General features: G+C 38.2%; 35 protein-coding genes and 1 pseudogene (2 of these 36 running past the window's edge). 15 read left to right on the top strand and 21 right to left on the bottom strand.

The genetic code is table 11. The features are described from left to right. The 3 genes from tal to H5161_RS20145 all read left to right on the top strand — a co-directional run. Nucleotides 1-156, top strand: part of the annotated coding region (gene tal, locus H5161_RS11740; RefSeq protein WP_182769378.1) for a transaldolase (this coding region is incomplete at its 5' end). 771 nt of the annotated region lie to the left of the window's left edge; 156 of its 927 annotated nt are in view. Between the two features lie 188 nt (nucleotides 157-344). After that, nucleotides 345-677, top strand: a complete 333-nt coding sequence (locus tag H5161_RS20150) for a hypothetical protein (RefSeq protein ID WP_310737014.1) — start codon at nucleotides 345-347, stop codon at nucleotides 675-677. 167 nt (nucleotides 678-844) lie between these two features. Then, on the top strand, nucleotides 845-1,261 hold the full coding sequence (locus tag H5161_RS20145) for a hypothetical protein (protein ID WP_310737013.1): 417 nt from the start codon (nucleotides 845-847) through the stop codon (nucleotides 1,259-1,261). 132 nt (nucleotides 1,262-1,393) lie between these two features. Here H5161_RS20145 and H5161_RS11730 read toward each other — a convergent pair whose 3' ends face one another. Beyond that, the gene (locus tag H5161_RS11730; protein ID WP_182769377.1) at nucleotides 1,394-3,121 is read right to left on the bottom strand and encodes a glycoside hydrolase family 9 protein; all 1,728 of its coding nucleotides are present in this window, start codon (nucleotides 3,119-3,121) and stop codon (nucleotides 1,394-1,396) included. Between the two features lie 73 nt (nucleotides 3,122-3,194). After that, a complete protein-coding gene (locus tag H5161_RS11725) occupies nucleotides 3,195-5,708 on the bottom strand; it encodes a glycoside hydrolase family 3 protein (protein WP_182769376.1) in 2,514 nt (837 codons plus the stop codon). 216 nt (nucleotides 5,709-5,924) lie between these two features. Here H5161_RS11725 and H5161_RS20245 point away from each other — a divergent pair, with 216 nt between their 5' ends. Then, nucleotides 5,925-7,100 (top strand): AraC family transcriptional regulator, encoded by a 1,176-nt coding sequence (locus tag H5161_RS20245; protein ID WP_182769375.1) that lies wholly within the window; start codon nucleotides 5,925-5,927, stop codon nucleotides 7,098-7,100. Between the two features lie 32 nt (nucleotides 7,101-7,132). Here H5161_RS20245 and H5161_RS11715 read toward each other — a convergent pair whose 3' ends face one another. Together H5161_RS11715 and H5161_RS11710 are read right to left on the bottom strand one after the other, a co-directional pair. Then, nucleotides 7,133-8,644, bottom strand: a complete 1,512-nt coding sequence (locus H5161_RS11715) for a tryptophan halogenase family protein (RefSeq protein ID WP_182769374.1) — start codon at nucleotides 8,642-8,644, stop codon at nucleotides 7,133-7,135. 80 nt (nucleotides 8,645-8,724) lie between these two features. Continuing rightward, on the bottom strand, nucleotides 8,725-11,733 hold the full coding sequence (locus H5161_RS11710; RefSeq protein ID WP_182769373.1) for a TonB-dependent receptor: 3,009 nt from the start codon (nucleotides 11,731-11,733) through the stop codon (nucleotides 8,725-8,727). Between the two features lie 414 nt (nucleotides 11,734-12,147). Here H5161_RS11710 and H5161_RS11705 point away from each other — a divergent pair, with 414 nt between their 5' ends. Continuing rightward, on the top strand, nucleotides 12,148-14,766 hold the full coding sequence (locus tag H5161_RS11705; RefSeq protein WP_182769372.1) for a glycoside hydrolase family 3 C-terminal domain-containing protein: 2,619 nt from the start codon (nucleotides 12,148-12,150) through the stop codon (nucleotides 14,764-14,766). Nucleotides 14,767-14,794: 28 nt separating this feature from the next. After that, nucleotides 14,795-16,237: a sugar porter family MFS transporter gene (locus H5161_RS11700; protein ID WP_182769371.1), complete on the top strand. Its 1,443-nt coding sequence runs from the start codon at nucleotides 14,795-14,797 to the stop codon at nucleotides 16,235-16,237. Between the two features lie 247 nt (nucleotides 16,238-16,484). On the opposite strand, the gene H5161_RS11695 is transcribed toward H5161_RS11700, so the two are convergent. Then, nucleotides 16,485-17,948: a sulfatase gene (locus H5161_RS11695; protein WP_259398694.1), complete on the bottom strand. Its 1,464-nt coding sequence runs from the start codon at nucleotides 17,946-17,948 to the stop codon at nucleotides 16,485-16,487. Between the two features lie 382 nt (nucleotides 17,949-18,330). On the opposite strand from H5161_RS11695, the gene H5161_RS11690 reads away from it, so the two are divergent. The 5 genes from H5161_RS11690 to H5161_RS11670 all read left to right on the top strand — a co-directional run bounded on the left by H5161_RS11690 (nucleotide 18,331) and on the right by H5161_RS11670 (nucleotide 23,143). Continuing rightward, nucleotides 18,331-19,248: a DUF4861 family protein gene (locus H5161_RS11690; RefSeq protein ID WP_182675224.1), complete on the top strand. Its 918-nt coding sequence runs from the start codon at nucleotides 18,331-18,333 to the stop codon at nucleotides 19,246-19,248. Nucleotides 19,249-19,258: 10 nt separating this feature from the next. Continuing rightward, nucleotides 19,259-19,573, top strand: coding sequence for an L-rhamnose mutarotase (gene rhaM, locus H5161_RS11685; protein ID WP_182769370.1), 315 nt, complete (start codon nucleotides 19,259-19,261; stop codon nucleotides 19,571-19,573). Between the two features lie 15 nt (nucleotides 19,574-19,588). Next, nucleotides 19,589-21,007, top strand: a complete 1,419-nt coding sequence (locus H5161_RS11680) for a cellulase family glycosylhydrolase (protein ID WP_182769369.1) — start codon at nucleotides 19,589-19,591, stop codon at nucleotides 21,005-21,007. 23 nt (nucleotides 21,008-21,030) lie between these two features. Then, on the top strand, nucleotides 21,031-22,449 hold the full coding sequence (locus tag H5161_RS11675) for a tetratricopeptide repeat protein (RefSeq protein ID WP_182769368.1): 1,419 nt from the start codon (nucleotides 21,031-21,033) through the stop codon (nucleotides 22,447-22,449). Between the two features lie 193 nt (nucleotides 22,450-22,642). Continuing rightward, on the top strand, nucleotides 22,643-23,143 hold the full coding sequence (locus H5161_RS11670) for a YgjV family protein (protein ID WP_182675232.1): 501 nt from the start codon (nucleotides 22,643-22,645) through the stop codon (nucleotides 23,141-23,143). A 451-nt stretch (nucleotides 23,144-23,594) separates the two neighbouring features. Here the strand turns inward: H5161_RS11670 and H5161_RS11665 are convergent, their stop codons facing one another. From H5161_RS11665 to H5161_RS11620, 10 genes are all read right to left on the bottom strand, one after another. After that, a complete protein-coding gene (locus tag H5161_RS11665; RefSeq protein ID WP_182769367.1) occupies nucleotides 23,595-26,702 on the bottom strand; it encodes a TonB-dependent receptor in 3,108 nt (1,035 codons plus the stop codon). Between the two features lie 392 nt (nucleotides 26,703-27,094). Further along, complete coding sequence (locus H5161_RS11660; RefSeq protein ID WP_182769366.1) at nucleotides 27,095-27,667, bottom strand: gluconate 2-dehydrogenase subunit 3 family protein; 573 nt, start codon at nucleotides 27,665-27,667, stop codon at nucleotides 27,095-27,097. Nucleotides 27,668-27,677: 10 nt separating this feature from the next. Then, nucleotides 27,678-29,384 (bottom strand): GMC oxidoreductase, encoded by a 1,707-nt coding sequence (locus H5161_RS11655; protein ID WP_182769365.1) that lies wholly within the window; start codon nucleotides 29,382-29,384, stop codon nucleotides 27,678-27,680. Nucleotides 29,385-29,406: 22 nt separating this feature from the next. Beyond that, nucleotides 29,407-30,102: a DUF1080 domain-containing protein gene (locus H5161_RS11650; RefSeq protein WP_220493531.1), complete on the bottom strand. Its 696-nt coding sequence runs from the start codon at nucleotides 30,100-30,102 to the stop codon at nucleotides 29,407-29,409. A 135-nt stretch (nucleotides 30,103-30,237) separates the two neighbouring features. Further along, on the bottom strand, nucleotides 30,238-33,405 hold the full coding sequence (locus H5161_RS11645) for a BNR-4 repeat-containing protein (RefSeq protein WP_182769364.1): 3,168 nt from the start codon (nucleotides 33,403-33,405) through the stop codon (nucleotides 30,238-30,240). 382 nt (nucleotides 33,406-33,787) lie between these two features. Further along, entirely contained in the window at nucleotides 33,788-35,887 is a 2,100-nt protein-coding gene (locus tag H5161_RS11640) for a multiheme c-type cytochrome (RefSeq protein WP_182769363.1), read from the bottom strand. Nucleotides 35,888-35,907: 20 nt separating this feature from the next. After that, nucleotides 35,908-37,668, bottom strand: a complete 1,761-nt coding sequence (locus H5161_RS11635; protein WP_182769362.1) for a sulfatase-like hydrolase/transferase — start codon at nucleotides 37,666-37,668, stop codon at nucleotides 35,908-35,910. Between the two features lie 42 nt (nucleotides 37,669-37,710). Next, complete coding sequence (locus H5161_RS11630; protein ID WP_182769361.1) at nucleotides 37,711-38,916, bottom strand: hypothetical protein; 1,206 nt, start codon at nucleotides 38,914-38,916, stop codon at nucleotides 37,711-37,713. Next, the gene (locus H5161_RS11625) at nucleotides 38,906-39,838 is read right to left on the bottom strand and encodes a hypothetical protein (RefSeq protein ID WP_259398693.1); all 933 of its coding nucleotides are present in this window, start codon (nucleotides 39,836-39,838) and stop codon (nucleotides 38,906-38,908) included. Before H5161_RS11625 ends, H5161_RS11630 begins: the two co-directional genes overlap by 11 nt. 421 nt (nucleotides 39,839-40,259) lie before the next feature. After that, entirely contained in the window at nucleotides 40,260-40,898 is a 639-nt protein-coding gene (locus tag H5161_RS11620) for an RpiB/LacA/LacB family sugar-phosphate isomerase (protein WP_182769360.1), read from the bottom strand. 631 nt (nucleotides 40,899-41,529) lie between these two features. On the opposite strand from H5161_RS11620, the gene H5161_RS11615 reads away from it, so the two are divergent. The 4 genes from H5161_RS11615 to H5161_RS11600 all read left to right on the top strand — a co-directional run bounded on the left by H5161_RS11615 (nucleotide 41,530) and on the right by H5161_RS11600 (nucleotide 48,048). After that, nucleotides 41,530-43,962 carry a TerB N-terminal domain-containing protein gene (locus tag H5161_RS11615; protein WP_182769359.1) on the top strand — a complete coding sequence of 811 codons (2,433 nt, stop codon included), beginning with the start codon at nucleotides 41,530-41,532 and terminating at the stop codon, nucleotides 43,960-43,962. 2 nt (nucleotides 43,963-43,964) lie between these two features. Beyond that, nucleotides 43,965-45,272: an ATP-binding protein gene (locus H5161_RS11610; protein ID WP_101217829.1), complete on the top strand. Its 1,308-nt coding sequence runs from the start codon at nucleotides 43,965-43,967 to the stop codon at nucleotides 45,270-45,272. After that, a complete protein-coding gene (locus H5161_RS11605; protein WP_182769358.1) occupies nucleotides 45,269-47,494 on the top strand; it encodes a DEAD/DEAH box helicase in 2,226 nt (741 codons plus the stop codon). Before H5161_RS11610 ends, H5161_RS11605 begins: the two co-directional genes overlap by 4 nt. Before the next feature lie 281 nt (nucleotides 47,495-47,775). After that, nucleotides 47,776-48,048 carry a hypothetical protein gene (locus H5161_RS11600; RefSeq protein WP_133120252.1) on the top strand — a complete coding sequence of 91 codons (273 nt, stop codon included), beginning with the start codon at nucleotides 47,776-47,778 and terminating at the stop codon, nucleotides 48,046-48,048. A 204-nt stretch (nucleotides 48,049-48,252) separates the two neighbouring features. On the opposite strand, the gene H5161_RS11595 is transcribed toward H5161_RS11600, so the two are convergent. From H5161_RS11595 to H5161_RS11575, 6 genes and pseudogenes are all read right to left on the bottom strand, one after another. Next, complete coding sequence (locus H5161_RS11595; RefSeq protein ID WP_182769357.1) at nucleotides 48,253-49,947, bottom strand: hypothetical protein; 1,695 nt, start codon at nucleotides 49,945-49,947, stop codon at nucleotides 48,253-48,255. Nucleotides 49,948-50,057: 110 nt separating this feature from the next. Then, on the bottom strand, nucleotides 50,058-52,622 hold the full coding sequence (locus tag H5161_RS11590) for a heparinase II/III family protein (RefSeq protein WP_182769356.1): 2,565 nt from the start codon (nucleotides 52,620-52,622) through the stop codon (nucleotides 50,058-50,060). Nucleotides 52,623-52,675: 53 nt separating this feature from the next. After that, nucleotides 52,676-53,893 (bottom strand): glycoside hydrolase family 88 protein, encoded by a 1,218-nt coding sequence (locus tag H5161_RS11585; RefSeq protein ID WP_182769355.1) that lies wholly within the window; start codon nucleotides 53,891-53,893, stop codon nucleotides 52,676-52,678. A gap of 274 nt (nucleotides 53,894-54,167) precedes the next feature. Beyond that, the gene (locus H5161_RS20135; RefSeq protein WP_259398697.1) at nucleotides 54,168-54,467 is read right to left on the bottom strand and encodes an alpha-L-rhamnosidase C-terminal domain-containing protein; all 300 of its coding nucleotides are present in this window, start codon (nucleotides 54,465-54,467) and stop codon (nucleotides 54,168-54,170) included. A gap of 60 nt (nucleotides 54,468-54,527) precedes the next feature. Next, nucleotides 54,528-56,635 (bottom strand): annotated as a pseudogene (locus tag H5161_RS11580) (family 78 glycoside hydrolase catalytic domain); the annotation flags it as partial. A 468-nt stretch (nucleotides 56,636-57,103) separates the two neighbouring features. Further along, on the bottom strand, nucleotides 57,104-57,671 hold the 3' portion of the coding sequence (locus H5161_RS11575; protein WP_182769354.1) for a hypothetical protein. 302 nt of this gene lie beyond the right edge of the window; only the last 568 of its 870 coding nucleotides appear in the window; the start codon falls outside the window, past its right edge; the stop codon is at nucleotides 57,104-57,106.

Genomic DNA, 57,671 nt, shown 5'->3' with positions numbered 1-57,671 from the left:
GCACCGCAAAGCGACATAACCCCACTCACCCATGAGCAATTTTTATGGCAGCACAACGAAGATGCAATGGCCAGCGAAAAGCTCGGTGAAGGTATTCGTAACTTTGCCAAAGATCAGCGTATTTTGGCTAAATTGGTTGAAGACTTACTAAACTAATTTCCCTCAAGCCTGCTACATATCGTGCGGGCTTTTTTAATTTCATTTGAGGTAATACATGACTCAGCTTTCTTTGCGTGGGCCTTTTGCTAATGCTATTCACGCACTTAGTTTGGATGCGATAGATATACAACCATTAATTAAAAGTCTTATACAATTAATGCGCTAAGTCATTTAAAGCTCGACGCATTTCTCAAAAGAGACAAAACTCTATTACAACTACAATTGTCGAATATACCTTAACTAATGAAAGCAATAACACAATATCCATTATTAACTATGGGGTACGGCTTACCAGATGGATTACCCTAATTGATAATGAAAAACGAAATATCGTGCTTGGCTATGCGAATCTTTATGGCTATTTAAGCGATCCATTTTACTTAGGCGCTGTTGCTGGTCCTTATGCAAATAGGCTAAGTGACGCACAAATACACATTAATAAAGCCTATGCACTTAAAAAACGAAGAAGTAAACCAACTCCACGGGGGGGCCAAAAAGCATTAAGCGACTCATTTTGACTGCTCGATTACTATAAAAAGTGAGCTCAGTTTAAGTGTTACTTTACCCGATGGTTACAACGGCTACTCAGGTAAAACTACATTTAATGTGCTGTATAGCTTTACTACTGGCTGTAATAGCAAAAGTAATCTAAGCATTATATTTACAATTACCAGTAACAAAAGCGATCGCAGGGCCTACATCGCACTCGTATTTTAATTTAAATGGTATAAATAACAGTGCACAAGGGCATATATTAAAATTGGCCGCTGCGCATTATACGCCTATAAATTCTCAAGCAATTCCTGCAGGGTTAATAGCCCTTGTAGCAAATACTACTTTTGACTACAAGAATGCGAGCGTGCTTAATAAACTTATGCTCAATGTACTTTCTAACTATCCTGCTATCCTGCTATCCTGCTATCCTGCTATTCAGGTATATACAGGCCATCGTTTACAAAGTCCGTTTAATCAATTCGACGGTATTTACTTAGAGCCTCAGTTTTCTCCAAACAGTCCTAATAATCTTAATTTTCCATTTGCCTATTTAACCCCAGAGACACCTCTGCAAACACTTATTAATTATTGTTTTACAACACTGTGAACTACAGAACGACGCCACTTCGTGTCGATGAGTAGTTCACTGAATATGCGTATCGTTAAATTAATTAAAGTAATGAACGTTGTAACCTATATCCTTTCCATCACCAGAGTATTGTAAAGTATTAAAATTAAATTATTGTTGAGCGATTAACGAGCCAAGCGTATAAACTAAAGGGGCATTCCAATTAATTGCCACTTCGTTCGTTGAGTAACTACACCAGCTATCGCTGTATGATTTTGCAGGTTCGTTGGAATCATAGTTACACTCATCCTGCTGCCCAGCTTGGGGACCGCCAACTAACATACCTGGTACTGGAGCTGTAATGCCATCACTTTGTGCAATTCGATGATGCGGGTGTTGTGGTGTTTTATCACCAAAACCAGTAACAAACGAATACCCTGTTGGGTTGCGTCCTAAAATGTAATCAACAAGCCCTTGCGCAGCCTTTAAGTACTGCGAATTATTATTTAACTGAGCGGCTTGTAGCAAAACTATCGCTTTATTTAACGCTGCTGAATTACTTCCCCATACAAAGTCAGATTTTTCCATAGCTACGCTATAAGAGCTGCTTATATGTTGTTTTAAATACATATCAGCTAAATTTTTTTGCTTTATTTTAAGATCTTCATATTCTTGCTTGCTCAATAATTCTTTTGCTTTAAACAGTAAACTGCTCAAGGAAAGATACGATACATTCCTCCATGAAGGAGCTGAGTAATCAATATTTATCTCTTTGTAAACATTATAAAAACCCTTATCTTTGGTTGTTAAAAATAACTCTGCAGCAGCCCATGCAAACTCATCTTTTAGTTGGCTATCTCCATACTCGCCGCTTTTAACATCAGCGGGTTGCTCATAATATTGGGTTCGATTTTCAAGCGAGTACTTCCACGCCTTAATTGCAGCACCTAAATACTGTTTACTTTTATTAGGGTAATACGGAGCAATTACTCGACTTGCTGCTGATAGCGTAGCTGCAAAATTAAGGCTAGCCGCTGTAGTTTTACCAATCAGGTAGCGCGTTCTTTTATCTTCATGCGGCATTTCATAACCTGGCCATTCTAGCGTTGTGAGTTTGTGGTAAACACCCCCATCTTTGCTTTGCATTGTGATCAGCCATTCAAGGTTCCATAGTGCTTCGTTTATAATATCAGGGACATTATCTGACGATTCTGGGATGTTTAATATTTGCTTTTGATACATCTCAGGATAATGCTCAAATGCCGCAAGCAATGTGTAAGTTGCAATGCCAGAATTAACAACATACTTGCCATAATCACCCGCATCGTACCAGCCTTTTTGAGATTGAACCTTTTTAGCTTTGAAGTCATCACCTGGCTCTGAAGATAAATGATAAAGTACGCTGTCGTCTTTATGCCCTAAAGGTCGCGCATAAATACCTGCATACTTTTTCTCTATTTCAATACTTGACCGATTTAAATAAAAATATTTTAACGCCGCTGTATGAACTGAGTCATATACATGATTATTAATTGGGAATACGGCAGAATCGCTCACTCCTTTAATGCGTAGCAGGTATTTTCCTGATGTTACAATATCTGTAAATTCAGCGTGTTTAAATGTGTCATTTCCTGAGTTACCCCACATTTTTGGGTGTGATAACCGTCCACGAAGTATTACTTTATTGCTATTTACATCAACTAAATCATAAGTAGTCGCGATAACATTTGGAACAATTGCTATTTTTTCGCTATTAACTAAATAACCAAGCTGGTTAACTGCTATTTTTTGATTAGATGACTCTGTGCTCAGTTTACTAAAATCGTCTTTTACTACCGCCGAGCATGCACTCAAAAAAAACATAGCGATTAACGTTAATTTTAAAACAACATTTTTCATAATCCCCTTTCCTTATGCGTATAAATTCAAGCGAAAATACAACAAGGGTGCGCTGATATGCACCCTTTGCCATTTATTCACCGCATTTTATATTAGCTGTTTCCTTTGCTTTAGGTTCAAATTGAACATTGGCAACGCGTATTTTAGCTGAGCCTTCACTTGATAAAACAAATGGCGCACTAGAGCGTTCAAATTCAACCCCCTTATTAGCAAAACACAATAAATCTATCGATACTTTGTGCCATGTACTTAATTTAAATTCTTTAATAATAGGCGCTATGTCAAACGAACCACACTTGCTTTTACCACAGCCCATTTGAACATTTAACGCTTTTTCTGGGTAAGCCTCTATACGTATATCAAATGTTAAAGCACTTTTATTAATTAAATACTGCGATAAATCCTCTCTGTACCATGTTGAGCTAATTAATGCAGATGCATGATTACTGCCAGTCCAAGTGAATTCTTTTGCGTCTCCTTGAATTTCTTTGTCAGCTTCAATCATGCTTAAGCCTTGAATTTTACCAACCGGAGTTTTGATATCTTTTATTTCTTCCTCAGTTTGCAATTGGTAGTTCCAATCACCTTTTGCCCTACCCTGCATAATTACATAGGGTGTATTGGTGGGTACTTCAAATACAAAATCATTGTGAGTATTTAACTTACCAAGGTTTATATTATCCTTGTAAGTTAAGCCAAATCCATAAGAAAATAATGGATCGTACGGTTTATCGAATCTATTTAATACAACTTGCGACGCGTATTTAGGCCATGAAAAAGAAAGCTTACCTTTGAAGTCATACTCGATATTTCCTTTTTTATTGCTAAATAACACGTCAGCTACACCTACGCCTTCACTACCTGGAAGCCAAGCAGCAACAAACGAATCAGATGCGTTTATTTCTCTATTAACCCAAAGTGGCCGGCCAGATAAAAATACAGATACCACTTTTATGCCCTTTGATTTTAATGACTCGATTAATTTAGCGTCACGATGAGAGTGAGCCTGATAAGCTATTGATTTCAAGTCACCAATCCACTCTGCGTATGGGTTTTCACCAAATACAACAATAGCAACATCGGGTTTTTCATCAAAGCTTCCATCAGGGCTCAATACCGCCTTACCACCTGCTTTGTTTACCGCCTGCTCAATACCATCAAATATTGATGTACCTCCAGGAAAATCAGATTTGACATTACCCTCACCAGTCCAATTAATTGTCCAACCACCCGTTTGCTTACTCATATTATCAGCGCCGTCGCCAGCAACTAAAACTTTACTATTTGGGCTAAGCGGTAACAAATTATTATTGTTTTTCAGCAGCACTAAAGACTCTCGTACAGCTTGCCTTGCAATCGCTTTGTGTTCAGGAGCACCTAATAATTGTTTTTGGTTAGCGTATTTACGTTTTGATGGAAGTCCTTTATTGAATAGCCCCGAACGCATTTTTACACGTAAAATACGCCTAACTGCATCGTCAATACGTTCAATGGGAATAATGCCATTTTCAACTTGCTCTATTGTATTACCTATAAAAGCCTTCCAATCTTCGACTACCATAAACATATCAAGCCCAGCATTTACAGCCTGTGGGCAGCTATCGTTAGTACAGCCAGGTATTTTACTATGCGAATTCCAATCACCTACTATGAAGCCATCAAAACCGAGTCGAGTTTTTAACACATCAGTAAGCAGGTATTTACTGCCATGTAAACGCAGTCCATTCCACATATTATGCGAGGCCATAATACTTTGTACACCCGCTTTTATAGCCGGAAAATAAGCCGCTGCATGGTTTTTAATTAAATCTTTTTCTGTTTCTCTATTATCGCCTTGATCAATCCCTTGATAAGTACCACCATCGCCCACCCAATGCTTAGCGGTAGAATAGATATGGTCGTCATCTAAAAAGTTAGATGTATTTACTTGACCTTGTAGCCCTTCAATCATTTCTTTTGAATACAAAGCAACTATCTCTGAATCTTCAGAGTAGCTTTCATAGGTTCGCCCCCACCGATCATCTCTGGCAACTGCCAATGTAGGTGCAAAGGTCCAATCGATTCCTGCAAGGAGGACTTCTTTTGCTGTTGCTTCACCAATTTTATAAATTAACGCTGGGTTATGCGCTGCACCCAAACCAATATTATGAGGATATAAAGTAGCGCCAATAAATTTATTATTTCCATGTACGGCATCAATACCATACGTAACAGGAATAGCTAAACCACCAGAGGATGTATCCATTGAGGCTAAGTACAACTCATCCATAAACGACACCCAATCAGACACACTTGCATTGCGGTCATTATGCAAAAATGTACCACCTCCATTTAAAACCGATCCTAAATGGTATTTTTTAACATCTTGCGGAGTGACCCATGTTATTTCTGCTTGAACCATTTGACCGACTTTTTGTTCAAGCGACATTTTATTGATTATGTGTGTAATTTTAACCTCTATTTCGGCATTCTTTTCTATTGCCGGTTCGATTTTTGGCCAAAGTGTTATATCGTTTTTGGCCAATACGTTTGAAGATGCAATACCTAAAACCGAGCCTAAAACAAATGAAGAATAAAAATTTTTCATTAAATTAATAACCTGATAATTTTGTTAGTGTGACATATAGTTTTATTACAAATATTTCATGAAGTCGTTCAAATAGAAGCTTTAGGCGTTTAAATACAGGTAATATGCTCTATTTGAACACGACAAGTGTTTTAAATGTTAAACTGGCTTACCTACACAACAACGTAAATGACACATTTGTGCCAAATAAAAATTTTCATAAAGGTATATTAAATTGTGAAAGCAGTACTTTTTAACACACACGATCTCGCTTTAATTTTTACCGTATTCATATGCTTATCGTTTAGCGTATTTTTAATCACATTAAAAAAAGGGAATAAATTAAGTAACTGCCTACTTGCCTGCTTTTTATTAGCTCAAGCCGCTATTCCTATGGATAATCTTATAAACTTTGGTGAAGCATTTAGACCTTTTGCATTAAATTTATCGCCAAATTTGTTTTATACATTCGGCTTAGCATTTTGGTTAGAAGTCCCGCTACTTTTGCTCTATATAAAATCGTTAGTTAATAAAAATTATGAAGTTAAAAAAATTGACGCACTGTATTTTATTCCTTTTATACTTTATGCCATCTATTTCACACTAGATTGGCTTATGCTCGACAACAGCGTTAAATTAAATGCACTCCAAAACGGTACCATTGAAACTACACCTATCGTTGATCGTATAATTTATTTTTCTCGAGAATGTTTCCGGTTTTCTATCAGTGTTTTGTGCTTTTTAGAATTACAAAAATATCAAAAAAATATCAAAAATGAATTTGCAGAACTAGAAAGTGTCGATCTGACTTGGTTAAAAGTCTTAGTTATTGGCTTTTTAGTTGTTCATTTAAACGCGATATTTGTCTCGCTTGGTATTATTATGTCTTATGACATTGGGATAATTGTCGATCACGAACTATTAGGGCTTACCTCTAACTACGCGGTACTTTTATTAATAACGAGCCTAATATTTTTTAGTGCAGGTCATTCAAGAATATTCCAAGGTATTGACGACACACTCACTACCGAACAAAGTAAATTGCCAGAGGTTTTTGAACCCGAAAAAATACAAAAAATTGAAAGCTACTTGCTACAAAACAAACCTTATTTAAACCATTTACTCACACTAGATAACCTAGCAAGCCAATTAGGAATGGGGTCAAGAAGCCTTTCATCAATAATTAATAGGCACTTTGGTAAAAACTTTTTTGAGTTTATAAATCACTACAGAATTGAAGAAAGTAAACGGCTGCTACTTTTAGAAGAAAATAAAACAGTGACCATGTTGGACATTATGGATAAAGCAGGGTTTAACAGCAAAGCGACTTTTAATACATTTTTTAAAAAACTAGTGGGTATAACACCCACTCAATTTAGAAAAGAGCATTGGGAACGCCAAGCAAAAGCTTAGATTGTCCACTTACAACTCTCTACAACAATGCATTATGGCGTATAATTTTTTAAGATATACGCCTGATGATCGAGCATTACATTTGCTGAGCGACTAATTACTAATTCAATATTTTTTAGTCTACGCTCTATTTCATCATGGCTTAGTCTATCAACTAGTGGGTGGTAGCTTTTAGGTTTAATGCCTTGTCCGTGCATAACAGCAAGCCAAGATGTTTCGTTAAATAATTCGTTGTCATGTCTAAAAATACGCCCGTTTTCACTAAACATATCTATTTTTTGTTTTAACGAATCTGGCATTTCTATGTTTTTACAATAACGCCAAAATTCACTATCATCGCGATTTGTTAACTTATAATGCAAAATAATAAAATCGCGAATACGATGATACTCTGTTTCAGTTTGCTGATTAAACAAGTCAATATCGCACTGCGTAAAAGCTTTACTTGGGAACAACGTCATCAGTTTTGCAATAGCCGACTGAATTAAATGTAACCCTGTAGATTCAAGTGGTTCAACAAAGCCTGCCGATAAACCAATAGCAATACAGTTTTTATTCCAACTTTTTTTACGCATACCTGTAACCCACTGTAAGCTATTTATATCATTTAGAGGGCTTGATTCCAGTGTGTTTAATAATAAACTCTGCGCTTTATCGTCATCCATAAACTCGCTTGAATACACAAACCCATTACCTACTCTGTTTTGCAGCGGTATTCGCCAAGTCCAGCCCACACTCTGCGCCGTAGACTGTGTATAAGGGTTTAGTGATTTTGTAGATAAACAAGGCGCTGCAACCGCTTTATTACAAGGAAGTAAATGGGTCCAATCTTCGTAGCCTGTTTTAAGTGCTTGCTCAATTAGCAATCCTTTAAAACCTGAGCAATCAATAAATAAATCACCGCTGAGTACCGTGTTATCGTTTAACACTAACGACTCTAACATTCCTGTTACAGGGTTGGTTTTTACTTCATCAACCTGACCTTCAATACGCTTAACACCTTTATTTATCGCGTATTTACTTAAAAATTTAGCATAAAGGGTTGCATCAAAGTGGTAGGCATAATTAATACCTGCTAGCGGTGTGTTTTGCTGGGTAGACGGGTGCATAAATTTGTTGGCGTAAGCACCTACCGATGCCAGTGAGTAGTTAGATAAGTTAGAAGTTTTTTTAAATTTTGGGTCATCTTGCATTTTCAACCAAAAGTGATGAAAAGGCAGCGCCTCCATATTAGTACCGTAATTTCCAAAAGGATGAAAATAGCGATGCCCCTTTTCCTTCCAATCTATAAACTCAATACCTAGTTTAAACGTTGCATTTGTAGAGCGAATAAACTCAGATTCATCAATATCGAGTATTGTATTGAATAGCTGAATTTGCGGAATAGTAGCCTCACCTACCGACACAGTGCCTATCTCGCTAGATTCAACAAGTGTAATGCTATAATTATCACAGCCAATAACTTTAGCCAACGCCGAGGCACTCATCCATCCTGCTGAACCACCACCGACTATAACAATAGACTTAATTCTTGAATCACTCATTTTTTATTACCTTATATAACAAAACGCTATGACTGCTTAATAAGCAGTCATAGCGTTTATTTATGTACTAATGGTATTTATTAAAAGTTACCTTTTAAAATAATACTAAATCGACGTTCGCTGGCAAACCAAGACCGTGATATACGATTATTATCGTTGTCTATTTGCATAGAAGTACGCGCCACTTCGTTAGTTAAATTGGTACCTTGTAAGCCAATTTGAAATGAGTCCGTGAGATTATAAAATACAGAACCATCAAGCTGACCACCCGCCTCGTTATAGATAGGTAATTGAGTTATTACATCTTTACTGGTTAGCAAATATTCAGAGCGCCAGTTATAAGCTAAGCGTGCATTTATGCCATATTTTTCGTACATAGCTACAATGTTTATGTTGTCTTTAGAAAGCCCCTCAAGAGGCAATCCATCAAATGCAACATCGGCGCCTTCTGTTGAATCAGGCTTATCTGGTGATAACCCTGCATTTGGTGATCCTTCTTCTTCAATATAGGTATAGTTAAACTGCATCCCGATACCACTAAAGGCACCAGGTAAAAAGTCATAAAACTGCTGGTAAGCCAGCTCAAAACCTTGCACAGAACCTTCATCACCATTTGTAGCACCGTTTACTTGTACTACCTGAGTAGCACCATTATTAGCAAACTCTCTATCTACTGAGCCATTAATAAAATAATTACTCATATCTTTATAAAAGAATGATGATGTAAGTGAACCCACTCCTTCAGAGAAATACCATTCTAGCGCTAAATCGTAGTTGTACGACTCCATTGGTTTTAAAAATGGATTTCCCGAGTTAGCTGTATAGCGTGAATAGCGTGCGTCTTGAATTTGTCTTTCATCTGAGCTTTCATCGTAGGTGATCACTAAGTCTTCAGGCGTGATTTTTACAAAGTTTCTTAGGTTTCCTAAAGCCGGCAGTGCTATAGCTTCTGAAAAGCCAAAGCGTAAAATTAAATCATCTTTCAAGTTTAATTTTACATTTAAGCTAGGCAGTATATTTGTGTATTCGCTGTTTGCAGTTTGCTCTGTAAATCCTGCATTGCCAAAGGCCGCTTGATCCGAGGGTAAAAAATTATCGGGATCGGATGCATCGTTAATATCGCCAACGGTATCTGGGAATGTTAAAAAGCCATCTGTTTCGTTTTTTATTTTTACATAGCGTAGGCCCACGTTGCCGCTATAAAACATGTCACCTAATTCACCTTCAAAATTACCTTTAATATAAAACGCATTATTCACCTCAGACGTTTCATTAATTTCGTTATTTAAAAAATCTCCAACCGCGCCGTCTCTGCTCGACAAACGTTGCCAATTTGGTGATAAAGACGCAAAGGCAGATTCTGCATTATTGTAGTCTTTTACAAATGACTCTTTAGGAAACAAAAATGCTCCCTCTGAGGCAACATTTAATACCCCGCCTCTGGCGAAGTTATCAAAAGTTACTTCCTCATAGCTATCGCCTAAACTAGCACCTAGCTCGTCGCCTTGTGCATCAAACCATGCACTGCCATTACCTGCCCACGCCTCAGACAGCCATCCCCAATTAAAAGTAGACTGACGTGTAGTTTGCTCTCGCTTAGCATAACGAGCACCAACTTTTACGCTAGTAAAAAAGCCACTATCAAATGTGTATTGTGTATCACCTGCAAAGGCAACTTCTTTACCATCATTATCAGATATGTGATCCATTGCACTGCGCCAAAAATAGTTATGAGGATCGGTAAAGAATCCTGCATCGCCGCTATTTGCTGGGTCAAGTAAAGTAATATCAGGTAACTCTGTGCCGTTTTGTTCAATACCAATTACAGCGCGAGTTGCGCCCATAACAGAAAAATCAAAAATCTCTGATGTAGACTCTACATATTGAGCGTCAAAATTAAACGACCATGTATCGTTAGGTCGATACTTAAGATTAAAACCGTAATCGTCCACTACGTTATCTTGATCTCTAAAACGTGTGATCATCGCATGTTGTGCACCAAATTCACCTGGTGGTTGACGCTGCGCATCATTACCACGCCAACCTGCATTTGATGTAATAAAACCCGACTCAAAAAGCCCTTGGTCAGTAATATCAAACTCAGTACCTTCAAGAGCCACTAAATCATTAATAACAGCATCATCGGCCATTTCTATAGCGTGTTCAGTCCACGCTAGTGACGAATCAGAGCGAATAAATTGGGCTGTAGCTAAAAGCGTTTTACTTTCATTTTCAAACTGTAGTGCTCCTGCAAAACCTTCTCTGTTTCTGTCATCTTCTTTTCGGGTTAAACGCGTAGTACGAGGCACAAATACAGCTTGCCCATTAACAAGTTCATTTTGCTCTTCGTAACGTCCTATTTGTGTACCGTCTGACTGCGCTTTTAGTTTAGAGTTTGAATAATTTACTAATACGCCGAGTCTGCCATTATCTAAATCAAATATATCACTATATAAACCAGAAAATGACGGTGTTGTTTCATCTGCAAATTCGCTATATGTTCCATCTAAAGTAAAAGCGATTACTCGGCCGTCGGCATCAAAAGGTTTACGTGTAACCAAATTGACGGTACCAGCTATACCGCCTTCAATCATATCTGCCGATTGGTTTTTAAATAATTCAACTGACCCCATTAATTCTGGCGGTACATCTTGAAAACTTAATCCTCGCCCTGAATCTGCAGTAAAAGTGTCACGGCCGTTAAATTCACTGCGTGTATGTGTTAATCCACGAACAACAACACCGCTACCTTCAACACCATAATGATCTGGATCATTTGCAGCTGCAAAGCGTTCAATAGACACTCCCGGTAAACGGGTAATTGCCTCAAGTACACTTCGATCAGGTAAAGACCCAATATCTTTTGCTGAGATAGCATCGAGTACGGTTTCGCCTTCTCGCTTCATATTTTGGGCATTAATGAGATTTGAGCGTGTCCCTTCTACAATCACAATTTCTATATTATCTTCATTAGGTTTTGCTACGGCTTCTTCTTGTGCTGCAAATACATTACAAGAAAATGGTGATGCCATAATTGCAGTGGCAATTATCGACAACTTAAATTTACGGCTCTGTTTTATGTTCTTCATTCTTATTTCCCCAATCAGAATTTAAAGACTACTCACGTAGCACTTAAAATTCTTATCCTGTCTTTTTTGTGTATGTGGTTATCGTGCAGGTATAGGTTTAATAAAATTAAAGGCAAAAATCGCCTAACTAACCACACATACCGCTATTTGAACGCTTTATTAAGCTACTTTGGTTATATATACATACTTAGTTTTTATAAATGGATTAATACATAGGGACTGAAAATCATACTGTTAAATAGTAATTAACACGTATTTGCAGCTTAATACCTATTATTTAGGGAATAAAAGTATGAACTTACGTAAATACGCTCATTTAAACGTTCAAATTTATATTAATCTTACCCTTAGACGACTCTAATAATAACCTCTGTTAATTTATTTTTATCACACACCAATAAAGAGTTGATAACAATGGTTAACAAAAATATAAAAGGCTTTATTGCACTTACAGCAATCGCTACTTTAGTTAGTTGTGCGCCCCATAAACAATTAAATACAGGTACAGATACACCACTTTATCTAGATGAAGCGGCAACAACTGACGAGCGCGTAAATGACTTAGTAAATCGCTTAACATTAGAAGAGAAAGTAGCTCAACTATTTGATAAAACCCCCGCGATTGAGCGCTTAAATATACCAAAATATAATTGGTGGAACGAAGCGCTTCACGGTGTAGCTAGAGCCGGTAAAGCAACTGTTTTTCCTCAGGCGATTGGTCTTGCTGCCACATTTGATGAAGATTTAATATTAAGAGTTGGCACGGCTATTTCTGACGAAGGCAGAGCAAAGCATCATGCCTTTTTAAATGAAAATAACCACTCAATGTATACAGGGCTGACGTATTGGTCGCCAAACATAAATATTTTTAGAGATCCACGCTGGGGCCGTGGTCAAGAAACCTACGGTGAAGACCCTTATTTAACAACCCGTATTGCGGTTAATTTTATTAACGGCTTACAAGGTGATAACTCTAAGTATTTAAAATCTGTAGCAACACTTAAGCATTATGCAGTACATAGCGGCCCGGAGGTTTCAAGGCACAGTGACGACTACACTGCATCTAAAAAAGATTTAGCAGAAACCTATTTACCCGCATTTAAAGATGTAATAGCACAAACGGATGTAGCATCAGTAATGTGTGCATATAACAGCGTAAATGGCACGCCGGCTTGTGGTAACAACGAGTTAATTCAAAATAAATTACGTGATGAATTTAATTTTAAGGGTTACATCGTGTCTGACTGTGGCGCTATTGCCGATTTTTACGACGTAAAATCACACAATATAGTCAGTACAGAAGCACAAGCTGCAGCGATGGCGCTTAAAACAGGAACCGATTTAAATTGCGGTGATCATCATGGTAATACCTATAGTTATTTAACTCAGGCCGTACAAGAAGGATTAGTTGAAGAAAGTGATATAGATATAGCATTAAAACGCCTTATGTATGCGCGCTTTAAATTAGGAATGTTTGATGATGCTAAAAATGTGCCTTTTTCTAAAAAACCGATGACGTTAGTTGGAGCTGCAGAACATTTAAAACTCACCGAAGAAGCAGCTCAAAAATCATTAGTATTACTTAAAAATAAACAATTGCTGCCTTTAAAAGGTAACGAAAAAATAGCGTTAATTGGCCCGAATGCAAATAACACCGCTATTTTATTAGGAAATTACAACGGCACACCTATCAAACCCATTACTCCTAAATACGCATTAGAAAAACGCCTAGGTAAAAATAAACTTACATATTCTGCAGGCTCAAGCATTACCGGTGAGGTTTATACACATTACCAACCTATTGAGGCAAAGCATTTTTTTCATCTAGATCATAATAATCAAATGCAGCCAGGGTTAATTGCCCAGTATTACCCAGCGAGTAATTTTGACCGTCAACCAGCTAAACGACAAATAGATAAAAATATCGATTTTAGCTGGGAACGCTCCCCTATCGACAACTCTATTGAGCAAGAATTTGCTGTTAAATGGGACGGAATAATTAAACCTGAGCAAACAGCACAATACTATTTTAAAGCCACCAATATAAGTTTTACACTTAATGGTAAAACTGTTAATGGCGCTATAACGCTTAATAAAAATGAAGAATATATATTAACTGCACAAGCTAAATTCAATCATTTTTGGCATAGCAACGTTATTAACCCAACAGCGAGTTTAGGCTGGTTGAAAAACCCTCAAAACCTTACTCAACAAGCGCTGATCAATGCCAATGAAGCGGATGTTATTGTATTTGTAGGCGGTATTAGTGCCAATCTTGAAGGTGAAGAAATGCCACTGCAAATTGAAGGGTTTTCTCACGGAGATCGAACCAATATTAATTTACCTAAAAGCCAACTTAATTTACTTAAAAAGCTAAAGCAGACCGGTAAACCTATCGTACTTGTAAATATGAGCGGTAGTGCAATGGCATTAAATTGGGAGAACGAAAATATAGACGCTATTGTGCAGGGCTTCTATCCAGGTGAGGCAGCAGGAAGCGCGCTAGCTGGTTTACTTTACGGCGACTTTAGCCCATCAGGTAAATTGCCTATCACCTTTTATAAATCAGTTTCAGATTTACCTGACTTTAAAAACTACTCAATGCAAAACCGTACATACAAATATTATGAAGGTGAAGTACTTTACCCATTTGGTTACGGCTTAAGTTACGCAGACTTTAAATACAAAAACACACGTCATTCAATAAACGCAGACACTGGCGATTTAAACCTAACAACAACAATCGCTAACCAAAGCAGTTTTACAGCTGACGATGTTGCTCAAGTTTATATTTCTATGCCCGACGCGCCAATTAGAACACCTAATAAACAATTAGTGAGTTTTAAGCACGTTACTCTTAAAAACAAAGCACAAAACGACGTCCAATTTACAATTCCTAAAAATAAACTCACTTATATCAATGAGCAAGGTATTGCTGTTGCGTACAAAGGACGCTTAATTGTTACGGTGGGCTCTGGGCAAGGTATTAAAATACCAAAAGATAAATTTACAGTGTCTAACATTGTTTTATAAAAAATAATAAAAATCTAGGAATAATAAAATGGAAAATACAGCGACAGATCCCACGCTCAGTGGTGAATCTATTCAGTTAGAGAATAACGAAAGCGAGAACTTATTACGTATATTTTTTATCGCGTGCGTAGCTGCGATTGGTGGATTTTTATTTGGTTTTGATAGCGGTGTAATTAATGGCACAGTTGATGGACTTAAAGGTGCATTTAACTCTGATAGCGTAGTAACCGGCTTTAATGTAGCGAGTATGCTGCTAGGCTGCGCTATTGGTGCATTAATAGCAGGTAAAAGCGCCGATCATTTTGGTCGTAAAAAGGTATTACTTGCAACTGCTGTTCTTTTTATCATCAGTGCCTGGGGCTCAGGCATTGCAGGATCGTCGGGGGAATTTATAATTTATCGCTTAATTGGCGGCTTGGCGGTAGGAGCTGCTTCAATACTAACGCCCGCTTATATAAGTGAAATAGCCCCGGCACGTTTACGTGGTACGCTTACTTCTATTCAGCAAATTGCTATTATTTTAGGATTATTTTGCTCTTTTTTAAGTAACTATTTACTCGTACAAATATCTGGGAACTCAACCGAAGTGCTTTGGTCAGGCTTTGATACGTGGCGATGGATGTTTTGGATAGAATTAATCCCTGCAACTATTTTTTTAGTCACTTTATTTTTTATTCCAGAAAGCCCGCGCTATTTAGCAATGAAAAATAAACAACAAGCAGGAATGAAAATTTTATCGCATTTATTCGGTGCTAAAAATGCCAAATCAATGTGGGAAGAAATCAGGCTGTCATTAGGTAATAGTAAAAAATCTAAGATAAGTAACTTATTTCAAACAAACACATTCAAGCTTAAACCAGTCGTTTATATTGCAATTGGGCTTGCAACATTACAGCAACTAGTCGGTATTAACGTGGTATTTTACTATGGCGCTATATTATGGCAAGCCGTTGGTTTTTCAGAATCAGATGCACTTTTAATCAATATTATTAGTGGCGTAATTAGCTTAATTGCCTGCTTTATTACTTTATCGCTTATTGATAGATTAGGCCGAAAGCCATTTTTGCTGATTGGGTCAATGGGCATGACCTTCTCGCTCATTGGTTTAGTTGTCGCATTTTCTAATGGCATTATAGACGCACAAGGACAATTACAACTTGGCGACTGGGGCTTTACTGCGCTAGTACAAGCCAACTTATATGTGTTCTTTTTTAACCTTTCATGGGGTCCTGTAATGTGGGTTATGCTCGGCGAGATATTTCCAAATAACATGAGAGGGTTAGGCTTAGGGGTTGCAGGTCTTGCTCAATGGCTGGCTAACTTTTTAGTTACTATGACCTTTCCGATATTGCTAGCCGGTGGAGGGCTTGCACTCGCGTATTCGCTCTATGCTTTTTTTGCTTTTATATCGGTACTTTTTGTTATTTACTTAGTAACTGAAACCAAAGGAACGAAATTAGAAAACGTATAACTTTATCGTCCTAAATTTCCTCATTTAGGACGATAACTTGTAAGCTTCTCCCCTATATAATGCCTACCGCATATTCAGTTAAAATATGTATAGGGCTTGAGGGATCTATTCAAGCATTTGTTTTAGATACGCTATATGTACGCGTATCTAATCAGGTCTATTAATTAACTGCTTTCCCATACTTGGCTTAAAATAACATCATGGGATAGGCATCTTATCTTTATTTTGAAACAACATAAGAAAAATTTTATTTTCCTATTAATGCTTTTTTAGTCAGCTCTGAAAAGTATGGGTTGCCGGTATAATCAGAAACAACAGACCACTCAGCATTTTCTTTGGGTAAAAAACCAATTAAGCGATCTTTAATTTCTTGGTATTCATCTAAAACAGCGACATTATTCCACTCATTTTTGTCATTCTCATGATCGTATAACTCTTCTGTTCCATCTTCGTAACGGATATAGCGATAACGGTCTGTTCTAATTGCATGGTTATTTGGCCCATAGGTCGTTACTGCTGCATGCTCCCACTGTGCATCGGGCTTCCATAGCAAGGGTGATAAATCCTGCCCTTCATTCAACGGGTTGTCGGGCAAACCACATATTTTGATCAATGTAGGATACAAATCCAATAAACTAACAGGACGATTACTCACTTTTTTGGTCGAAGACTTTGGCGGTTTAATTATCAACGGTGTTCGGGTTGCCCTTTCCCATAAAGCCATTTTAGCAAATTTACTTTTTTCACCTAACTGATAACCATGATCTCCCCACAATACCACTGCGGTATTTTCTGCATACTTACTTTTTTCAAGGGCATCTAGCACGGTACCCACGCATGAATCTACAAACGAAATACTCGCTAAATAAGCCTGCACCATATTCTTCCATTCATCGTTTTCAATTGCCCACTCAGTGGTTGGCATCATAGGTAGTTCGGTTACCGCTTTGGCAATGTCTGGCACGTCATTTAGGTCATCTTTAAAATAAGGCGGTAACTCAAGCTCATCTACTGGATGCATATCAAACCATTTTTGTGGTACATGCCAAGGGACGTGAGGCCGAAGAAATCCTCCTACCATAAAAAAAGGTTTATCGTGTTCTGTGTTTAACTGCTCGGCTAACCATTGTGCAGACTCAAAATCTGGCATTTGCTGATCAGATTCAGGAAATGCTCCCCAATCGGTATTAGTTCTAGGATCATGCCATTTCATTCTTTCTGGAGGGTAAGGACCAAAACCTTTTTGTCGACCACCGTAATTGTCAAAGCTTCCATCGGCTACTTGCTTATGAAAAACCTTACCTACAGCAGCAGTATAATAGCCATGTTGACTAAAGTACTCGCTTAAAAATATTGATTGACTCGCTTTATCGTTAGCAGACTTAATGTCATTGTCTTCAACATGCCCATAAATACCTGTTGTAGAGGGAGCTAGACCAGTCATAATGCTGGCGCGTGATGGTCCACACAGCGGTGCAGGCGCGTGGGCGTTAGTAAACACAGTGCCCATATTGGCTAAACGGTCAATATTGGGAGTTTTAGTATTAGCATGCCCCCCTAAAGGGCCAATCCAATCATTTAAATCATCAATAATGAGCATTAATACATTTGGGTATTCTTTTTTTAATTGTGCTAACCAATTACATTCACATCCAGCTAAAGATGCAACAGCTATACTAGCGCTACTAATAAGAAAATTGCGTCTGTTCATAATGAGCTTTCCTTAACTTTTCTTTTTCAATCCAGCTTGATTTAAAGCATTAAAGATACATTCAATTGCAAGATCGGTCAATATAGTGCAATATCAATCATTGCAGTTCAATTGGTTATGTTGTTTTTATTAGGAGTAACTCATATGCGGTCTGATTTTAAGAAAAATACAGATGAAAAATCACATGCGCGTTTGGATAAGAAAAACATTTATATAATTGCAGTATTAGTTATTACTGCAACGATTAATGTTATTTATTCCATTCCATAGGGGAAGTCACCATCTTCAAGCACTAACGATTACTAGCGAATAAGCTGGTTGAAAGTATTTTATTAGGTAATAAAACTAACTGTCATAAAGCACACAACTTATAGGAATCACGATGAATAAAAAACTCAAAGAAAAAAAGTCACCTTTGCTTCTTTTAGCAGCAAGCTATTTAATTTTATCTGGATGCGCTAATGAAAGTTCATCTACTACCCAAAGTCAAAGTGTATATAAAAGTGAAGTTAAGGCTTACGCTAAGTTTGTGCCTAAAAGACAAGATGACTTTGCTTGGGAAAACGACAAAGTTGCATTTCGAGTGTATGGCCCTGCAGCACCATTAAAAGGACATGCCAGTGGCGTTGATGCTTGGCTCAAAAAAGTCGATTATTCAATTATCGACAAATGGTATGCTGAAGCATTTAATAAAACTGGCTCTTACCATACAGATACTGGCGAAGGTTATGACCCATATCATGTAGGTATTAGCCGTGGTGTCGGTGGCTCAGCCATATGGGTTGATGGAAAAGACTACACAGCACATAACTATAAAAGCTATAAAATCCTTACTAATGGCCCAGATAAAGTAGTATTTACTCTCGAGTATGAATTTGAAACCCCCCTAGGCCTGGTAAATGAATCAAAAACCATTTCGTTACCGATGGGTTCAAACCTATATCAAGTAAATTCTGAGTTTAAACTCGATGGTAAACCAGCCTCCCTTCCAATTGCTATTGGTATTACAACTCACGATGAAAAAGCGACTGTATCCCACAATGAGCAGACTGGCAGAATTTCAGCATCTGAAACGTTTGATTCAATGGCTTTATGGACAGGTATTGTTATAGAGCCAAATAAAGTAACAGATATTAAACACATAGCTAAAGAAACAAAGGATGAAAGTCATATTTGGCTTCTAACTAAATCTGAAAAAAATGGCTCAATTGAATATTATGCAGGATTTGCTTGGGAAGCTGCCGGTGAAATAACAACGCAAGCGCAATGGCATAGTTACCTAGATAACTTTAATAAATAAGGACATTAACATGGAAAAAATTGCATTTACGATGACTCTACTAGCGGGTCATGAAGCTGAATATAAAAAACGCCATGACGAGATTTGGCCAGAGCTAGTCATAGAGCTAAAAAATGCAGGTGTTTCTGATTACTCAATATTCCATGAGCCATCATCAAACACACTCTTTGCTGTTTTGAAAAGAACAAATAATCACACGATGGACAACTTACCACTTACACCAGTTGTTAAAAAGTGGTGGGCATTTATGTCTGAAATTATGGAAACAAACTCTGACAATTCGCCAGTTGTTACACCTCTCCAACAAGTATTCCACTTAGACTAAAATAAAGGAGTCGTTATGCCACATCGCATTTGTAAGGTTCTAGTACTAGCCACAATATGGATAATATCACCGTTCAGTTTTGCCGATATTAAACACGGTTTAAGGGATAACGATGGTAGGCATATGATCCCTAGAGGCTATGTCATTAATACCAATGACCATGCAGGTGCGGTGGACTTTAACCCTGAAGACTATTTAAGAATGGTAAGAATGGGTGCCAATGTTCAAGTTATTCGACTTGAAATGGGTAAATTAAGTGAACTTGGCGATAACACGTTTAAACCTGAATATTTAGCCAGAGTTAAACGCGCGACAAAGCTAGGCCGCGAGGCTGGTATTAAAACTGTTTTTAAAATGACTGTGTATGGTGCTAAAGGCTTTTCGTGGGAAGATTTATATCTAAACAAAAATAACGAACAAAAAACCTACATCAATGCTTGGAAGCATGTATGGGAAGCATTTAAAAATAATGATTATGTCATTGGATATGATTTAGTTAATGAACCTCGTAAAAAAGATATGGACATCTCTTACGATAATTTAACCAACCAATATTTGATCCCACTATATGAAAAAATTATCGATGCTGCTATTCCATACAGCGACAATAAGCAGTTTCTAATACAAACTATTTTCATGAATAAAGGCGATGCCATCAACAAAAACCAATATGCGGAAATAACAAAGAAAATAGATCGTAAAAATATTATATTTGCACCACATATATACCAAGAAAATTTAGATTATATAGCCCCTACAATGGAGCGGTTTGATAAAGAATCTAATTTATTAGATGCTCCAATACTTATTGGTGAGTGGGGGTTTCCTACCCTTGTTACTACCGATAACTCCGTCAAAGAGCAACTCAATTATATTGAGTTTTACATAAAAACGGCTGAAACTTTCGATGAAATGGGGGTTGGCTCTATTAAAGCATGGTTTCTAGGCAATCGTAGTTATCAAAACTTCTTACCTGGAGGCCCTTCCACATGGGCTATTTTCAGTGATGAACAAGCAATTGGTACTGTAGAAAGAAAATATATAACTGATATTATTGCACGCCCATACCCACAAATAATTGCTGGTGCCATCAAAAACTTTAAATTTCACTTTGCCACACGCACTTTAGATTTAAATATCACAAGTGATAATGCTAAAGGGGTTTCACGTATTTTTGTTGGTGCAGATAGACATTATCCAGATGGATTTACTGTCTACATTGGCGATGATCTCATTATGAGTAAAAGCCCGATAAAATCAGGCTTAGAAGTTCATAGCTCAAGCGAGGATACACAACCAAGTGAGGTTATTTGGGATAATGATAAGCAGCAACTAATTTTACTATCATGGCCTAAAAATAAAGCAAAAATTAATATCAAAATTAAGCCCGGAATATACAAGACCCCGGATTCAACAGTAAAAATAAGCAAATAACACTCACAACAGTGGCTATCATTATGGTAAATATGATGAAGATAAAAAAGTGGCTGTTATTAGCCGCAGCCGTGCATGCCTCAACTCTAATGGCTGCTGATATTCTTAAAACAGACAGTTACTTCACAACCCAGCAATATGATTTAGCAAAGGCTGGCTATATGGAAGCAGCGAAGCTTGGTAACCCGCATGCATATTATCAGCTAGCAAGAATGTACGCGAAAGGCTTAGGAGTGGAACAAGATGTTATTAATGCCCTTATTTACTACTCTTTGGCGGCAGAGTATGACTATTTTAATGCACAAAAAGTCATAGATAACACGTTAGCTAAACTCCCAGCAGAGTCAAAAGCTACTTTTATAAAAGTAATGAATGATTATAAAAGTAAGCTTGGAAAACAAACTATTGATGCCAACTATTTTCCTATTGTTCTACAAAATTCATTATCTACAAAAATTACTTTTGATGGCCGTGAAAAATTAAAACGCACTTTCTATAGTGAAGACTTTATGGGAGATTCAATTGCTAACTTGAATAACTTAGCCATCGAGGAAGGCGGTAATGAAAATACCACTTATATGTCTACCCCTAACGAACCTTATCTAATCTTAGATATTGATATTGCTGAAGATGGTTCGATTCGTAATTATTTCGAGGTGCAAAACATGGGTGGCTCTGCTGAAAGGCTCATTAACGAGTTTATTCTCTTCCCTCAGTCAAAACCATCTATAAATAATCAACATACAAGTTTTGTTCACAGAGTATTCCTTGGTGCAGCAGTTTATTCAAAATCAATCTTGATTGATAAAAGTGAACATATGTATGCACAAATATTACGCACATCGAAAACATTAAAACAAGGGACGACATTAAACGATCGATATCAATACGCGATGTCATTATTAAACTTTCCTTGGCTAACATCAGAGCCCCAAGAGGCTGAACAAAAATTATTAGCTCTAGCAAAACTAGGTCACCCTAGTGCTATGTATGAGTATGGGTTGTTACTGTATAGAGAGCAACGCAATATCCCAGAAGCAATTAATTGGATATCCCAATCAAGCAAATATGGCCTTATTCGCGCTGAGTTTCGTTTAGCCATGATTTTAAATATGAGCCCTTGGGTACAACAAGATAAAAGCAAAGCGTTATTTTGGTTTTCATCCGCAATGAATAAAGGCGATATAAATGCGTCTATTAGAGCCATTGATATAAAGCTTAACGCCAAAGACAAATCCTTAATTGATGTAGAGTCTGCCGTGCAAGATTTGAAGAATATTGAATACCAGCATGGTAATAATCCTGAGTACTACTATTTATTGGCGCTGTCTTATCGTGATAGAGAGGCTAGAGACTTTAGCCAGTTTGTTAGAAATATGCGTATCGCTATTAATCGAGGTAACTCTTTAAATTGGGACACTAGTGAATGGCAAGAACTATAAGATAAGTCAACTGTTGGTAACGTTTATATCAATGACAAGTAGCGCATTCAAAATTATGACCATCTAGGCTACATGTCCTGATGGTTTATCATTTCGTCAACTGCAGAAATTAATTTTTCTAAAAAATTAAGCCTATAAAAAGCAACTTAACAGGTACTGTTCCACACAAGCAGTAATATAAAAAGGGGGGTCTGTGTTTGATAGTTATTTTGCTCAAGCTTTAGGATTTATAAGCTATATCTTAGCGATGCTGTGTTTCATCCAAAAAGATGATCGCCGCTTTAAAATTATGATGATTTTAATGAACTTAAATCATGCATTACACTTTTACTTATTAAATGCAGTAACTTCCTCACTATGCTGCTTATTCGCAGCAGGGCGAACAGCAACTTCATTGCAAACAAAAGCAAAGTGGGTCGCTGTATTATTCATTATACTTACCGCGTTGATAGGTTATCTAACCGTAAGCCAATGGACAGACTACATAGCAATAGCTGGATCGTGTATAGGTACGTACGCTTTATTTTGTCTCAATGGGATCAAGATGCGCTGGGTTATATTTATGGGCTCATGTTTATGGCTTATAAACAATATTATTGTCGGGTCACTAGGTGGAATGCTGCTTGAAGCCACTGTAATTATCCTCAACCTAATAACTATTTATAAATTGCATAAACTCAACCTACGAGCTTAATTACTTATTTTATCTTACTGTATACAATATAAACTAAAGCCTTACACTATTGCTTTAGTTCATTATTCTACTCGATTATATCACTGTACATATTAATCTTTTGTGAGTTTTACATATTATAAGCTGAGCATTGTACTGAGATACAGTACCTCGATAACTTCATATGAATAACCCACATTAATCTTCACTAGTCTTTATTAAGCTTGGTTCTATACACAATTACAAAGTACTGTAGTCTAAAAGATAGTGCCCCCTTAGGCTAAGAAAATTAAAATAACCATCGAATATATATGCACTTTACAGTTTGAGCATACTTAAACACTCTACCTTTAGTATAGGTTATTAAGCAAACAATCTCTTAGTATTGCTAGATTAGTTCATTTATGACCTTATAGAATGAAAAAAGCCTAACAATAAATTGTTAGGCTTTAAAAAGTAACTTAATTTTTACTTAGAAGCTGTAGCTAAAGCTCACTTCATAAATACGGCCAGTGTAATCAACACGCGAAACCGCCTTTTCGTTATTACCCCAGTACTCATAACGTTGCTCATCGGTAAGGTTATAACCTCTTAAATAAGCTCTGAAGTTATTAGTGAACTTATATGAAGTTACTAAATCTAGGCGGCCTGTTGCTTTCTGTACACGAGGCTGTACGCCTAAGTAAGAGTTTTGACCTTTCAAGTATGAGTCGTCTTTCCAGTTATATGCAACCCTTACGCTAAAACCGTCGTTTTCGTAGTAACCTATTGCATTAAACGATTCAGGTGCAACAGAATACAATGTACTTTCTTCGGTTCCATCTTGGTCAATGTAAGTGTAGTTAAATACACCACCAAAGCCATTCCAAGGGTATGGTAAAAAGTCTAGCTTTTGCTGAATAGCTAACTCAATACCTGTTAATTCAATTGTTTCATCATCGTTAAACTTCTCGTTGATTCTAACAGAGCGGAAGTTTTCTGTGCCGTCATCGCCAGTAAATGGTTCAACCTGTGTACAAACAAAACCACCTGTAGCAGGGTTATCTTCACGAACCACATCGCTACCTAACGCTTCAATTATAAGCGGGTCGCCTTCAGGGCAGCTTTCTCTATCCTCAAAAAAACCCGTAAGTTCTTTATAAAATACGCCTACAGAAATAGCACTACCATCACGGTTATACCATTCTAATGACATATCGTAGTTATCTGCATCATATGGTTTTACAAAGCTAGCAGGCTTATCAATAGTTACATTTGTATTACCGCCTCTTACTTCAGTTGTTGGCGTCATTACACGAAGGTTAGGACGAACAAACCCCTTGCTATATGCTGTACGCAAAACAAGATCTTCACGTAAATCAAAAGCAAAGTTAACTGATGGTAACCAGTGATCGTAGTCATCACTTATCTTTGTATCTACTAAAACATCGCCGGCACTACGATCTCGTCTGATACCATTAAAATCGTTATTAGTATGGACATACCGCATACCAACATTACCGGTCCACATTACATCGCCAAGTTCACCATTTAAGTCAGCCATAACATAAGCTGCTGCTATTGTCTGCTCAACATCAAAGTTTGTTGCATATTGCTGTGGGTGTGGCCCGTTAAAACGCTCATAAAGGCCTGTATCGCCAGCTTTAATACCACCGTCAAGATCTGCAATACCATCGGTCAAAGCAGCAATGTGAGATAAGTTATCAAACGTTCTCCAGCCACTATCTGCACCAAATGTTCCAGGAAAATTACCGTTAAAAAACTCGCTTTGTCCATCAGAAAGGAGTGAATCTTTAATCGCAGAGCTTCCTACAGCACTTGCATTAACACCCGCAGCACCTATTTGTTGGTCAAAGTTTTCGAGTATTTCGCGGCTATATCTTGCACCAAACTTGACAGATCCAAAATTTAGAGTCTCTCCTAAGCCAAAGTCTACATAACGCTTAGCATCAAATTCGCCACTTGTCATTTTACGAATCGGGTTATCTATTCTCCCGGTAATGTACTGGCTTAATCGTCGTCCACCGTTTAACGGATCGGCTGTTGTTAAAGATAATGCATTCAAAGCGTCAGGGCTTTGCCAATCCACATCATAATTGTAATTATCCCAACCTTGAGCTGTTAGATACGCTTGATCTAAATTTCCTTGCCCAGAGTCTAATTGAATATCAATTCCAGTCGGGACTGTATCGACATTGACCCCGTTAACTTTTGTAGTAGCCTTATGATGGCCTGTATGCCTAAAATCTAAACCAATATTTTGAAAGTTATTCTCTGACTCAGAATGAGTAAGCATGGCATTGAATGTCCAATCATCTACAACGTAGTCACCATATAAAAATAGACCTTTGGCCTCTTCAAAAAAAGTAGTCTCACGATTTGTAAATAAGTATTCGCCGTCAGTAATCGCTGTTTTGCTTACTGCGTATACAGGAGTCCCATCTTCAAGAGTGTCATAGATAAATGGAGCCGTGTTCATGTCTGGCTCTATCATGTAAAACCGATCGCTATTCTGTGGTTTGTTTTGATTATAGCCTGCGCTAAATTGTGCATCCTGTTTTGTACCACTATCAAGATCACGCTTAGTATAAAGTAAATGTGCACCAACAGTCATATCACTAGTAGGTCGCCATTCAATATTACCCGTAAAAGAAATACGGTCGCCTTCACTATACTCTGATACATTCCTTAATGAAGATGGACTGCGAATAGCGGCGCCTTCTGGGATACCATATTTAGCACGGTAAGCATCAATTGTAGTGGAGTTTACGCGTAAGTTTGCATCTGTAGCGGCATCATTTTGGCCAATTAATGGCGCATAATTTGTAAAGTTTGCAGTATCTCTGCGGAATGTTTGCCCTGAACCCGCAGCTTTAAAAGCGATTGCAAGCTCGTTTTCAATAAGATGTTTGCTCATTGAGAATTTAATAGATTCATCCCATTTTTGGGTTAATTCTTCGTAACGCCCACCTACACTTACATTATATTTACCATCAGGCTTTGCTAGCGCTCGCTGCAATTGCTTATCGACGGTCCCAGCTATTCCGCCAGCTTGCATATCAGCAGTAGGGGCTTTAATAACTGTCACTCCATCGAAAACACTAGCCTCGAATGCAGCGAATGGGTTACTTGACCCCACATCATTAAAACTTCTACTTGGTGTCGCAAAACTCTGTCCAGCTGAAGTAGTTTTGACAAAACCGCCACCCAAACCACGTAAACTAATTTCAGACTGCCTTCCTTCACCAGATCGTTCAATTTGCACACCAGGTACAGCTTGCAGTGCTTCACCTAAATCAAGCGCAGGTAATGCATCAATATCTGAGGCAGAAATAGCATCAACAATAGATGGGGCATCTCGCTTGGTATTTAACGCATTCTCTAGAGAACCACGAATGCCTTGTACTTGTATAACTTCAAAATCGGCTTCAGTTTTTTCTGCTTGAGCCTCTTGATTATTGTCTATAGCTTGTTTAACTTCTTGAGCCAAAATTGAAGGTGCAAATAAAGTTAAAGCTATACCTAACGAACTACCTATTATTTTAGTCGAGGCGAGTTTTTTATTTTCTTTATTAAACATTGTAATCCCCATATACGTTGTGTGTGTCTGCTATTTTTACAAATAAGCCTGTTGCGTGTTTATCAAATTAACAACCAAAACTGCTAATTAACAATACGGTAACACAATAAATGACACTTTTAAATCAAAAATAATCAAAACCAATCTTATTAAATTTTAAACGCATATAAACAACAACTTAAGATGTTTTATTTTATTTAAATTTTGAGAAAAAAACCATTTAAGCTATATTTATGGCGATTATAAAACCAATTAATTTGGATGTAACAAATAAAATGAGCGATAGTGATTTATTTTGATTTATTTGTTGCAGTTGCTAGCGAATAAGAAATTAGAAATAAAACTTAATAACGATAAAAAATACAAAGCCACTGTTTAAATGGCTTTATAAGTTAAGAAACTCTTTTTTTAACGTTATAGAACTCCATTTGATTCTTAGTAATATCTCCCTTATAGGTGCCAGGAACTAACATAAAATAGGGATTGGCCTCTTCTGAAGTGTAGAAAATATGAAATATCATCTCTTTAAGCTTACGGTAGCTTTTTGACAACTCAGTCGAGCGTTCAGCAAAGGAACGCTGATCAAGCTCATTGAGCAAAAGCTCTCTATCTGCTTTCGATGCACTTTGGTAATTAACTTTAAAACTTGATTGGGCAATTAAATCTATCTGTTTAATAATAAACTTATACTGTTGCTTAGTTTCACTACCTGCCCAACTGAGCATGAGCGCATCGAGAACATCTATAACCTTTGCATCAGTAGCTCCTGGGGTATCTGTTCTGGGTATCATTATATCAGCCGCATCGCTCAAAATAGTCATTTCTTTTGCAGTAAAGAAACGCCCATTTTGAGAAAAAACAGATAATGAATTTACAGTATTGAAAATAGATGCCCATACAGGGGTAGCTACAAAATATACTGATGCTCCGATAAACAAACGACGACTTATATTAACTTTAGACATAATCCCCCCTTTACACTCGGTCTTTAAAAATTAGTTTTGCTGCATAATCGACAGCTCGAGCGGTAATAGCCATATAAGTCAATGAAGGGTTTTGAGTGGCGCAAGACGACATGCAAGCACCATCAGTCACAAACAAGTTATGAACATCGTGGCTTTGCGCCCATTTATTTAAAACGGATGTTTTAGGGTCTTCGCCCATACAGGCACCTCCCATTTCATGCACTCGATCGCCAACAGCAATTGGCTTTGTTTCAGGAAATTCATTTACTTTAATATCCACGCAGCCGCCTGCAGTCAGTATTTCTTTAATATCTATAGCTGCTTGCTTGATCATCTTGCGTTCGTTTTCTCTTATTCGCGCATCAATATGTAATATAGGAATACCCCATTGATCTTTTTCTGTAGGGTGCAACCGCGCATGATTTTCAAACCTTGGCAGCATCTCACCGTACATTATTGCTCTAAAGCGCCAAGGACCTGGCCCGTTACTATTCATTTTAACCTCAGCGCCAATACCTACTTTTTTTGCAGTGGTACCAGTATTGCTGCGGTGCTGGGCTGTACCTTGAAAACCAAATCCCCTAATAAAATCGGCATCTTCTTTTTGTTCGTGTCGATAATTTGGGATATAGGTAGCAATAGGTCTGCGTCCAACTGAATATTTGTCATCAAAACCTGGTACTTTTGCATCCGCTATAACACCAGAAAAATGATCCATAATATAATGCCCAACAGCACCACTCGAATTAGCGATTCCATTAGGGAACGTTTTAGACTTAGAATTCAGGAGTACTTGCACAGAACCTAATGCTGAGGCGCATAAGAAAATAACCTTTGAGCGATATTGACGTTTTTCTTTAGTATGGGCGTCAACAACCGTAACACCCGATGCTTTGCCTGATTTATCATCGTAATCAACTGTTTCAACTATTGAGTCTGTTACAACAGTTAAATTACCTGTCTTTTTGGCTGCAGGTAATGTTGCTGAGAGCGAGCTAAAATATCCACCAAATGTACACCCTCTATTACAATATGAGCGAGCTTGACACTGTCCACGCCCTAGTTCGGTTTGCTCTTTAGTAGGCTCTGTAATATTAGCTGAACGACCTACAATTAAATGTCTATCGGTATACGATTTTTTTAAGTTATCTGATATGAATTTTTCAGCACAACTCATTTCCCACGGCTTTTGAAACACGCCATCGGGTAAGGTATCCAAACCGTCTTTGTTCGCCGATACACCAATAAACCTCTCAACGTAAGCATACCAAGGTGCCAAGTCATCATACTCTATGGGCCAGGGAACCCCATTTCCATCTTTTGCATTTGCTTGAAAGTCCTTCACACCCCAACGTAGCGATTGCCTGCCCCACGTTAACGATCTTCCACCTAATTGATAACCTCTAATCCATTTAAATGGGCTTTCTTTTGGATAAGAAATAGGATGTTCTTTGTCATCAATAAAAAACTGTTTAGTGGCATTTTTGAAATAGCCTTTGCGCTCAATCATAGAGTATCGGCCTTCTTCACTAAGAATTTCAGGGACTTTGTTCCGGTTCTCAATTTGCCAAGGCATTTGCATATCAGTATATTCTGGGCCTTGATGTTGAATATTACGCCCTCGCTCTATTACAAGTGTTTTAAAGCCTTTTTCACAGAACTCTTTTGCCGCCCAACCACCTGTAATACCTGAACCAACTACAATCACGTCATACATATAGTATGCTCCATTTTATTTATTATTTTAGCTCTTGAATGAATATATTTTTGAACCTAACCACATTATCCCTAAGGCCCGACTCTTTATAAGACTTGCTTCCGTGATGCTGAAGACCTATCACACCTTCATCATCTTTAATGTCCTCTACATGGGTAGTAAGTATTCCATTGAGAAAAATTTTTATTGACGAGCCATCACAAACGACCCGCAACGCGTTCCATTCGCCCGGTTTATAAGCCTCGGCTTGCTGCTCTGACCAAGCGGGTAAGTGACTTTTTATAAAGTCATCGTCTTTATGAGATCTTTGAGGGTGTTCGGGGTAGAGCCATTTTCGTCGGCCTTGATCAAACAATCCTCCGCTCCAGCGGCGTGGGCTCGGATCTATTTCAGCTTGATAGCCAACAACGCGTTTACCGCCTTTATCTTGCTCAATTTGGCCTCTAAAAATAATACCCGAATTACTATACTCATCAACATTCGGCATTTTTATATCGGCAGTCAAAATAAAGTTGCTGTAACGCTGCTTTGTAGTTAAAAACCAATTGTTAGGTGAAATTAAATGCAACTCACCACCTATGAAGCGTGCTTGCCCAAACGAGTAAACATTATCAAAACGGCTAAGCTGAGGGTCTAGCAAATCAACTCTTTGCGTTGTTGTACATGCTGTAACCGAAAAAACAAAAAATATAGCTAAATATGATTTAATACCAGTCAACGTATTCTCCTTACTAACACTTTGTCGCGATATACTTAAAAGCAGATATAAATAACCTGCATTAAAAGTACTTTTTGGAAAATCGCTTTGCACTAAAGTCCAATCGTTTAGTGAAAAGTGATGCTTAACCTGATGTTAGTTTTCAAACAATACATTAAACTCTGATATATCAGGCCAGTTACCAATCGCTTTGAATTTAACAAAACGTCCTTCTCTATAAAAAGTAGTTGTACTTGGCTGATTGTTAACGTCTCTGCCCTTATGCTTTGCTACTTTTTTATATCGACCATCAATCGTTTCTGATACATAAATTTGATACTTAATTGCTTTATCGTTCGCAGTCCAAAGTTGGGTCCCTGTAATAGATTTTAACTCTCCTAAATCAATAACTATTGATTGAGTTCCATTTTTTTCCGCACGCCAACTTGAGCTATCAGAAAGGTCACCGTCTAACACATTAGACGCCGGGTATTGCTTCTCCTCAGATGATACATAGACAAGGTTAGGGTTTACTATTAAGCGTTTTTCTGCGCTTGAAGATTTCCCTTTACTATCAGTTGTGACAGCTTTTAGAGCGTACTCACCTGCGGCTAAACCAAGGAGCTCAGTTGAATACTCTTCGTTACCCCAGGCAAAAGGAGGCTGCCAAATATCACGCACTAAGGTGTCGTTCAAATAAAGCTCTACCCGCTCTATATCAATGCTATTTAATGCAGACTCACTATGAACCGATACACTTAGAGACTCATACCCTACTGGCACTTCTATCTCGGGTTCTAAAAAATAAACATTTGGAGCCGGTGTTTCTTCTACGATAAGTGTAATACTCGCTTCCCCTTCTAAACCTTGGGTATCTCGCGCAATTGCAGTGATAGTATGGCTTCCTACCCCTAAAGGTGATGAATTTGGCTCGTGCCTGTCTAACCAACCCATTGCACCTAGCTCATATGGTGCATATGAGTGCCCAAAATTCCAGACAGGCTTGGTATCAGTACGCACAAACTCACCATTAACATATAAAGTTACAGATTGAATATCACGATTGTCGGGAGATACTGCATCTATTGTCACACCTAACTTTTCGTATCCTTCAAAAACAGTAATGGTTTCATTAGGGAAAGAAACCACTGGCGGTTTAGGCTCACCTTCAACGTTAAGAGTCATTGTCGCTATGCTTTGAGCGCCTTCACTATCTATGGCAACTGCTTTAAAAGTATAAATTCCTGCACCGAGTGGTAAGGGGTTGGGAGAATGTGAGTCTAACCACCCCATTGCGCCTGTTTCGTGTGGATTAAACTTATGGCCAAAGTTAAAAGGAGCTTTGTCGTCTGTGCGTATTAAATTATCGTTAATGTATAAAGTAACGGATTCAATTGTTCTATCAGCAACAGGACTTGATGCTTGCAACGTAAATGTCAGCTGCTCAAAGCCCTCTTTTACAGTTAGCTCGTTATCAGGAAAACTAATGACTGGCGAATCGGATTGAGCAAGCAACTGCATTGTGGAAGAGCCAGTGACACCTTCACTATCAGTTGCAACTGCTTCAAAGGTATGATTTCCAGCCGTTAAGCCTAGTAGCTCTAATGGCTTGTTTTTATGACCCCATACAAAAGGGTCTGCATTGTCTGAACGAATTAGCGTGCCATCAACAAATAAATCAACTTTGCTGATGCTGCGATCAGCCACTGGACTTACAGCCGTTACTTTAAACGACAATTCACTGTAACCTTCCTCTACAGTAATGCTTGTCTTCGGAAAAGTGACGATAGGTGAGTTAATTTCACTTTCTATATCTAAATCTATTACTTGCAAATGAAGTGGTAACGCGCTCCCTGCCCCACGTTCCATTAGGTAGTAGTAAACTTTGCCATCTTTGATGTAAATAGTGCCATGATCAAATACAGGCCCATCAGTTGCTTCGTATACGCGCGTAAAGTTATTTGTGCCACCTTGCGCTTTTTCAACGTAAGGCCGTCCATTGTTTAAACCAATAATATATACGTTATCACCAGCCGTATAAATTTCACTTGCGCCAACAAAATCTGTTGACGTAATAAACTCTGTTGCGCCAGCTGGCTTATAGGAGTGTAAATAAACTTCCTGATAATCAGGACGGTTTCTATCGGTTGAGCGTACTTTACTTATAAAATGCACATCTCCCTTTTTAGTCACTGTCCAGTCAAAGCTACCTACAATATAAACAGAGTTAGCTTCTTGATGATCTATGTAGTCACCCGGTTCCAGTACTTTTATCTCATCTGAATTTACAAGCGGCCATGTCATTGGCTCGCCTTGATGGTTTTTCCATTCACCTATACCATCTGGGTGGTCTGAATAGGCGTAAAAAACACCATTTTGATATTTATATCTATCGTTATTATCGTTGCTTCGCTGCTGGTAGCCTACTCGAAGTTTGCCATTAACATACTTCATATTGCCATAGAGACCCCAGTTATAAGCATTACCATAACTTTTTTGGTTATTGTGATTAAATTTAGTGAAGCTTGACCACTTTTTTGTTTGAGCGTCATAGCGATTAAATACATAGGCACCGTTATTGTTACCACCCAAGCGCATATAAAGCAGCAATGTACCATCTGTATTTGTAAAAAACTTGGGATAAGTTAAACGCGCAAAATTTGCTTTATCGGCTAAATTACCTGTCATTGTTAAATGCTTATAGTCATCAGCCCCTTGGCTAACACTACTGGTATCTTTAACAAACTTACTAAGAGTAAACTGCTCATCGGGTAAGTCAGCAACCCCTGTTTCGCTAAAAGAATAACGGAAGAAGTCATCTTTGAATTTACCGCCATGATTATTATCGTCGTAGGCGTGCATATCGTACACCATATGAATAGTGCCATCGATAGGACTCACTGCTAAGCCAATTGTATTATGCGACTCCCCAACTAAAGGGTCTCCCCTAAAACCGGTATGGCGATGTGGAAATTCTATAGTTGCCAATGTTCCCGTTAATGTATTGTAGCGGCTCAACATAACATTACGCTCTTCCTTGCCGCCTTTATACCAAGTCATAAATACATAATGTTTATATGCTTTAACGGCATCGCCATGCGCAGAGATATTTCGACCAAAAAAGAAGTCGTATTCGGCACCTGTGCTTGGGCTAGCCACATTACTAAAATCTAGGTCTTGTCCATCAAAGTGTAAACTTGTATCTGAAATTTTAACTTGTTGCTCTAATTCAACCACTGCGTGCCCTGAGGCAGCATAAAATGCAGAAGTTAACAAAAGCAGAGATGAAAGCGTGTGTTTCGCTTTTATTGTGTGTTTTTTCATATTGATCTCTGTGTATTAATGTTGTCGTCATAAATCATTTTAATTCAATTGTTTATACTGATTTCAATTTTGGATTTTGCGCATAAAGCAACCTTCATTGTTTTATTTTTGTTAATAAAAACTACATTAAAAACCAAATACAATCAATAAAAATCAATAGCAGTCAAACAAGCGCAAAGAAAAGATCCAATCTAATATAAAGTGGATTAGTAAATGGAAGTGATTGAGAGGGAATATAAGTGACTATGGGTACAATTCTATATCATTAAAATAATTTATAGCCCCAACATCTTATGATTAAATAAGTGTAGATAAAGCCTTGCTCATACTAAATAGCGCCTGTTTTGCAAGCGCTATTTAATGAAGTTAACAACGAAATGAGTTACCTTAATTTACCTTCAAAACTATTTGCAAGCTCCATAAGTTGGCGGGCGTTACTATATTTTTTTAGATTTTGTTTTAACTCATCAAGCGCTTTGGCAGTTAAACCGGCATTATCTAAGGCTAGATAATATAAATATGCGTATTGCACATTTTTAGGTTCAAGCTCCATCGATTTTTTAAAATACTCTATTGCTTCAACTTTTTTATTACTTCTTATTTTTGCCATTCCATTTGCATAATTTAATGCAGCAGAATTAGGTATTGCAGCCAACCCTTGATCAAGCACAGCCTGCATTTTTTCTTGACTCCCTTGCCGGAAATAAATATCAGACAAGTTTACATAGTTAGGATCAAAATATGGGTCTACATCAATACCTTTTTTTAAATACCTAATTGCCGATGTAACATCTCGCTTATTTAATGCGAGCATACTTTGATTAATATGACCTTCTCCACGCCAAGAGTTAACTTTATTGGACTGTGCAAGCTCAACAATAGCCTCACTGAGCTCGCCCGACGGATTATTTTGATAACTCAGATTTTGTGCGGCGGCAACCCTAACCGCCTTAAATTTATCTGTTAACAACTTGCTGTAACTTTTAAAACGCTCACTTTCAGGCAGCATATAGCCTATTTTAGCAATCGCTAATCGTATAAGTGGCAATGGCGAGTTTACCCACCTAGATATAATTGCATCATCTATTACTGAACCAGTGCTTGCCAAATAAGTAATTGCACTTGCTCTATCAATTTCACTCAATGAAGTATCATTAATCAATCCAAGGTGAATATTTAACGGCACACTATTGGCCGATCGAAGTGCTAACATTGCATGCTCTTTGTTAGACAACGGAGCGGCCTTGCCATGCCAGCTTTCTAGCGCAGTGTTAGCCCATTCATTTGTTTTATCATCGTGACACTGAGTACACGCATTGGGCGTATCATAAATGATAGAAATATCAGGGCGCGGGATTTTAAAACTATGATCCCTTCTATCATCTACCCCCATATACCTATTAGTAGGCATATGACAATTAACACATTGGCTACCTTGAGACGCTTGCTTATGCCGGTGGTGCTTGGGCACATCATATTCACTACTTTTATGGCATTGAAGGCAAAGGCCATTCGTTTGTGATTTAATTTGCATCGTGTGTTTGTCATGACAATCTAGGCAATTTACACCGGCTTCATACATTTTACTTTGCTTAAAAGAGCCAAATACATAAACCTCTTCCTTTATTTGGCCATCAGCATAATACAAATTTGGCTCTAAGAAAGAGGGGCTGAATTGATCTAAAAAATGCTTATCACTACTAAACCCATCTGTTAGTGGACTGCGCAATGAATGACAGGCATAACAGGTTTCCATAAAGCTGTTATCACGTTTAGCACCTTGCCAAGTAGCAATGTTACTATTATCCGTTATTTTCCAACCAGACATATTGGTCGGTTTCACCTTATTTTTTTTTGGTAACGGGTTAGTTTTGTGATCTTCTGATAGGTCAGCATGGCAAGAAGCACATCCCACATTTATATTTGAAAAGTGCGTATCAAACACATCTTTTTCTACATCATAATTACGCTTTAAATTATCAGAATGACAATCTGCACACATCCCATTCCAATTTTGTAAAGGTTGTAACCAATGCAAACGATCATTTGGTTTTACATCTTCAGTTTCATAATTTGCATACCAGCGCTGCCCACCATCTTTGGCATCGCGACTATCCCAAGCAAAAGGGAACACTTGGTATTTCCCCTGCTCTACTTCAATAAGGTATTGCTGAAGTGGGGTAAAACCAAATACATAACTTACTTTATAAGTCTGCTTAGTATTGTTCTCAGTTAAATCGATTAAAAACTCATTATCTTTAGTGTAAAACAATGCTTTTTGAGAGAAATGTTCAACAATTACACTATTAAAGTCACCTAATACTTTATCTGATGTTGCTTGGGCCATTGCACCTGCATGGTGAGACTGCTGCCAATCAGACACTTCCTTGCTATGACATGAAGAACACTCCTCATTAGCAATAGAAAAAAAGCTGCTCATCAAAAGCGTTACAACTACTATAATCTTGAATATTTTTATCATTATTTTTCTGCTTTAAAACGCTAGTATTGTGAGTAAATAATTTTATCAGGGTCGTAAATAACGCTATCGCTTTCACTAAAACCAATTCTATGAGCAACGGCTTTCACAGATGTTGCTTGATCTAATTTAAAGGGCCCTTTGTATAATTGCCATAATTCAGGAGGGGTGATGTTACCTAATTGATAAGAAATCACCGCACCAGGCGTTGGGCTACTTATGTGTATTATGCCATTACTGATTTTAAATTGTGGCTTTGCGGTTACTGGCTGTGATTCACTTCCCGCCCACAATTGTTTAATAAGTTGGGATTCCGCAAGCCGTGGTTCATCGTTAATTTCTCTTAACCAACGGTCCATTTCTGCACTAAGCTCAGCGACCACTTTTTTATAACTGGGGTCGGTAATAATATTATTTAACTCATGAGGATCATTGGCTAAATCAAATAATTCTTCAGGGTCTTTTTTATCTCTAAACCATAAAGCTTGTGCCGGTGTAAGTTGCTCTGCATCTCGTAAACGTAATAGCTCCTGCATGGTAGGTATTTTTTCTCGATAGACTACTGGCAAATAATAACCTTGTTCTGGACGGTAATTTCTAATGTATTTAAAGCGCTTATTTTTAACAGCCCTTATTACATCTGTAAAACCATCAAACCTATCTGCTGCCGCATGGATGTATTCACGTTTTGCAGTTTGTTGTTTACCTAAAAAGTTTCTCCCTTGCATATGTGCGGGCTTATCTATTCCCGCTAAACTCAATAGTGTTGGAGCAAAATCAACAAAACTAACCAGCTCGTCATTTTTTTTGCCTGCATGCTTTGCATTAGGGTAACGAACTATAAAAGGGACCTTGAGGCCGCTATCGTAAATTAACCGCTTTTGCCTTGGTAAAGGTCCGCCGTGGTCTGAGTAAAACATAATAATAGTATTATCGTATAAGCCATCATCTTTCAATTGCTTTAATACAGCAGCAATTTGTTTATCGGTTTCTGCGAGATTATTGTACATTTTCCATAGGTCGCGCCTAACAATAGAAGTATCAGGCAAATATGGCGGAATAGGGAAATCAAGATCTTTAGACACATGCTCAGGTGTATTCGCCTCAGATGATTTTTCAGCATGATGTTGTGGTAGTTTTGCAATTTTCTTTCTATTGTCAGAAAAGTAGTGCCGAGATTCTATTTTTCTAAACCCATAAGGTTCAAATAATCCAGATTCGTGTGTGGTGGTAAAGTTAACAACGGCATAAAAGGGCTGCCCGGGCTTTCTATTACGCCAATGAGCGAAAGGCCCACTTTCATCCCATGCTGCTTTTGGCGCTTTGAATTGGTAATCAGTTTTTAAGTTATTTGTTGTGTAGTAGCCTTCCTCGCGAAGGTATTGACTAAGCATTTTTGCATTTTCAGGGGGTACAGCCTCATATTTTGGCAAACCTGTTTGCTCAGTATTAGAGGTTGTTCGCATATTATTTGCACCAACCGAAGAAGGGTACATTCCCAGCGCTATAGCTGCTCTGCTTGGCGAACACACACCTGAAGTTGAATATACATTCGTATAAGTCACCCCTTCATTTGCAAGTTGAGTAATAGAGGAGGTTTTTATAGTATTATCACCATAGGGCTCAATAATAGGGCTCATATCCTCAACTACTAGCCATAAAATATTGGGTTTGTTAGACACGTCATGTTTTACAATCCCGCCTGCCACTGCCTGTGAGCCACAAACGTAACATAACAATATCCACATCCAAACTTGCTTGTAACCAAAATTTATACAACTCATTTGCCACCTCTTTGCATTTTATAAGGTCAGAATAGCGATTGATTAATCATTTCTGCTAAACACCAGCGCTCGCCATCGTCCTCTGGCAAATGCGGTACCTCCGTTCTCAGGAATTTTGCCATTTGTGACTGCTTTAGAGGAAACTCGTATAATATCGTCTTTAGCGAGTTCAACGCCCTTCATGCTAAAGTATATTTCCTGGTAATCATCACTCGTTTCTGGATTAGTAAACTCGCCAATTTTTTTATTATTTATTGAAACAATATAAGTCGATTCACCGTCTGTTTCTGCTAGTGTGATCAAGTTAAGAGTATGGCTGCCAACATCTTTGGCCTGCACAATATATTCTGCGTGTGCAAACTTATTACGGTAAGTAGTGTTCACCGCATTTATTGCTAAGGCATTCTCTGCTTTATGCTGGTAATAGGGAATTTCGCCCGTATTTTCAATAGTGAAATCGTCCACTGCGTATAAAATCCGGGTGTAGTCCGTTACCTTTGATAACTGAGTTTTTTCTTGTAAATGTTTAGGTTTATTCAGTGTTTCTGACTTATCCTTACCTGTAGGTACATAGTCTTTATCCTTCGTTAAGAGTAATTTATCAAGCTCAAAGCCATCCTCACGCATTGATACCATAATGGTATGAACACCTTTGTGTGGTATCTCGATATAAATGGTGTTGGGAGTACCACAATGATTGGTGCTTACTCGTTGAGCAGAAGACCATGTCCAAGCATGTTTACCCTCACATAGTTGCAAGCGCTGTGCAGATTCTGGCCATTGCCCATTTATACCTAAATGCAGGCCATTATCTTCACTTCCGGTGCTGTATGCTCTTGCCCAAACGTAATATTTCCCAGGCGTTTCAAAGTAAATCGGATAGCTAAGCACAGCCATTGTGCCGGCTTTATTTGTGAAGTTCTCATGTCTAACTAACGCTTCGTGATGGTTACTGCGGGTATCAGGGAGTATCTCAATATAAGACTCGTTGCTAGCGTCATGATAATGAGTATTATCTGAATCAGCGAGATTATGAGCTGGCGTATTTTTTGAAAACACCAGCCATCGCCTCTTAGCATCTAAGTGCTGAGTTGAAAATTTTTCTGCTTCTATAGCCACGAAGCCTGAATCTTCATAATAACTCTGCATCGCATTAATATTGGTTGTTGAAGCTGCAAAGCTGGCTACAATAATCGGTAGATAAAGGGCTAATTTCGTGTTTAATAGTCTCAAATTTTTAGCCCCCATTAACCGCATTGAGCAGTAAAACTTCTTTTATCTCTTTTGGTGTTGAGTGCTTATTACCGCCATTATCAGCGCCCGTCATCCACCAATAAATCATTCCTGCATCAGAGCAATCAAATTTATTAGTTTGAAATGGAACAACACCGTCTTTCTCAGCATAGGCCATCATTTCCCAAATAAATGCAATACCGCTATCTGAATGGTTTTTAGCCCAGTCCCAATCAGCTATTGGCCCCTGAAGCCCCACATTCTGATCTCCTATTTGATGCTCTTTTACACCAAAATCTAGAATTTGCTGCCAAGTAAAAAAGTCACCGCTATTGTCATTTGCAGGATGATGTGACACCACGTGAACATGTTGCACCTTATTTTTTTGTGCAGCTTCCAATGCATAGCCTATAAGGTCGGGCTCACCTGCTTCAACTATCCAAAGCGGATTATCAGCAGACGATGCGTTAACGGCATCCACTAAATCTTGTGTCGCTCCTGCTTGGTCAACTCTACAATTGTAAAAGTCACGTAAATTGTTAAATGGTCCAAATAAATCGATACCTCTAGCACTTAATTCATCTAGTTTATTTTGCCGACGCATTTCATTTTCGGCATCAATTTGATACCGCGCTTTGTTTCTAAAAGGGTCTAAATCGCAAGAGTGAGATAAATGAACAAGCCGGCTAGATAACCCAGTGTTTTGTAAAAGCGCCAACATAACAGGTGTAGCACCAATATCATCGGGATCAGGGGAATTACCATCTATGACTACGGCCAAACGACCTATAGGCGGGTTAAGAGCTTCAAATTTGCCTTTTATTGATTGATTTGAGGCACTCTCTTTCGTTTTACCTTCAATAAGTGTTGTGCTTTGACTACAAGCTACACTCAAAAAAGTGCTTAAAATAATCAAAGGCAGTAATAGTTTTTTCATTATTTGTTTCTCTATATTGATAGAGTCGGTAATTTGTAATCGCTATTTTCTATTAAGGGATTTTTGAACACCCTGTTCGTCTCTGTAAATCATCAAGATAAGAACAATTATGCATAACGACTTAATATGAGTAAAAATGATTGTAAATGAAATTTAATAAACTAACAAACTATCAATATTAATCTTTGAAAATAGATTTAACTCTATTTCAATTAGAAGTACGTGACTGTTAAACGAACGGTAAAAAGAGAGAAAATAAACAAGGTAGTTTCAATTAACGCAAAGGTATTCTGAGAGATAGCACCAGCTAAAATCGGCAGCAAGTGGGTGTGATGTTCAAACTTTATAAGTAATAACCCTTAAGTTAATAGTAACTCAAGGGATATTACTTACTGACAATTATACAGATGCGAGTCAGTTACTAAGCCAACAAAGACTTCACATAATCAATAAGGTCTTGATCTTGGCCATTTTCAAATAAACATGCCTGAAAACGCTCACCCGAAACTGCGGTTTTAACTAATTCCTGATCAAGATTTTTTAATGAATCAACATAGCTGCGACTAACTAAGGCTGACTTTACTTGCGTTAAAATTGATGCGTTTCTCACCTGAGGCTCCCTGCGCTCAACAGGATAACCTGCACCGCGCTCACCGGTAAGTGCTTTTTCAAATATATAACGCGCGTTTAACTCAGCGCCCCAGCCAAACCCTTTAGCAAACGGCAGTGCTAATGCGTTACCGTTATTCACTTGGTTAAACAAAAATGCATCTGAAGGGTCAATACAATAGCCACAGAAAACACCATCATGAGCATTTAACGACATCATCGCACCTTGGCCAGTGCCACATCCTGCAAATACAAAATCAACGGCTTTAGCGTTAAGTAAAATCCCCGCCATAATGCCTAAATGAACATACGTTAGGTGATGATCGTTTTCGCTATTCATACCCACGTTAAACACACTGTGTTCTAACGGTAAGGCAACACTTTCAAGTTCGTTTAAAATAATTGGATTTTTAGCCGCTTGGCTATTTTCAAACATTAATGCTATTTTCATGATTGGTTTTACACCTTAGTGAGTGAATATGACTCAAGTGTATCATTGGTTTAGTCAGAAAATAACCCATAGAGCGCTTAAAAATGCACTAAACATACTTCCTATGGATTGTATGGGTGCATTATTTGTTACTACTCGGAACCTTCAAAGTTTTAGAGTGATGATAGTTAGCAATAAACTACCTATCTCTAATGGGTAGTGGATTGGCATTGGTGTTCAGGTTAAATAAAACGTCACTTCTTCAAGTCGACTATGTGCCAGAATAGGTCGGATAAGCGAAGTGCCATGAGCATTCATTCATGATTAACTCGTTTCTGCCCCAAAACGAGTTAATTTAAATGCTCTAAGGGCGGCTTTGAGCGAGAAGCAGTCAGTCACTAGCTATGGATTAAGCTCAAGTTTATCTTAAAATTTTGCAAATTTAAGAGCACAATACTGATGGTCAAGTCACATCAGTGGAGAGCCTTATACAAAATTAAGCTTTATTAAAGACGATTTTATTGTTTGATTAAGAATAATTGCAATTAGCTAGCAGCAGTATTATACATTTCTGATTTTTTTAGTAATATGTTAGTAGCCGATGGAGTTTTAAATACCAAAATGGTACCAACCATTTTTAAAGGGATGTTACATGGAATTCATTTTTATAATTGCAGTTGTTATATTGATAATTTGGTTAATTACCAGTTCACGCTCAAATTCAAATAAAGCAAAGCCTCGAGTATTAGATAATCCAAGCTCGGACATAAAAGGCACTCATAATACGTCAGCCTCTAAGTCTTCTATATCTGCTCTATCCAATGATGCAATCAGCCCAATAAAATCTATTAAAATTGATAAAGCATCAGTAAGTGTTGAATTACACGAACAAACTAATGAATTAGCAACCTCAAAGGAGACAACTCCAAAACCTCGCATCACTGTTGTTAATACATCTACCCCAACTATAGAAAGTGCTGATAGTTCGACAAATTCTGAAGACGATTTAGCCACATTTAATATTTTTGAGAGTAATGTATCTGAAGACACCTATATCAACAAGGGTAAACAAGCTCAATGGTTAAGCAAGGGTCAAGAAGTTACTATTCACAGTCGAAAGTTAAAAGGGTTTCTGTACGTAGGTGGGGTGATGGAATCATTGGTTGGTTATCGCTCTGAACCAGCATTAATTTGTACAGACTTACCAGTAATATCACCACGGACTAATTCAAACGAATTCCCAACTGATGAATCTTTAGGCTACTGGCCAAGCTACGGTTTATTATCTAAAGAGTCTAGAGGTGCCTACCTTGATTGGTTAGCAACCGATAGAAGTGCGGGCAACACCCCAATTGGCTTTGTATTTTTGTACTTTTACGGATTTGAAAGATTTGTTGTTGAGAATGGTCAAGATAATAAAATTGGAGAGGAACAATTTGAAGATATTTTTGATGAAGTACTTCGTTTACATAAAGTGTTTGCTTCAAATCGCTCTTTTGCGGGTTATTCAGCAAATCTCTTAGAGTTTATGTATTTAGTTAAACCTAAATTACTTAAAGGTAAAAAACATACATTACCGAAGACGCGTCATTCACTACTTTTTAAATTACGCCTTTCAGAGCAAATCGTTGCCACAGAAAAAGTGGATGATGAGTTGGCACTTGAATGGATCAAAAATACAGACCAATACAATTTAAAAACCGCAGCTAGGCGTTGCGATGTAGAGTTTGATGCACTTTTTAAACTTTACTACAATCAAAAATTCTCTGAGGGAATGCAAGTTAAACCAAATAAAACCAAGTTAAACGCTGAGTACTTTGCCGCCAGCGGTGGTATCCCTAGCGTTAAAATTTTACTAGATAGTTTACCAGACCCGAGTATATTAAAAGCCCCTATTAAAAAGCTAATACCTATTGCTGATAAAGCCGCTGAAGAGCTCGCTAGTTATAGCCGTTACTTAGGTAAAGCAGGCACTAGTAGAGATGACTTAGCTGCACTGATGTTACTTCCACGCGCTATTACTAATAGCCAACCATCACCATTAATTGAAAAGTTTAAAAAGTGGGCTAAGGCTATCATTTTAGAAAATGATGGGGTAACAAATGTATCTGAATTTTGGTTGCAAACAGACTTACCAGCACCAAAAGCGATAAATAAAAAGGAAAGTGAACTCATTTATAACCTAGCGAGCTTTGCTGATATAGGTATTGCACCTGACTTACGTTACCACCATGCAAAACCTAAATTAGATGGCAAACTTGTCTTATTTACTCCAGGGCATGGGGAAGAGTTTGTCCCTAGTCATGTATTTAACCAAGTGGGTGTCGCACTTCGCTTAGGTGCGATGGTTGCAAACATAGATGGGGTTGTAGATGAGTCAGAAAGTTCTGAGCTAGAAAAGCTAATTGCTCATGATGAGAAATTAACGGATACAGAAAAGCGATCTTTAAAGGCTTATCTTACATGGCGATTAGTTACCCCATCGGATAATGCGGGTTTAAAAAATAGACTTAATAATTTAGGTGAAACAGAAATAGAATTTGTGAAGCGGTTTATTCTGTCTATTGCGCTCGCTGATGGCAACGTCGATAACAAAGAAGTAAAACAAATCGAGAAGCTCTACACGAATTTAGGGTTGAATAAAGAGTCTGTCACGAGTGATATTCATCAGCTTACTACAAGTAGTCATCAGCTTGCGCCAAAAAGTCAAAATTCATCAGAATTTAGCTTAGATGAAACAATCTTAGCCCTTCATGAAAGCCAAACAACAGAAGCTAAAAATATGCTGGAAAAGATCTTTACCTCAGATGAAGATGAAAGCGATTATATTGAAGTCTCAGAGCTGACAAACGAAGTTGAAGGATTAGATCAGGCTCATAGCCAGTTGTTTGAAAAGCTATGTGCTAAAGCGCAATGGGGTCGCGAAGAGGTAGCTCAAATGTGTAGTGAGCTAAAATTAATGGTCGATGGTGCTATAGAAACCATTAATGACTGGTCATTTGATTTAGTGGATGCACCAGTAATTGATGATGACGGTGATATATACATTGATGAAGAGATAGTCGAAGAGATAAGGGAGTTATAACAATGGCAGCAAAAAAAATTAGATCAAAAGAGCGCGATGCAATTATACAGTCTCTTAAATCGGGTGTTACCCCAAAAGTCGGCATACAGCATATACAAGTAGGTCGTGGTAATGAGCTTAAAGCGCTCATTAAAGATATCGACAGAGTGACAGAGGGCGGCTCTGCTTTTCGGTTAATTATTGGCGAATACGGCTCAGGTAAAACATTCTTTTTAAGTGTAGTAAGAGCGATAGCATTAGAGCGCAAGTTAGTTACTGTTAATGCAGATCTATCTCCTGACCGTCGTATTCATGCATCATCTGGACAAGCCAGAAACTTGTATTCTGAGTTAATGAGAAACATGTCTACTCGTAATAAGCCTGATGGTAATGCATTGACCAGTGTGGTTGAAAAGTTTATTACCGAGGCACGAAAAGAAGCAGATAATACAAGCAAAGAAATAACCACAGTGATCCACGAAAGGCTCGCGTCTCTCTCTGAGCTTGTAGGTGGTTACGACTTTGCAAAAGTTATAGAAGCATACTGGACTGGCCATGAAACAGATAACGAGCAACTTAAGAACAACGCTGTAAAATGGTTAAGAGCAGAATATGCAACAAAAACAGATGCTCGCAAAGATCTTGGTATAAGAAGTATTATCTCAGATGCGTCGTTTTATGACTCTCTAAAGCTTATGAGTTTATTTGTAAGGCAAGCTGGCTATGAAGGGTTATTAGTTAACCTCGATGAAATGGTAAATTTATACAAACTCAATAGCACCCAAGCACGATTATCAAATTACGAGCAAATTCTAAGAATACTCAACGACTGCTTACAAGGATCGGCTGAGTACTTAGGGTTTTTACTCGGTGGTACACCCGAGTTTTTACTTGATCCAAGAAAAGGGTTATATAGCTATGAGGCGCTGCAATCTCGTTTAGCTGGCAATACGTTTGCAAAGCAAGCTGGTGTTATTGATTACTCATCTCCAGCATTGCATTTGGCAAGTTTAACGCCAGAAGAGTTATTTATACTACTTAAAAACCTGAGACATGTTTTCGCATCAGGTGATGAATCGCTATATTTAGTTCCTGACGAGTCCCTTAAAGCATTTTTAGTCCATTGCAGTAAAACAATTGGAGACGCTTACTTTAGAACGCCAAGAAATACGATCAAAGCGTTTTTAGATATGCTTGCCGTGATTGATCAAAATCCAAACATTTCGTGGGACAGTTTAATAAAAAATGTTGATATTGCAGAGGAAAAACCTTCCGATGTAGAGCTAGACATTGAACCTGAAGACGATGAGTTAGCTGACTTCAAATTATGATTGACGCACACGAAAAGCTCGATTTGCGCATTCAGCAGTGGATTTTTAAACAAGGTTGGGATCGGCTCAGAGAGATACAATGTTTAGCAATTGACCCTATTCTTTCAGGCAATACTGATGTGCTTATTAGTGCCTCTACTGCCGCAGGTAAAACCGAAGCATTTTTTTTACCTGCAATAAGTAGCATCGCAGATCAAGTAAGCGGTGTAGGCATTTTATATATCAGCCCGCTAAAGGCGTTAATAAACGATCAAGATCGAAGGCTAGAAAGCTTGTCAGACTTGTTAGACATACAAGTTACACCTTGGCATGGTGATAGCCCTCAAGGTCGAAAAAATAAGCTGAAACGAAATCCATCTGGCATCATGTTAATAACGCCAGAGTCCCTAGAGTCATTATTAATAAGAGACAGTGGCTGGGTAAAATCTGCTTTTCAGAATTTAAAGCATATAGTTATAGATGAATTTCACGCATTTATTGGTACTGAGCGTGGCCATCACTTATTGAGCTTACTGCACCGCTTAGAGCATTTGCTTGGCCGTCTAAACGCACCAATACCCAGAACCGCTTTAAGTGCCACTTTAGGTGACTTAGAAAGTGTCCCGGCATCTTTAAGACCCAATAAATCACTGACTTGTAAAATAATAAAGCAAACGCAGTCTTCATCAACGTTAAAAATGCAAGTGAAGGGATACATTGAAAGCGCTGTAGTAACAGATGAGGCGGTTACTGCGGAGCAAAGCGTATGTAACGATTTATATGGCCTTTGCCGAGGTGGAAACCACTTAGTGTTTGCAAACAGCAGAAGTCGCACCGAAAGCATTGCGACCACTCTTGCTGAGATGTGTGAGAGTAACACTGTGCCTAACGAGTTTTTTCCACATCATGGCTCGTTAGCCAAAGAAATGCGAGAAACACTTGAAGCTCGGCTTCAGCAAGATCAAATGCCCACTACAGCAGTGTGTACTATGACTTTGGAGTTAGGCATTGATATAGGCAAGGTTAACTCTGTCGTGCAAGTTACTGCGCCGCATTCTATTGCAAGTTTACGGCAGCGCATGGGTCGTTCAGGTAGGCGTGGTGGCGCTAGTATTTTGCGAATGCTGATAACTGAGGCTGACCTTACAGAAAAATCGAGTATTGTAGATAAACTGCGGCTTGAATTGGTTCAATCGCTAGCGATGATACGGTTATTGGTTGCAAGTAAGTGGTACGAACCAGCAGACACTTCGCTCTATCACTTTTCAACATTACTTCATCAAGTTTTAGCTCTCATCGCGCAATGGGGGGGTATAAGAGCAGATCAAATCTACGTATTACTTTGTAAAGACGGTCCATTCCAACAAGTTACTGTTACACATTTTAAAGATTTGCTATCTCACATGGGTAAGGTAGATCTTATTACCCAGTTAGGAAGTGGTGAACTGGTTTTAGGTTTTATGGGTGAAAAAATAACAAATCATTATACGTTTTATGCCGTTTTTAAAACCCCTGAAGAATTTAGAATTATAACGGGTAGTAAAACACTAGGGACATTACCCGTAGATAGCCTTATTTTAGAGGGCCAACATATTGTATTTGCGGGTAAACGTTGGGTGGTTGAGCTAGTCGATACAGACAAAAAAGTGATTTCAGTACAGCATGCAAAAGGAGGGAAACCACCTAAATTTGGTGGTTCAGGGATGGCTGTTCATGATGTAGTGAGACAAGAAATGCTTAAAATTCTGGAAGAAGGTGACTACAGAGTTCAAGTTGGTGAACAAAGAATTGAATTTTGTGATGCAGTTGCTCAAGCACTTTTCAAAGAAGGTGCTGACTTTTTTAAAACTGCAAAACTTGAAAGTACGCATTTCTTACAGTATGGCAATACAGCCGTTGTTTTGCCCTGGGCCGGCGATAAGGTTGTAAATACACTCGTTGCAGTACTAATACACAAAGGGTTTGGAGCAGGTGCATTTGCAGGAATTATAGAAGTTGAGAATACCTTAATTGATGATGTCATCGGGGCTCTTAAAAGCTTTCGGGATGATCAAACCATATCAGCAATTGATTTAGCTGATGCTATTGCAGAAAAAGCCATAGATAAGTTTGATGAATATTTACCTCAAGAAATTCTTGCAAAAGGGTATGCCGCTAGAGCATTTGATGTAGAGAAGGCCCGAGTATTAGTCAAAGAATTGCTCATGGCAAGATTTAAACAAGCCAAAGAGGTTAAATTATGACTTCATACATTATATTCATCAAGGATCATCAATGTCCGCAAATTGCACTTTGCTGAAGCCTGCTGTAAGCGAGAATCAGCCATTGAGTGAATAATTAATGACTAATTCCCCTCTTTTTTATATGTTCAAATTACCCGTCTTAAGCATAATATATATAGCTAGCAATAACTTATGCTTTTTGCTATTAATATAAGCTCATAAAATAAGGGTGTTTTCGCGCTAAAATAGAGAAATAGTCCTCTGATAAAGCTGTTATGTTTTTAATTTAATAAGGAGTGTTAATGTCAAATATAAATTTTTTTAAAAGCCTTCCGCTAATCGCTGCAATTCCTACTGCAATGATATTGGGTGTATCCTCACTTTTTTTCGGAACAAAGCTAATACCTATATTTTTTCAAGTTACAGATTTAATTCAAAAAGGTGAACCTATAGGTTCAAAAGGTGCGGCTGTAATTGGTATGCTCGCACTTATGGGGTGTTTTACTTACGCCTTAGCATTAGGTTTTCAATTATCCCAAAAAAGAGTGATAGAACTTGTATATGACAAAACATAACAAGTGACTATGAAGCCACTGTCCGCAATTGGCACAGAGCTGTCCTTCGTCTCTAACGAGTTTATGTCCAAAAACAAGCTTGAACGACCGCCCTATTCTCGCTCATTTGCCCCTCTCAACCTTATCTTAAATAAAAAACGCTACCAAAATGGCTGCGCTTTTATATTAAATTTAATACTATAAGTTGATTTTCACACTGGATTATCAAGCTGGACGGAACTGACCTTCACTCCATAGGTATAAGCGTTGTGCTGAGCCTTTTTTAACATTGAGTAAAACAGCGACGGCATTGCCTTGCTCATTATTGACTACTTCCAGTTGCAACCGTGTTTTAGTTGAGCTCAAAAATATTTTATCTACACGCCAATTTTTTTTATCGTCACTTTTTGCTGTGGCGAAAATAGACTGGCCTTTGGTATCTTTATAAGTCACAGCCGCTGTATATTGGCCCAGCTCTTTACTTAAAACTTTAAGCTTTAAAATATTGGTGATCGTGATGTTTTTATTATCGGTCAAGGTTCTGTTAGCTGCACCAGGCATAGGTTGACTGTGTTTCCATTGGCCGTTTTCAAACGACGTGACGCGCCACTCTCTGTAACTTTTAGTGCGCGCTTGATACGCAACCGCAGGGGCATTATTTTCTAACACCACAGGAACGGTACTAAAAGGTGTTTCTTCTCGTTGTGTGGAGTCAAAAGCCAGTGTTTTTTCGTTTGCTTTCGCTAACGTTATAGGTAACGCTAACTTTTCATTTTGTGCGTTATAAAACGTATCTGTAGTGGTATCTAGCTTCATGTAATATGAGTTAATACGCCCGTAATTAGTTTTGTTGTGCTCCTCAAGAAAGTTGCATTCATGCCACAATGAACTAATAGCGATTTCAGTATCAGACACTTTCTTTGGGGTAATATAAAACGTATCGACGTTTATTGGATTGTGCTCTTGCGGTGTGGGTGCTGTAATGATGACCGGTTTATCAAACGTTTGTGCACCACTTGGCATTTTGTAATATACCCAAGGTGATTTATGCGTTCCTGTGCGGGTAAATAGGTAAATGTCGCCGTTGGCCATTTTTTCACTGGCGGTATACGATGCAAACGGAGTTATGTCGTTTACATAAACAAACTTGCTCATGTCATTTGGTTTCTCTGACATAACATGAAGCATTCTTCCACCGGCATGAGGGGTGTCGATTGAAAGCGGATTTAAGCCGTCTTCACGTTCTCCGCCGTGGCCACCATAAATAATATGAAAGTGACCTTTACTGTCTTGTTCTAGTATTGGCCGCCCGTGGCTATCAATTTTTCTATCACCTTTTGAAAGCGTGCTTTCTGCGGCTTTATAAGGCCCTTCCCATTGATGATTTTTAAGATCGTAACTGGCTATGTAAGGGTCGGTTAAATGCCCTTGATACGTAATAAATACTTTATCACCAATGACATCGTGCCAGCCGGTGTGTGGGTTTCCTTGAAGGTTGTCGGTAAAATAACCTTCAGGTAGTTTTGGTAACGATGCTGGTAGAGCCTTTTTAGGGCCTAGGTTTTCAGGTGGTAGGTTGTAAATTTGGTGAAACGATTTTCCTTTTGTGTATTTATCATAAATAGCTTGATAATCAGGGTAAGCACCATATAAGTATTGATCTATTCTCCAACGCCAATATTCACTGCTTTGCGGATCATTTGGGTCGACTTGATTTCGCAGAGTTGAAAATACGTTATCTGTTGCTGAATATTTTTTTATTAATGCAGCACGCTCATCCAAAAACGCGGTGTTTTGTTTGACTGGCGTATTTGTAGAGCAAGCATTATTTAACAATCCGGTGGCAATAACTAAATTTAAAACGACTGCTTTTTTAATGCGATTTGCGACTGAGGCTTTAAGGGGTATGAATAATGGCATAGTGTGTCTCGGTGTGATGTGTAAGTAAATATCCAGTGTAAGTGAGCATGGTTTATATTGTTGGTTTATAAACCACACTCAATTTAAATTGAGGGTGAACCCCTCCATTATTACATTTTCATGTAGGCTGAATTTTTATAAAAGGTTGTAAGCGTCTGTTTTTTAAATTGTAGATTAGTACCCTTGCCTATATACATATCTACCAATTTGTTTTGCTCATCGGCAGTTATAACGGCAAATTGACCTTCAAAGTAAATACCTAACTCTTTGTCTTCGTATTTATCATTACTATTTTCTTGCACAATGATGTATTGCGTTAGTGACTTTCCATCGACCGTGGCGCTGACTTTTACACCTTTAAATAGATCTTTTTCGTAAAGCCTTTCTATAGCAGTTAACGCATAGTCTTCACCTTCGGTTACTGATTCGTAAGCCACTGTAAATGGGTTACTCCACGTTTCGCCTTGGTGGCGCATTAAAAAAGTGGGCAATGGCTTTTTGTTGTATGGCGCAGACGCGCCATAAGCTTTTGGCGCGTTTACAGTTGTAAGCTCAATATCAAGCCCTGCAGGAATTAATGCACGCATGGCTATTGATTTATCGCCCAATTTAGATGCCGTAAACGTTGCCTCGAATTGCTGTGATGAAACTGACGCCGTTTTAACATCTTCAAAATAGTGCCAGCCTGGGTGCTGATAATATTTATGTTTAACCCACGGGGTTTTGGCTGCCGCTTGGTAGCGCTGCGCATCTGCTTTTAATTTTACTTTTTTTGAGTTTGTCGTTATATCAACTTTGTCACCTATGTTGTGGTAAACATAATCGTGAAACTCTTGCTCATAATCACTTTTAGCTCTAAAGATATCTAGGTAGTAGCCTTTAGTATCAGAAAGTTTGATCAATGCTAATGTACGCTGATGATTAGCTGGGGTAACTTTATTAAATTCATCATAAAAAGATGAAATATTAAACGAGTATTTATCTGAGACACCAGTTTCACCGGCTGCAGGCTCCATAGCGATAGACTGCACGCGATTAATACCTAAGTTTATCCAATCACCGCTAGAGGCAGATGCTCCATTACTTATCACTGAGTTATGTGCGGCAAATAAACGATAATAATTTTCATGAATCGGTGTTCTGTAAGTGCCTTTACCTCCGTCAATGCCAAGAACATGGCCTTGACCATATAGTTCCATGTCCATACCTGAGGCATGACCATGAATATAAGAGCCCCCCGCCACAAATGCCATTAAACTGTTTTTAACTGGATTTTGTTTACTTACATTACGTTGAATATTCATTCCTGCATATTCTAAACGCTTAGTTCTGGGGCGAGGTGGTGCTACATCTACTTTTTGAGTACTTTGAATTTCTTTTACTGACCATAACAGTTGTAATGGCGTAAAGTACGGGCTAGGTTCGTCAGAGCGGTCGTGTAAGTGGCCACGCTGATAAGCTCCTGCGCTTATACTCGATGCTAAATAGTTACTAAAGTCATCAATCTGTTTTTCATTATTATTTAATTTTGCCAATAACAATGACATTTCAAATGCTGAATACTCTGGTTTATAGGTACGGTGACCATCGCCAATATACGGGTATTCGTTATTTGGGTATTGCAGATCATAATATGAGGTAAATGCTGCAGGGATATTGGTGTATTTTTGTCCCAGTTTAAGCGTTGGGTCGTAGCGGTCGAGCAACGTCATTAGGTAAACCGAAAAAGCGGCTACATGCTTAGAGTACTGGAAAGACTCTGGCCAAATATCGCCTTCGTTTTCAAACTTTTTCGCTACCGTTTTTAGTGAAGCCTGATGCTTAGTATCTAAGTCTGTATAATACGGTAAATACTTAGCGATTTCCTCTGGGTCATTTAGTGCTAAAATATTGTGTACAAGGCTTGATGACTCTAATACGGGCCAGTTTGAGTCTAGTAAACCTTTATTAAGCGCTAACCAAATATAGGTTTTAAAAACCTGTTGCGCCTGGTCAAAATCAAACGCGACTAAGCTGTTTGATTGTAAGTCGTAAACCTTTCCGCCAGACTTTAAATATGGATAAACCAAATCATAGATAATCGGTAATTGAGCACCAATCACGCGAGCTTCATACAGGTGATCGCCTGGAAACATCCAGCTTGAATTCATGGCGCCTTCTTTATGCACCTTCATTTGTATTAATGCATTTGAATAGGTGTTAAGTATATCTGCACCACAAGCAGCGTATTTATCTTCTTGCGTTAAGAAGTACATTACACCGCAATCAACGCCGTCCTGCAGTGCTTTAACAACGCTTATTAACTGCTCTTTGCTTCCGCCACCTTTTACACGGAAATGCGGTAGTGTAGGTGCTTGTGACTTATCTTTATTCCAAATTAGTGGGAGCTCTGCAAGCGGTTTTAACCGTTGTTCTTTATTAATTGCAGCGATTGGTTTAACACGCTGTTGAAGCTCTTCAAATAATGATTTTGCCCAAGGCTCTGTTTGTATTTTATTTAAAATTTCTGGACGTTCAGATTTTTTAACCCAAATCGAAGGGCGCTCTACCTCTGTTGCTGAAGCTTTAAATGCGATGAGTGTTATTATAAAACCAAAACAAGTAGCGACTACGCTGGAGCGCAAGAATTTGTGTAGTGGTATTTCCCGTTTGATTTTACTGGTGATTACAGACATTGTCGGGTGTTCCTAAGTTATTGTGTGTTGATTGTTGCAAGCGGTATCCATAGTTAAATTGTGTTTTTACAGCGATTAAGCGCTTCTAAATAATAATAATCGCCATAATTAAGCGCCGCATTTAGCTCTTTACCCGCAGGATAATTGCCCGTTGCTTGTTTAAGTAAAAAGTGGCCATTTTCGCCTTTTTCAGCGAGGTATTCTGGTGAACTTAAGCTTCTTAGCATCGTCATAGCAGCTTTGCGATAACGTGCAGCCTCTTCTTTTTCAACATAATCCGCGAGCTCTAATAACCCGCTTGCAAGTAAAGATGCAGCTGATGAATCTTTATAATCTTCAATCTCTGGATCATCTGGCGCGTTATAATCAAAATATGGAATTAGATCTTCAGGCATGTTTTTATGAGTTAGGATATAATTCACAATATTACGAGCATGGTTTAAAAACTTTTCATCTTTTGTGTATCGATAAACCATTGTATAGCCATAAGCCCCCCATGCTTGGCCTCGTGCCCAAGATGAGTCATCAGTAATGCCTTGAAAGGTTTGTTTTGATAGTGGTAGCCCAGTATCTCGGCTGTAATTAACTAGGTGGTATGAGCTAAAATCATCCCTAAAGTGATGCTTCATCGTAACAGTGGCGTGACTTACAGCAGCGTCATAATAGGTTTTATCTCCGGTGGCAAGGGAAGCATTGAATAACAACTCAAGATTCATCATGTTATCGATAATGACTGGAAACTCCCATACACCCCAACTCCATGAGAATGTGGCACCTATTTTTGGATTGTAACGCTCCATTAATGTTTGAGCCGTGCTAACTAAAATAGGGGTATAGCTTTCATTACCTGTTAGTCTTACACCATTACCAAAGCTGTTATTTATAATAAAACCCACATCATGAGTTTTACGATTAAAACGCATGTCTTCTAATGCATTTGTCCACTCTACGGCGGTGTTTAGCCAGCTTTGATCTTGATTATGCTCATACATATACCAAAAGCTGCCCGCGACAAAGCCACTCGTCCACCCCATTGGTGTAATAAAATTGACCTTACCGTTACTAAAAGAAGTCGGTATTTTATTAGGATTTTTATAAGCTTTTCTAAAATCGTCCAGTTGTAATTGGGCTTTATCAAGTGTGGCACTACAGAACTGCGCACTGTCATTTAAAAGAGTGTCTTGTTTACTATTTTTTTCTACGGCATCACATGCTGGTAAGGCAAGTAAAACCGCAACAGCCAAAGCACTTTTAGTTATTATTTTCTTCATTATTACCTCTTTTAAAAGTCAGCCATAACTTCACATTGAGTACATATACCCTAAATCGGCATAGTGGCACCTATTACATTTAGACAGAATACAATATCAATTTGACTGATATTGACTCATTTTGACTGATAAAGTCAAATAATAAATCATTTGGCTACATTTCACTTACATGAATAAGAAAAGGTAGGTTTGATTACGAGGAATTAGTGAGGTGTTAAGAGGTTTGTACTTAAAAACACCTAGCGCCATCTACAATGGCGCTAGGTTGTACTTATTAATTAAAATTACCTTTAATTTCATAGTTACCAGGTGGTAACAAGTCAGGACTTTGTACACTAATGGAATTGTCACGAATAATACTGATGTTTTTTATATTCGGAAGTACCAATGACGCCTCAGTGTTTTTTGGCACAGTTAAAGACATACTAAGTTGCTGTTCTTTTACCGACCAGCTAACAGCAATTTCACCTTGAGGTGTTGGGTGACTACCACTAACCTCTGACAGTTTAGTAGTAAATTGGGGTTCAACTTTAAAATGTTTGAAACCCGGTTGTGTTTGCTCAATCCCTAACATACCTCGATAGAACCAACTGGCAATAGCGCCATAAGCATAGTGGTTTAGAGAGTTCATCTTCTCACCGTTAAATCCCGTCTGTAATGAGTAAGAATCCCAGCGCTCCCACGTAGTAGTTGCACCATGTTTAATAGAGTAAAACCATGATGGGTAGCTTTCTTTAAATAAAATGTCATACATCACTTCACTGTGGCCAAACTTTTGTAAAACAGGTGCCAACATTGGAGTCCCTAAGAAGCCGGTACGTAAGTGATGATCACTTTGCTCTAACAATTTAAGTAACTTAGCTACTGCTACTTTTTCATCATTAGCCTCAAACATATTAAATGCAAGCGGCATTAAGTACGTTGTTTGTGTAGTAACAGGATTAGTGACAATTTGTTTTGGTTGTCTTAAGCGCTTCCCACTCTCTCGTTGGATTACTTTGATGACCTCAGGTTTAAGATCTAAGTTTTCATCAAAGTAATGAGTTCTGAATTTCTCTTTTAAGTTTTTAAATAGTGTTTCGTATTGCTGTGCATCACTTTCATATCCCAGCAAACGAGCTGTTCTAGCGGTTATATCTGCCGAACGAGCAAAATATGCAGAACTAATTATATCTGGATGAGTATCCCCTTTTGCTCTGCCGCCTTTAGAGTATGGCTGCAACCAATCACCATAAGTACCTAAGTAGGAACTGTACTCATAACTATGGAACTCGTGGTAGCTCAACCAACGCTTCATCATATTATAGTTGTCAGCGAGTATTTTTTTATCACCAGTGAACTGATAGAGATCCCAAGGTAATATTGTGGCTACGTCACCCCAAGCTGCAGCGGTACCATCAGTTAAAAAAGCTCTAAAAGGTACAAATTTAGGCACCATACCATCAATACTTTGCTCTTCACGAACACTCTCTAACCAAGCAGCCCAAAAACTATAAACATCTGCCTTATACATCGAAGTCATGGCGAATACTTGGGCATCGCCTGTCCAACCAAGTCGCTCATCCCGTTGTGGGCAATCGGTTGGTATATCTAAGAAGTTACCTCTTAGCCCCCATTCAACATTTTCTGATAGTTTATTTAATTTACCATGCGAACTTTCAAAATTATCAAACACTCCAAAATCAGAATGTAGTACTTGACCCTTTATCCACTCTAGTTTTGGGGTTTGGCTTTCGTCATAGCCAGTCAGCTCAACATAACGATAACCGTGAAAAGTAAAGGTAGGTTGGTATTCAATAACGCCATCTTCTTTGGGAGTGTAATAATCCGTATTTTTAGCTGAACGTAAGTTTTTGACATGGAAAAAATCTTTTTCTAATGCTTCAGCAAAGCGAAGCTTTATTTTTTCCCCAGCGATACCTGGCACTGTAATTTTAGGCACTCCCACCATATTCTGTCCCATGTCAAAGATAGCAACTCCCTCTTTAACGCTAACAATATCGATTGCCGGAATACTTTTAGTAACTCGAACAGGCTGATGACGTTTCGGTTTTAGTTTTACTTGATTATCGATTGGCTCAACCACGACTGGTTGCCATGTAGCAGCATTGTATTGAGCAGTATTCCAACCAGGTATTTCATAACGTGCATCATACGTTTCACCATCATAATTACTTGCTTCACGTATAGGGCCATTTATTGTACTTTGCCAACTATCATTACTCGTTATTACTTTTACAGACCCATCACTATAAGTAACTTCTAATTGAGCAAGTAACCGCATCGGTAAAACGTATTCTTTTTTAGTAGGATGAAAAATTCGCCCCGTGTGCCAGCCTTCAGCAACGACAGCACTCAATGCGTTAGCGCCTTGCTTGATTTGTGTAGTCACATCGTAGTGAGTGTTTCTATTCGTTTGTGATATGGGGTCCAGCCAGGAGTCATTACATCTTGACTCACTTGTTCGCCATTTATAAATGGTTTAAAGACACCCTTAGATGTTATATAAAGTCTTGCTTTAGTAACTTTTTTATTAACTTCAAAGGTTGTTCGTAAGTACTGTGGCCGATAATACAGGTTGTCTGGTGCATTGAAGCGGCCTTCTTTTACCTCACTTTGGTTACGCTCCCCAGTTTCTGGGTGGCCTATCCACTTAGCTTGCCAGTCATCATTATTCAAAAGGCCTAATTCAAGGTGGTTGACCTCACTCCATTTTGAAGCTCGGTCATTTTCATCCCACATTTTTACCCGCCAATAAATCTTTTGACGAGACAATAACTTTTTACCTTGATAATCAATCCAAGCGTTATTGTCTGAGATGACCTTTTTACTGTCCCAAATAACTTGATTATCAAGAAAGTTGGCTGATGTCGCTACCTGTATTTGATAAGCAGATTGAAACAGAGCTTTGTTTTGTTCAGGTATTTTCCAACTAAAACGTGGTTGTTGTTCATAATAACCAAGCGGATTTATAAAACCTTCGCCCACTTTTAATTGTATAGGAGCTGCTATTTGCGCTACTACCTTACTAGATGCTGGCTCAGTAGTTTGCTGATTTTGTTCTGCACAACCCGCTAAAAATAAAAAAACAGAAAATAGAGTTAAATGAACTTTAATTGCGTTGTTTACAAAACAATTTAATGCTCTTATCAATTTACTCATCGTGGATATCCCCTAATATACGTAGTGCAAGCATTACTCTATAAATGCTTATTGCATTGTTACACCAGTAGCAAAAAGCATAATGTCATCCGTTACTTCGCTTCGCCCAATATAAATTCCCCAGCGAAAGCCAATCTCTTCTGTACGTTCCCACTGGCCAAAACCAACTTTTTTATTATCAATGTATACTTCGTAATCCATGCCATTGTCTCTAACACGAACATCAAAGCCTTTACCGTTCATATTCTTAGCTACTATATATTTTTTATTACCTATCTCAGGTTGCTGTTTACGTGGTACATACCAAATATTGCCGTGCTCATCGAGACGGATCATGACTGACCAATGGTCGACATTATTGCCTTTGGCCTGAAAAATTGAGCACATATGCGGTAATGCGCATCCAGCCGATTTGATAATAGTGAAACGCCCTGCCCACTCTCGCCAAACGCCTTGGGCAGGTGCCCATTTATCTTTCGTACTAAAGCTTTCAATACGTGCTGCATTTTCTCGTTTATTACGCAGGTTTTCTTCGCCCTTAAATAACCGAAACACTTGGGTGTTACCATCTTCTTGATACCAACGTGTCCATCGGTCAAATTGCTCACGACGAATT

Source organism: Pseudoalteromonas sp. SG43-5, from assembly GCF_014164345.1.
In the GTDB taxonomy this organism is placed as follows: Bacteria; Pseudomonadota; Gammaproteobacteria; order Enterobacterales; family Alteromonadaceae; genus Pseudoalteromonas; species Pseudoalteromonas distincta.
This window is presented reverse-complemented; position numbering and strand designations above follow the sequence as displayed.

Coding starts and splice junctions, on each gene's coding strand:
- H5161_RS11730 (WP_182769377.1), bottom strand. CDS start 3,121: ATGAAAAATGTTGTTTTAAAATTAACGTTAATCGCTATGTTTTTTTTG.
- H5161_RS11725 (WP_182769376.1), bottom strand. CDS start 5,708: ATGAAAAATTTTTATTCTTCATTTGTTTTAGGCTCGGTTTTAGGTATT.
- H5161_RS11715 (WP_182769374.1), bottom strand. CDS start 8,644: ATGAGTGATTCAAGAATTAAGTCTATTGTTATAGTCGGTGGTGGTTCA.
- H5161_RS11710 (WP_182769373.1), bottom strand. CDS start 11,733: ATGAAGAACATAAAACAGAGCCGTAAATTTAAGTTGTCGATAATTGCC.
- H5161_RS11705 (WP_182769372.1), top strand. CDS start 12,148: ATGGTTAACAAAAATATAAAAGGCTTTATTGCACTTACAGCAATCGCT.
- H5161_RS11700 (WP_182769371.1), top strand. CDS start 14,795: ATGGAAAATACAGCGACAGATCCCACGCTCAGTGGTGAATCTATTCAG.
- H5161_RS11695 (WP_259398694.1), bottom strand. CDS start 17,948: ATGAACAGACGCAATTTTCTTATTAGTAGCGCTAGTATAGCTGTTGCA.
- H5161_RS11690 (WP_182675224.1), top strand. CDS start 18,331: ATGAATAAAAAACTCAAAGAAAAAAAGTCACCTTTGCTTCTTTTAGCA.
- rhaM (WP_182769370.1), top strand. CDS start 19,259: ATGGAAAAAATTGCATTTACGATGACTCTACTAGCGGGTCATGAAGCT.
- H5161_RS11680 (WP_182769369.1), top strand. CDS start 19,589: ATGCCACATCGCATTTGTAAGGTTCTAGTACTAGCCACAATATGGATA.
- H5161_RS11675 (WP_182769368.1), top strand. CDS start 21,031: ATGGTAAATATGATGAAGATAAAAAAGTGGCTGTTATTAGCCGCAGCC.
- H5161_RS11665 (WP_182769367.1), bottom strand. CDS start 26,702: ATGTTTAATAAAGAAAATAAAAAACTCGCCTCGACTAAAATAATAGGT.
- H5161_RS11660 (WP_182769366.1), bottom strand. CDS start 27,667: ATGTCTAAAGTTAATATAAGTCGTCGTTTGTTTATCGGAGCATCAGTA.
- H5161_RS11655 (WP_182769365.1), bottom strand. CDS start 29,384: ATGTATGACGTGATTGTAGTTGGTTCAGGTATTACAGGTGGTTGGGCG.
- H5161_RS11645 (WP_182769364.1), bottom strand. CDS start 33,405: ATGAAAAAACACACAATAAAAGCGAAACACACGCTTTCATCTCTGCTT.
- H5161_RS11640 (WP_182769363.1), bottom strand. CDS start 35,887: ATGATAAAAATATTCAAGATTATAGTAGTTGTAACGCTTTTGATGAGC.
- H5161_RS11635 (WP_182769362.1), bottom strand. CDS start 37,668: ATGAGTTGTATAAATTTTGGTTACAAGCAAGTTTGGATGTGGATATTG.
- H5161_RS11630 (WP_182769361.1), bottom strand. CDS start 38,916: ATGGGGGCTAAAAATTTGAGACTATTAAACACGAAATTAGCCCTTTAT.
- H5161_RS11625 (WP_259398693.1), bottom strand. CDS start 39,838: ATGAAAAAACTATTACTGCCTTTGATTATTTTAAGCACTTTTTTGAGT.
- H5161_RS11620 (WP_182769360.1), bottom strand. CDS start 40,898: ATGAAAATAGCATTAATGTTTGAAAATAGCCAAGCGGCTAAAAATCCA.
- H5161_RS11615 (WP_182769359.1), top strand. CDS start 41,530: ATGGAATTCATTTTTATAATTGCAGTTGTTATATTGATAATTTGGTTA.
- H5161_RS11610 (WP_101217829.1), top strand. CDS start 43,965: ATGGCAGCAAAAAAAATTAGATCAAAAGAGCGCGATGCAATTATACAG.
- H5161_RS11605 (WP_182769358.1), top strand. CDS start 45,269: ATGATTGACGCACACGAAAAGCTCGATTTGCGCATTCAGCAGTGGATT.
- H5161_RS11600 (WP_133120252.1), top strand. CDS start 47,776: ATGTCAAATATAAATTTTTTTAAAAGCCTTCCGCTAATCGCTGCAATT.
- H5161_RS11595 (WP_182769357.1), bottom strand. CDS start 49,947: ATGCCATTATTCATACCCCTTAAAGCCTCAGTCGCAAATCGCATTAAA.
- H5161_RS11590 (WP_182769356.1), bottom strand. CDS start 52,622: ATGTCTGTAATCACCAGTAAAATCAAACGGGAAATACCACTACACAAA.
- H5161_RS11585 (WP_182769355.1), bottom strand. CDS start 53,893: ATGAAGAAAATAATAACTAAAAGTGCTTTGGCTGTTGCGGTTTTACTT.
- H5161_RS20135 (WP_259398697.1), bottom strand. CDS start 54,467: ATGTTAGGGATTGAGCAAACACAACCGGGTTTCAAACATTTTAAAGTT.